Origin of the sequence: Devosia sp. (genome assembly GCF_017744655.1) — a bacterium.
In the GTDB taxonomy this organism is placed as follows: Bacteria; Pseudomonadota; Alphaproteobacteria; order Rhizobiales; family Devosiaceae; genus Devosia.
On the sequence record NZ_JAGIAW010000001.1, the window covers coordinates 1 to 57,671 of the forward strand.

Below are 57,671 nucleotides of genomic sequence, written 5' to 3' on the forward strand. Positions count from 1 at the left end.
CTCATACGGGTTCGGGCGAGACGAACAACCAGCTCTCGTTCGGCTTCAGCGTGACCGACGGCGATGGTGACAAGGCTACCGGCACGCTCAAGATCAACGTCAATGACGATGCGCCGGTCAAAGCTCATGATTATCGCTATGTCAGCGTGCAGGAGGCCGACATTGCGGCCGGCCCTGACGTGGCTAGCACCGTGTTCGAAAACAAAATGGGTGCAGATGGCTTGGGCAGCACTGCATTCACGGGCCACCTCAAACTGGATATCGGTGGTGGCGTGGCGGGGAACGTCTCGCTCAATGTTGCCAATGGCCCGGTTACGGTTAGCCAGTTCACCTCGGACGGGAAGCCGGTCACATTTGTTCTCGTGAACGACACGCTGGTGCGCGGCTATATCCTGCCTGAAAATGGCGGCGGTACTGGCGGCACGACCATCATCGAGATATCGCTGACTGGCAGTGATCAGGGGGTCACCACAAAGCTCTTCGGACCCATTGATCATATCGCCGTGGTCGATGGCAAACCGATCGACAGCATTCTGGTCGACGCCACAGTTCGCTTTACTGACGGCGATGGCGATGACATCACTGCGATCATCCGTACGACCATCGTTGACGACGTTCCGTCCACCAATCAGGCCGATCGCTATATTACGCTGTCCGAGAACAATATTGCTTCCGGTACGGCCACCGACACACGCGCATTTACGATTGATTTCGGAAGCGATGGGTATGGCAGGACCTTCTTCACGGGCAAGATGGGCCTTAACATTGGCGGCACGGTAGCAGGCAACGTCGTGTTCAACGTTGATGCTGGCCCTCAAGTCGTCAACGAGATCAAGTCTGGTGGCAAGCCAATCACCTTTGAGAAGGTGGGCGACAACGTTATCAACGGCTACATCACAAACGATGCCGGCCAGCGGGTCGATGTCATCAAGCTTGAACTGAACGACACGGACACCAATGTAACCGCGACGCTCTTCCGTCCCATCGATCACGTTGACGTCGGTACGCCCACGCCGCTTGGACAGATCCGGATCGATGCTACAGTTGGCTTTGCAGATGGCGACGGTGACGTCGTAACATCTATCCTCCGCGTCAACGTCAACGACAGCACTCCTACTCTGATGACGGGCGGTGCGGACGTTGGCTCTCTGTCCGAAGTCAACCTGCCCCAGGTGAGCTCCACTTTTGGCAACCTCGGTGTAAATGTCGGGGCCGACAAGAACGGTCACGTCGCTTTTGCTCCGGGTGTCATCGCTGCGCTGCAGGCGCAGGGGCTGACTTCGGACAATGTGACCCTCCAATACACGATCAGAGACAATGGTTTCGGAGGCGAGGAGCTTGTTGCTTACAAGACAGGCTCGACTGCCGATGATCCGGTATTCATCGTCGGGGTTTACAGGCCCGCAAGTTTTGCCGCGACGCTGTTCCAGAATGTCGACCATGCGGCCAATAGCGACAGTCTGCCGCTGAACCTTACAGCGCGCGTATATGACGGCGACGGCGACTACGTGGATCGTGCCTTTACAATCAATGTCGCGGACGACGCCCCAACGCTGAATGCGCCGACTGAAGACTACAATCTGCTGACCAATGGCGACTTCTCGATCGGCGCCTGGTCGTCGACAAGCTATGGCGGTGCGTCGACCGGCGCTATCGGTTGGCTGATTAATGGTACTCAGCCTGGTCAAGCTGGTGTTCAGCTCGAAAAGGTGGCGAATGGGTATATGGGGATGTCGTCGACGAGCGGCGTTATGGTCGATCTCGCGGCATCTCCGGGCAATGTCGAGATCTCTCAGACCCTGTCGGGTCTCGATCCCAATGGCTCCTATACCCTGAGCTTCGAGATTGGTTCGCCTGATCCCGCAAGCGCCGGTCTTGAGGTCTACTGGAATGGCGTGAAGCTCAATACGACCTTCACGATCACAAACCAGATGACCGTCGTGACGGTCAGCGGACTTGTGCCCAATGGTGATGGTAAGGACGTGCTGACCTTCAAGGAGGTCGGTTCGCCTGACAATACCGGGACCTATTTGGCTGACGTGAAGCTTGCTCCCACTGCGGCGCTCGACCTGCCAGTGGTGGAGGCCCAGATGGGTGAAGATGGGACGGCCGTCTTCAACTTCAGCGAAGGAACGGATTTCGACTTCGGTGCCGATGGCAAGGGTTCCGTGGCGTTCGACGCCAATGCGGCCGTCATCTCGACCCCGTCGGGAACGCTGCTCGACAAGCCGACCATCAGCTACGATCCGGTGACCGGCAAGCTGACGATCAATCCGGGTTGGGGTTTCAACGGCCTCAGCAAGAACGAGATTGCCACGCTGACCATTCCGTTCAGTGTGACCGATGCGGATGGCGACGTGCGCACCGGACTCTATCGCATAACCATTCTGGGCAGCGACGATCCTGTCTCTTCCTCTGTGGGCTTCCCGGAAACCGGCACAATCACCGAATATGCCGAGGGGCATCCGCTGGCCAATTCGACCGATGAAAGGACCTGGTTCGACAGCGGCTACAATGGCGGCGGTTTCTGGATCTATGGCGACCAGGGCGATACGCATACCGTCACGGTCGTTCCTGTCGGCGCAGGTCAGCTCGGCCATATCACTCATCAGATTGGTGAGACCACGGCCAATGACGGCGTCGGTTTCGTCAACTGGAAGTACAACGTCACCGATCAGGAGCTGAACTATCTTGCGGCCGGCCAGACCAAGGTTGAGGAATTCGACATCGTCGTTTCCGACCCCTTTGGCAACTCGACCACGCGCCGGATCACCATCACGCTGGTGGGCAGCAATGATACGCCTGTCATCACCGTTGCGCAGGGCGACTCCATCGCTTCGGAACTGATCGAGACCAATGCAGGTCTGCAGGCTGCCGGCACGCTGAGCGTGTCCGACGTGGATGTGACTGACGTGGTCACGGCTTCGGTTGGGTTCATCGAGATTTCCGGCCCGGACTATGGGACTAATCTCGACCATGCGATGATCCGCAGCTTCATGACGGTGAACACGCCCGTCATCGGCAACGGTCAGACCACTGGCACGTTGAATTGGTCGTTCAACAGCAATAGCCAGGCGTTCAACTTCCTGCCGCAGGGATCACGTCTCGTGTTCAAGTACACGATCGTGGTGACCGACAGCGCGGGGGCGACCGACGAGCAGATCGTTACCGTAGCGATCAACGGCACGAATGACGCTCCTGTCATCAGCATGCCGCTGGCCGAAACGACTGAAACTATCGACGGCCAGCTGGCGGTGTCGCGCTTTATCAACGAGACGGATACGGGGCTTGCCTCATCGGGCACGTTGACGGTTTCTGACGTCGACAACGCCAGTGCGATGACTGTTCAGGTGGTCGGCGTCAGTGGCGGCGGCGCGGGCTACAACATTGCCAATGCTGCGAACTTCCTGACGATCTCGCCGACAGCGCCGATCTATGATGCTGGCGAAACGGCGAACAACCTGAGCTGGAGCTTCAACTCGGGTAGCGAGAACTTCAATTTCCTCTCGCAGGGCACGCAGATCCGGCTCAACTATACCATCCGGGTCACCGACAATTTCGGGGCCAGTGTCGATCAGGTGGTGACCATTCTGATCAACGGCACCAATGACGGGCCGGTTGTCGATCTCAATGGTGCTACGGCCGGTGTCGATGGCACGACCTATGCCGTCGAAGGACTGCCGCGTTGGGCGTTCGATGCTGCCACTTTGTCTGATGTCGACAGCAGCAATCTCAAGTCGATGACCGTTGGCTTCGGGAATGGTCGGGACCCTGCCAATGCAAACGGCGAGACGGAGACGCTGACGCTGAATACGGCGGCTGAAAACGCCCGCGCTGCGGCCGGTCTTGTGCTGTCGTTCAACGCAACCACCGGTGCTCTGACGATCTCCGGCAATGCTTCGGTCGCGACTTATCAGACGATATTGCGCGGGATCGTGTATCAGAACAACAACGACACCCCATCCACTCAGCGTGTGTTGGAGGTCAGCGTCACCGACGACTACAATGCGGTGGCAACTGCGCAGATGGTTGTGAACGTCACTGCCGTCAACGACGCTCCGCAGATTCCGGACCAGATGGCGATGACCGTGGTGGAGGGAAGCACGACCGTGCTGTCGCTAGGCATGTTCGGCTTTGCCAACGTGGCTGAACTCGACCCGGATAGTCCGGCGACTGACATTGTGTTCAGAGTTCCGGCCAACCTGCCGGGAGTGACATTCCTCAATGGCGGCGCGGCGACGCTGTCGTTTACCGTTGCGGAGTTGCAGGCGGGCCTGATCAGTGTAGTCCATGATGGGCGGGAAGATCCGAGCATCACCTTCACGCTGTCGGTGGACGACGCCAACCAGGACGGTTCGCCGGCCGACACGGCGCAGCTCACGATCAATGTGACGCCGGTGAATGATGCTCCTGTAGCAAAGGACTTTGTTTCGAACCTGGTTTTCGCCGAGAACTCGGTGACGACCAATGTGGTGGTGCCAGCCTCGGATATTGTCAGCGATGTTGACACGCCACTCTCTTACTTCACGGCCTCCAGCGTGGCTCTGGGTGAAGTGACGATCGGCAATAACGCTCCGATCAGTCTGGCTGCTGCAGGTATCTCCCGCGCCTTGGACGGCACTATCACGGTCGATACCAATGTGGCCGCCTATGACTATCTGCGTCCTGGCGATAGCGTGGATGTGGTGGTCAAGTTCACAGTTACCGATGACGGCGGCCTCAGTGACGATGGCACGGTCACCTTCAAGGTGACGGGCACCAATGATGCGCCGGAAATCACATCACTCGTCGCTGCGGCCCAGGGTGAAGTGACCGAAGATGGTACGCTGATAGCCAGCGGCCAACTGACGGCGATTGATCCGGATGCTGGCGACACGAAGACTTGGTCGGTTGTTAACGGTCAAGGAACCTATGGGTCGCTGACCGTAGATAGCACCGGCAAGTGGACTTACACGCTCGACAATGCGGATTCTGACCTAGCTACCCTGAATGCGGGACAGCATGCTGATGACACGTTTGTCCTGCGGGTGACCGACAGTGCAGGGGCATTTGCGGAGCAGACCGTGACTGTCCGGATCAACGGTGCGAATGAGGTCCCGCCGCCCGACGCGAGAAACGACACGATTGTCACCAATGCGGCAAATAGTACTCTGCTTTCTCTGCCGCAGATTGCCTTGCTGTGGAACGATGGTTCATTGGGAAGTGGTGCCTATATCCAGAGCGTCACTCCTCAGCAAAACGGCGATACTGCGGGGGTGAGCCACGGTGTCGTCACGCTTCAGGTGCAAGGCAACTCTCGAGTCTACGACTATGTTGTTGGCTCGGACGGCGGCACTGACGCTGCGGTTGTCACTGTACTGCGTAGCCCGCCTAACGCCATGGCGACCGGCACAACGGACGACTTCCGCGTCTTTACAGATGCTGGCGCCTTGCAGGCATTCGGTGGCCTGGGTAACGACGTCATTATTGCTCGGACCGGTGGTTCGACGCAGATATTTGGCGACGGCGCTCATGAGAGCGCTCAGGACGGCAATGACCTCCTCATTGGCACCAATAGCGCGTCGAACCATCTGTTAGGGGGCGGCGGCAATGACATGCTGATAGGAGGTTCGGTCAACGATATCCTCGATGGCGGTTCAGGTAATGACATCCTGTGGGGTGGTGCCGGTCAGGACAGTCTCGTGGGTGGCAGCGGCGATGACATCTTGTGGGGTGGTGCCGGTCAGGACACGCTCACGGGAGGTAGTGGCAAAGACGTTTTCGTCTTCCAGGAAGCTGGTTCGGCCAATGCCGATATAATAAAGGACTATGTGTTTGCCGACGATGTTATTGATCTTTCGGATCTGCTCAGCGGAATTTCCAATGACGCTGATAAGATAGCGGCGGTTCAGGTAGACGCGGCTCTGAATACGATATCCGTCAATACCGGCAGCGGCTGGGAGTTGGTTGCGACGATCGAACCTACGGGCGTGACCCAGGTCAACATCAAGCTGGACGACGACCTGTCGCACACCTTCAATATCTAGTCGTCAAAGAGCCAAACTAGCGGCCCGCCTTGGCGGGCCGTTTTCTTTTACATCCCCAATCCTGGCGCGACTGCCGATAGATCGGTGGGCATGGCGGTTGCAGTTCGGCTGCCGCCGGCGAAGCCATGGATATAGCTGCGGCCGTCGGCGAAGCTCATGATGGGCTGGTATTGGGCATAGGCCGTGTCGAGCTGAAGCCGGTCAGTGACGTTGTCGAGGACGTAAGAGCCCGAGGGCATGTGGGCGACGAGGACGGCGTGGAAGAGCTGGCGCCTGGTATCTTGCAGCAGCACCAATTGCAGGTTCTGATCGGGCACACCGAGACCGCGCAACAGCCAATATTTGGCGATGGCATAGTCTTCGCAGTCGCCGGCGCCCTTGCGGGCCATTTCGGCGGGCGTCGCCCAATAGTCGCCGACGCCCCACACGTTGCTGTCGGGCTTGTAGGTCATGGTGGCGTTGACCGTGCGGTTGATCAGATCAAGCATATCGCGCTCGCCCAGACCTGCCGCCTTGTTTCGTGCGTCGCGGATTTTTGTGACGAAGCGACTGTCGCAGCCTTCGAAACCCTGGATGCTGCAACTGTCGCCAAAATACGCGGAGTAATCTGTCTTTTGAACGTCTTGCCATTTGCGCGCCGCGGGAATGCGCGCAGCAGAAATGGCGACCGAGCCAAAGACGCCGAGTTCGCTGGCCGCGGGCCTTGCGAGTGTCGTGAAGCCAGGAGGGGGCAGGGCCGCAAGTTGAGGAGGCACAACTGTCTCGATTGCTGTGCGCTCCGATGCGTAGAGACCCAGAGGGCGCGCAGAAAATTCAACCGGCGTTGTTGGTAATGTGGCGGCGCTGATCGTAATAATAGCTGCAGCAGAAAAGTTCAGAAGCAATTTTGCCTCCAGTGATGATTGACTGGAGGCTAGGTCGTCCGAAATAAAATTCTGCAAACTTGTACGGTATATTATAGATTTGTGATTTCGATAAAATTTTACATGAGCGTTTTCTTGGTGACTAAAATGCGGATTGATAAAATTGTCGGCTTTTTTGTCAGCGTGAATTGAGGGATGCTGAGCCAGATTTGCCCATCGAGATTCTAAAGGGGGCACCTGTGGCCAAATCCTGGTTTAGCTGGTTGACCGGCAAGGACTATAAAGGTGAGACGCGACGCGCAGAGGTGCCGCGACCCGCCATCAAGGTTACGCCGCAAGATATCGACCCGTTCTCGGGCGCGTTGCGCTGGGACAGGTTCATCGCCATGCTCGAAGCCGAACAGGCGCAAGGGCCGGGTGCTCTATTGATCGTTGATCTCAGTGCGCGTTCGGGAAGTGCTGCTGCGGCGGCAGGGCAGAAGACGGAAGAAATTTTGCCCTGGCTTGGGCAGTCCATTCAGCAGGCCATTCGCGCTGATGATCTTCTGGCCCATATTGAAGGATATCGCTTTGCCGCGCTTTTGCGCGGTGCGCCGCAAGAAGTCGCCACGGCGGTGAGCGAAAGAATCCTGGAGTCGGTTGACGACACGATCTTCATGACGGCGGAAGGCATTGTGCATCTGGGCGTTACAATCGCCGGTGCGGTCTATCAGCAATCCCCCGGGCCAGACGCTTTGGATGCGGCCATGGCCAACCTCAACATCGCAAAAGACACCGGCAGAACTCTTTTCGTGCAATAGGCAGGACGAAGAGGCTTTCAGGACTAGAGAGCTGCGCGCGGATGCGTCGGGCGCCCGAAATCTTGAAATAGGAAGGCGCTTGCGCCGAGTCGCAAACGCGACAGAGCGGTGCCGCGCTGTCGCGTATTGGTCAGGTCGGCTGGAGGCCGGGCGGCGAAGGGAGCGCGTTGGTTCGACGCCGTGGACCTTCTTATCGACGTGGCAGCAGGTTAGCGCGATCTCGACCAACATTCTTCCGTACACTTGTGCTCAGTCGTCGTCGTAAGCGCCATGAGGTGCCGCGCTTTCCAAGTTTGGACATATGCGCGGGGCGGCAGACTTGAATTTGTGATGGGTGGATTTTGACGCTCGTCAATGCCGATAGCGGAGAGGTGGTCATGCTGTTGGCCTCTTGTGGTCGGAGGCCGCGATGCGCCCGTCAGTTATTCTTCTTGCCTTGTGCCTCAGCACTCCTGCCTTGGCAGCCACGGGCGAGACCTGTGCTGTGACTGTGGTTCTGCCCGATTGCGCCCGGGCGGCGTTAGAGACGGCATCGGCGCAGGGCGATCCGGCGGCCAAGGTGGAGCTGGCTCAGGAACTGCTCAAGGCGGGTATGCCGGGAGGGGCCGAGAGCGCCGTGCGGTTGCTGACCGGGGTAGCGGAGCGAGGGGATGGGTGGGCTGCAGTCCTGCTCGCCAATCTTTACCGGCAGGGCGAGGCGGTGGAGCAGGATGGCGCGAAGGTCGTGGCGCTGCTGGAGCCGCTGGCCAAGGGCGGTAATGCCGGCGCACTGACGGGGCTAGGAGAACTTTACCTCACAGGCGCGCGCAATATGCCCAAGGACGTGCCGCTGGCGGCGGAATATTTTGAAAGAGCGGCGGCCACAGGCGATCTTTGGGGCAAGTTCCAACTGGCGTTGCTCTTGATCGACGGCAATGGCGTTGACCGCGATCTCGAGCAAGCCGTGGAGCTGCTTGAAGAGGTCAGCAAGGCCGGCGATCCATGGGTGTTGATCACGCTGGGCGATCTTTATGCCGGGGGTCTGGTGCCGCCCGCGGAAAAGGCGATCCCCTACTTCGAGAAGGCGGCCGCTACCGGCAATACGGCCGCGCTGACGCGTTTGGCGCAAGCGTATCAGACGGGGTTGGGCACGGAGGCGGCTGATCCCGCGAAGTCGCGGGAGTTTTGGGAGGCAGCCGTCGCCAAGGGTGACAGTTTTGCCGGGATCAATCTGGCGCTGTTGCTGCTGGATGATGGCGGCAGGGTGGCGGTCGATCGGGCGGTAAAGCTGCTCGATGCGGGGGCGGCGCGGGGGGAAGCATGGCCGGCAACGATCCTGGCTGATTTGTTGGTGCGTGGCGAAAAGGTGCCCCAGGATGCGCAGCGGGCGGTGGCTTTGCTGGCGCCGCTTGCCGATGAGGGCAGTGCCGCGGCGCAGGTGGCCTTGAGCGACATTTATGCCAAGGGGGCGGGGGATGTCATTGCCGACCCATCCAGAGCTTTCGCCTTGGTTGACGCGGCCTATAAGCAGGGCGAGGCGCAGGCGGCGAGCCGGCTCGGCTTCATGCTGGTGCGCGGAGAGGGGACAAAGCAGGATATTTCGCGGGGGATGGGCCTACTCGATCAGGCGGTTTCCCGCTCCACTGATCCATGGTTGGCCATCGATGTGGGCGCCTTGCTTGCTGCCGGCGATGTCGTTCCGGTGGATGGGGACAGGGCGATTGCCATGTTCAAAAAGGCGGCTGACCTGGGCAGTGCGGCGGGACTGTTTCGGTTGGGGATCAGCTATCGGGACGGGGTTGGCGATGTCGAGCCCGATCCTGTCATGGCGCGGACCTATCTGGGGCGGGCCGCGGATATGGGGGATAATGCTTCGCGGGTGACCCTGGCGCAGATGCTGCTCGCCTCGGACGTGAGGGCGGATGTGGACAAGGGCGTTATCCTGCTGGAGGCGGCGGCGGAAGAGCACGATGCCTGGGGCACGACGAGCCTGGCAGCGCTGTTGCTTGAGGGCCGTGTGCTGCCGAAGGACGGGGAAAGGGTTCGGGCGCTGCTCGAGCCGCTGGCGGAGGAGGGAAGCGCGGCGGCGCTGGCGATGCTGGGTGATCTCTATGTGAAGGGGGCGGACCCCATTGCGGCGGACCCGCCGGTGGGACGGGGCTATTATGAGAAGGCCGCGGCGCTGGGGGAACTTGGAGCCAAGAACAAGCTTGGATTGATGCTGCTGGCCGGCGAGGCGGGAGATGTGGGGCGCGGGCTGCAATTGCTGCGGGAAGTTGCCGAGGCGGGCGATGGCTGGGCCAAGATCCAGCTTGGCGATGCGCTGACACAGGGTGGCGCCGTGGATGTCGATGCCGTGGCGGCGCGGGACTATTATCAGCGGGCGCTGGATCAGGGCATTGCGGCCGGCGCGGTGAAATTGGGACTGCTCTACCTAAATGGCGCCGGGACGCTGCGACCGGATCCGGTCAAGGCGGCCGAATTCTTCGAGGCGGCGGCGGCCGATGGCGATGACCTTGCCAGAATACAGCTCGCGCTGATGCATTTCGAAGGGCGCGGGGTGGCGCGCGACGTCGCGCAATCACTGACGCTGCTGGGTGATGCCGCGCAGGACAGCGCCTGGGCCAATGGTATTCTCGGGGGCTATTATGCCGATGGCCGTTTTGGCGAACCCGACTATGCGAAGGCGCGCGACTATTTCGATCGGGCGGTAGCGCTTGGCGATGCCAGCGGGAGCTTTCGGTTTGGCGGGTTGCTCTCTTCGGGGCCACTGGCAAAAGAGCATCGGGAAGAGGGGTTGGAGCTGGTGCGCGGGGCGGTGTCCCAAGGGATTCCGGGGGCCGCGGTCGAAATGGCGCGCCTCGAAATGATGGGGGTGGCCGGGGCCGGGGGCGGCAAGGCCGCCGAGCAGAGGCTTCTGGCCGAGGTGAAGCGCGAAAATCCTGCGGCGCTGCGTCTGTTGCTGCAGCTCTATCGGGCGGGCGGGGGCGGGCTGTCGCCTTCCATCGCCAAGGCGAAGGCATCGCTCGACCAGTATGGTGGGCTATTGCAGCCTGATGCTGCGACTTTTGAAAGCATGGCGCTGCAGGCGGCCGGGCCACCGACGCTCGATGCCATGCAGGCGGTGGGAGACAGCTTTGGCAAACTGGGTGCGGGCGATGTCACCCAAGCGGTGCAGATGCTCTTCTGGAGCAACAAGAACGCCTATGTCTATGTGCTGCAACAGCAATTGAAAAAGGCGGAACGCTATGGGGGGCCGCTCGATGGACGGCTGACGCGCGGCACGATTGCGGCGCTGAATGCGGCCTGTCGTGAGAGCAGTAGCGAAACGCGGGTCTGTTCGATGGGGCCGCTCACGCCGGACTATGCGGTGATGATGTCGAAGCAGATTGCCGGTTTCGATATGGGCGTGGCGGTAAACTAGCGTCGGGCGAGCAATTCCAGCAGCGCGGGATAGACCAGGTCCACATTGGCGCCACGTTCACGCGTGTTGATCAGGTCGTGGGGGAGGCGAGCGCCGAAGGGTAGCGTCGTGATGACGGGCTCGACGCCGTGGGCTTGCCAATACGCTGCGATATCGAGGGTCTGGCGATTGTTGACGGCGACGTCGGCGTCGTTGAGGAGGATCGAGATATTGGGCACAGAAGGGGGCGTTGCCTGGGCGGCCGCGTGGACCTGCCAGCCGACCAGCATGATCTCGGTCAAGGCGTGGGTGGTCGGCAGGGCGTGGGCAATGGCGGCCTTTTCCGGCGTGGCGTTTTCGAGGGGATTCCAGGAGAAGATGATATTGGGCAGGGCGCGGGTGACATTCGTGCCGGCCTGCATGGCCCAGGTCGGGACCACATAGGGGCCGAAAAAGGGCGAGACGAGCACGGCGTGATCGACGTCTTCCCGAAACTGGGCGGCCCAGGCGGACAATGTACCGCCGGCGGAGAGGCCCATGACGGTGACATCGTCGCCCAGGCCCTGAGCCAGGTCGAGCGCGGCATTGGTGTGCGCGACAAGGCCATCGGCGGTGAAGTCGTCGAGATCGCTCGGTGCGGGATTGGCAAGGCCGTGGCCGTGCATGCGGGGCAGGTAGACATTGTAGCCAAGCGCGAACAATTGCTCGGCGAGGGCGTCCGCCTGGGCCGGGCAACTGGTGAAGCCGTGAAAGTAGACCACGACGCGGGCTACCTTCTGGCCGTGGGTCAGCAGCCGGGAATGGCAGAGCTGATCGAGGCCGAGGCCCGCTTCCTGGTCTTCCACAGCGGCAAAAGCGGCCATGGCTTGCTCGTAGTTCATCGAGACCTCGTCAATGGGCGTGGATATGTCCGGCGCGTCGATCGTGGTGTTTCCGTACCAGAAAAAGGCGGTACCAAGACCTGCAAGGGCCAAGATGGCCAGACCCAGCGCCACGCGCGGGATTGCAGGGTTTTTGCGTGGGGGCGGGGCTTTGCTCGTGTTCCGATGCAGCCGCTTGAACAGGAGCGCGATGGCCATGCCGGCGAGGGACATGAGCAGCACGCCGGGAAAACCGGTGGTGATCAGGGTGAGCGTGGTGATGAGCTGAACCTGTTCCAGGCGCTCCCACAAGGGTGGCAGGAGGGTCCATTGCCGTTGCAGCAGTTCGGCGAAGGTGATGACGACGGGGTATGAGACCAGACCCGCCAGGATGCCGGCGATGCCACCGCGCAGCAGCGTGACAGTGCGCGGCACGCTGCAGAGCAGAAACCACATGATCGCGCCGCAGGCGCCGGCGCCAATGAAGAGATTGAACCAAGTGACCTGCCCGTCATCGTTGAGGAGGTCGGCGCTGATGCTGAGGCCGATGGCGGGAGCGATTGCCAGGGCGGCAAGGCCGAACAAGAGGCCAGCCGTGAGTGCGCCGGGGCGCCGGACGGGTCGGTGATCTGGCCCCGATGTCGTCATTCGGCGCGGCCCGTATTTTGGGCCAATGCTGCCTTGAGAGCCGCAAATTTCTCGGCATCCCAGCCTTCGGGCTCGACCAGGGCATACCAGGCGTCGGCATAGTCGGCGGGGGAATAGACGTGGCCGTAGCCAATGGGCGAGGTGTTGGAGAGCGCCATATCCATGGCGAGTTGCAGGAAGGTAACGATCGGGTACCAATGAAATTCGGGCGATACGCCTTCGCCGCGTTCGCCTTCCATCCAGGCCGGCGCACGAAAGATCGTGTCGTAGTCGAAGAAAACGATGGGATCGCTGGGATATTGGAGGAAAGCGATGCGCATCGGGCCCCAGTCCCCGCCGGGCTCGGCGAGATCGGCGCCGCGATTGGCAAAGCGCACGCTGGAACTGTCGCCAAAGATGGGGCGCCATTCGGGCGATTGATCAGCCCGGTTGGCTGTCGACCAACGCCAGACGGTGCTGGTGAAAGGTGGACCGACCCAGAGAGCGCCATCGAAGGGGGCGGCGAGGACATCGAGAAACATGGTCGATGCCTGGGAGCTATTGGCGCCGAGGCTGAGCCCATTGAGGAACAGGCGTGGCCGATGGTCGGCGGGCAAGGCGCGCCAGTAATTGTAGACGATGTCAAAAAGGGCCTGAGCGGTCGACTTGCCTTCATCGGGTTCGACCAGAAGCGAGAGCGGGCTTGTGAGATAGGAATACTGGATGGCCACGCTCGCGACGTCGCCATCGAGGAGGTATTCCAGCGCATCGATGCTGGGCGGATCGATCCAGCCGGTGCCGACGGGCATGATGATGACGAGAGTGGAGCGATCGAAGGCGCCGACGCGCAGCATCTCCGCCAAGGCGAGGTCGGCGCGTTGGGCGAGGGTTTCGGCTGAGCGCAGGCCGACATAGGTGCGCAGGGGCGTGAGGGCAGGTCGGCCGGTGACGGCCTCGATATTCTCTGCGGTCGGTTGCGTTTCGATATAGACCCGGCCATCGCGGCCTATGGAGGTCCAGGGAACGAGGGAAGCCTGACTGCCCGAACGTAGCGGATCGGTCGGCGCAGGATTGCCGGTGAGGGCAACGATGGCGTCGATGCGGAGGAAGGTTTGGTCGGCAAAATCCAGCAGGCCGCGCACCAGGACGCCATTGACCAAAAGACCCGTGACGATGCCGACGATGATGATGCCCGCGAGGGTAGCGGCGCGGGGTGGCATGCGGGTGCGCAGGAGAGCTGCAACGCGTTGCGTTCCGCGCGTGAGCAGCGTGCCGATGGCGACGAGGAGGAGGGCCGGGATCAGCGCCAGCACGATGACCAGAAAAACGTGGCTATCCTCCATCGGCTCGAGCTGCATTTCGGCGCGGACGGCGTTTTGCCAGCCGGTGTAGCGATGGAGGCAGATCAGGGCGATTGCGCCTGAAAGCGTGAGGAGACTCCAGCGGAGCCAGCGCCGCACCGTGAGATTGGCGGGATGAAGCTGCAGATAGGTCCAGAACCAGAAGAGAACAGCGCCCACGGCGTAACCGACAGCGAAGACGCAGCCCGATAACAGGCCCTGGACGACGGCGGGTCGCGGGATCAGCGAGGGCGTGAGCGACAGGGCGAAGAACAGGATGCCGACAATCAGGCCCGCTACGGAAATGTAGGACCCTATTCGTTCAATCAGGCGCATGACTACGCTCACCAAACTACTGCCGCCAATTAGCTAATCCCAGAACGGGCAGGGGGAAAGCTGCGCCTGTGGTTTGCGCTGAAATAGGGACGGACAGCAAAGCTGCGGGATTTTGCGCACATCGAGAATGACTTGTGCTTTCAGTATGGTCGGGGCGAGGGAGTGGTCGCGGCATGAAGTTCCAACCTGTTCTCGTGAGTATTTTGGCGGGGGTGATTTTCTCCCTGGGCGGCCTTGTCGCGACGTTCTTCGGAGGATTGCCCGTTGCCGAGCTCTTTGGCAGCGAGGGCAGGCTGGACTGGGCCGATGTCGCCCTCGGCATTTTCATCGTCGGGGTGCTGGCGTGGTGGATATTGGTGGGGCGGAGCGGTCGGCTATCGCTCTTGCGTGGCGCGATTGCCGGCGCATTGGCGGGGATTTTCTCCTACCCGGTAGTGCTTGCAGTCGATGAACTCTTCAGGATTTCGCCCGAGATCGATGCGGCGGTGGAGCAGGCGGCGACGGTAAGCCGGCTCAGTGGGCTCGGTTTTCTGACGACCGGGTTTGCCGCCGTTCCGGCGATGGCCCTTGTTGGCATTGTCGCAACGCTGTTGTTACGGCCCTTTTATCCCGCGCTGAAAGGGGTCGATCCGGCGCTGAAACTGCTGCGTGGGGTGGGCGTGGTGCTGCTGGTCCTGGCGGGCGCTCTGGTTGCCCTGTTTGTCGGGCTCACGATAGTGCCGCTTGATCACGGGCGTGTTGTGGGGACGGGAGATTTGGCCGAGGCGCCAAGCTACGAGCAGGCGCTTGCCAGCTTCGAGGCGACGCGGCAGCGCGAGGACCAGATCCCGATCAATCCACGCTGTGCCTCAAAGCTGCTTGTGCAGGAGAACAGGGCGGCACCGACGGTGATTTTCCTTCATGGCTTGACCAATTGTCCGGCCCAGGCGGACGAGTTGGCGCCGAAACTTTTCGCCTTGGGCTACAACGTCTATGTGCCGCGATTGCCGGGGCACGGCGAGCTCGATCGCATGACCACGGCCTTGGCCACGGTCGGCGCGGAGGACTATGTGGCCGCGACCGAGGAGGCTATCGCCATCGGGCGCGGTCTTGGGGGCGAGGTTATCGTCAGCGGCCTTTCGGCGGGCGGCGTGCTGTCCGCCTGGAGCGGCCAGCAGCGTGCCGATGTCGACCAGGCGATTGCCATGGCGCCGTTTTTCGGGCCGCGACAGGTTCCGGCCTGGGCCAATCGGGCGGCCACCAATCTTCTCCTGCTGCTGCCCAACATAATGATGAGCTGGGATCCGCAGAATCCCGAGGGTTCACCGGAAATGGACTATGCCTATCCGCGCGTTGCCACCCGGGCTTTGGGGCAGTTCATGCTCATTGGCGAGGTGACGGCCGAGCTGGCGGGGCGGCAGGCACCTCGCGCGCAGGCGCTTTCGGTCATGGTCAACGAGGCCGATACCGAAGTGAATGACCGCCTCATCGATCGCCTCGTTGCGGCCTGGCAGGACCATGGGGCGCAGGTTGGCGTGAAAGTGGTCCCGCTTGCCCTTGGCCTGCCGCACGACCTCATCGATCCGCGGCAGGAACACGCCAATACGGAGGTGGCCTATAGCCTCTTTGTCGAAATGCTCGATGCCAGCGTGGGGCGATAGGCTCAGGAGTCGCCGAAGCGCTCGTGGATTTCGTGGAATTGCGGCGAGATCGCCTTGAATATGCTTACCAAAGTGGGATCGAAATGTGCGCCGCTTTCGCTTTCGATCAGGGCGACGGCCTCGTCATGGGGCATGGCGTCCTTGTAGACACGCTTTGAGACCAGGGCATCGTAGACGTCGGCAATGGCCATCAGGCGTCCGGGCAGGGGAATGGCCGCACCGGCGAGACCAAGGGGATAGCCGGTTCCATTCCATTTCTCGTGGTGGGAATAGGCAATGTCCCGGGCTACGGAGAGGAAGGTGCTGGTGCCCAGCCGTCGCTCGGCTGCTTCGATGGCGCGACGGCCCAGTTCCGCGTGACCCTGCATGACGGCATATTCCTCGGCATCGAGCTTGCCGGGCTTGAGCAGGATCTTGTCGGGAATGCCGACTTTGCCGATGTCGTGCAGCGGGGCGGATTTGAACATGGTCTCGACCATGTCGCCATCGAGCTCGGCAGGGTAATAGGGCTGGGCTGCTTCGCAGAGGGCGCGCACATAATGCTGCGTGCGATAGATGTGATTGCCGGTCTCGTTGTCCCGAACCTCGGCGAGGGAGGCCATGGCAAAGATGATGGCATCCTTGGCGCGTACGGCTTCTTCGCGGGAGGCGACCAAGGCCTCGAGCAGGCCGACATTGGTGATCGCCACGGCCGCGCTATTGGCGATGCGGCGAAGGAAGTGCAGTTGTTCGGTCGACGGAAGCTGCTTTTGTGCCCAATAGGCACCGATGGCGGCGACGGGATCTTCCATCCTCACCGGAACCATGGCGAGGCTCTTCACGAAGGTTTGGCGATAGGCGTCCTGGGGGATGCGCTCATCGAGCGTGATGTCTTCGATCACTACACTCTGGCGGTTTATCATTGCCCAGCCCGATATGCAGGAGGATATCGGAAAACGCTGTCCCTTCCAGAGCGGGGCAATGGCGTCTTCATCGGCATAGAAGCACTTGTCGCCGTCGCGCAGAACGAAGGTTATTCCATCAGCACCGACCAACTGACGCGCTCTCTGGCGCACCACATTCATGATCTCGCCAAGGCCCCGAGCCATCGAAAGCTCGAGGACGAGGGCGTCCACCGAAAGTTGTCGATCAAAGAAAGCGTCCATGACCACTATTAAGCGCGCGAGTTGCTAATAGATCGTAAGATGGGGCCGAAAATATGCATGATTTATCTGAGCGGCCGCAACAGTTTGTCATTATGCGCTGGCCGACTTGATAACGACGAAACAGCTTCGCAAACGCGCCGAATTGTCCTCGAAGTAATCGGTCTCCAGCCCGGTGTCGCGACCAAAGTCTAGCTGGTCATGACGGGCGCCGTTCTGATTGTGGGATGCCGCACGATCGAAGGCGAAAGGCGTTCCCGAGGGGGGAGCCAGCAGCTCATAGCAATACCGGGGAGACAAAATGGCCGACAATACTTCCAGCCTGCATGATGCGGCGCTGCATTTTCATGAGTTTCCCAAGCCCGGCAAGCTGGAGATCGTGGCGACGAAGCCGCTGGCCAATACGCGCGATCTGTCGCTGGCCTATTCGCCGGGCGTCGCCATTCCCTGCGAGGAAATCGCCGCCGATCCGCAGGCGGCCTACAAGTACACGTCCAAGGGCAATCTGGTTGCCGTGATTTCCAATGGCACGGCGGTGCTGGGCCTGGGCAATATCGGGGCGCTGGCGTCCAAGCCCGTGATGGAAGGCAAGGCGGTGCTGTTCAAGAAGTTCGCCGGGATCGATTCCATCGATCTCGAGGTGAATGAGCAGGACCCGAAGCGCTTCATCGAAATCGTGGCGCCGCTGGAGCCGAGCTTTGGTGGGATCAACCTTGAAGACATCAAGGCGCCTGAATGCTTCGAGATCGAGGAAGCGCTGCGCGAGCGGATGAATATTCCGGTCTTTCACGACGACCAGCACGGCACGGCGATCATCGTTGCGGCGGCCGTCATCAATGCCATGCGGCTGGTGCGCAAGGATATCGGCAAGGTCAAGATCGTCACCTCGGGGGCTGGGGCGGCGGCCATTGCCTGCATGAACATGCTGATTGCAGTGGGGGCGAAGCGGGAAAATATCTGGATCGCTGACTCCAAGGGTCTTGTGACCAGGAAGCGCGACAATTCCGTCGATCGCTGGCGCGGGGCTTTTGCCCAAGACACCGAGGCGACGGAGCTAAGCGAGGTGATGGCGGGCGCCGATATTTATGTAGGGCTTTCCAAGGCTGGGGCGCTCAAGCCGGAAATGATGAAGGATATGGCGGAAAATCCGTTGATCCTGGCGCTGTCCAATCCGATCCCCGAAATCATGCCGGAACTGGCAAAGGCGACGCGGCCCGATGCGCTGGTTTGCACGGGGCGCTCGGACTATCCCAATCAGGTCAACAATGTCCTTTGCTTTCCGTTCCTGTTCCGGGGTGCGCTCGACTGCGGCGCGACGGTCATCAATGAGGAGATGAAGGCGGCAGCGGCCTATGCCATTGCGCAATTGGCGCATGAGCCGGGGCTGGAGGCGACGGCGCATGGCGTGCCGGCGATCTTTGGGGCGGACTATCTGATCCCCAATCCGTTCGATCAGCGGCTCATTTTGCGGATCGCGCCGGCAGTGGCCAAGGCGGCGATGGAGAGTGGGGTTGCGGCGCGTCCCATTTCCGATTTTGACGCTTATCGTGATCAGCTTCGCCGCTTCGTGTTCCGCTCGGGCATGGTGATGAAGCCCATGATCGAGCAGGCGCAGAGCGGCGGAAAGCGTATTGCCTTTGCCGATGGCGAGGACGAGCGCGTGCTGCGGGCGGCGCAGGTGATTCTTGAGGATGGTATCGGCAAACCGATCCTGATCGGACGGCCTTCGGTGATCGAAGCGCGGCTGGAGCGGTTTGGGCTGACCATTCGGCCGGGCAAGGATTTTGAGGTCATCAATCCCGAGGATGATCCGCGCTATCGCGACTATGTCGCCGAGTTTCACTCACTGGTGGGCCGCAAGGGGGTGACGCCGGATACGGCGCGGACGATTTTGCGCACCAACAGTACCGTTATCGGAGCTTTGGGCGTGCGGCGCGGGGATGCGGATGCGCTGATCTGCGGCTTGCAGGGGCGCTTTATCAAACACGCTCGGGATATTCATTCGGTGATCGGCCTGGCGGACGACGCCAGCCAGCTTTCGGCGCTATCGATGCTGCTGCTCAATCGCGGCGTGTTTTTCCTCGCCGATACCTATGTGAACATTGATCCCAGTGTCGATGAGCTGGTGTCGATCACGCTGCAGGCGCGGGACCACCTCAAGCGTTTTAATATCGAAGCCAAGGCGGCCCTGTTGAGCTATTCGAACTTCGGTTCGCGCGAGGGCGAGACGGCCGGCAAGATGCGGGCGGTCTATGAGAAACTCAAGGTGGCGGCGCCAGACCTCGTGGTCGAAGGAGAAATGCAGGGGGACTTGGCGGTCAATGCCGAGCTTCGTGAGCGCTATATTCCGGACTCTGTGTTGAACGGGGAAGCGAACCTGCTGATCTTCCCCAATCTTGAGGCGGCCAATCTGTCGATGACGCTGCTCAAGGAGCTCAACAATGGGCTTCATATCGGGCCGATCCTGATGGGGACGCGGCAGCCGGCGCATATCGTTGCGCCGACCGTGACCAGCCGCGGCCTCGTCAATATGGCTGCCATTGCTGCTGCCGAGGTGGTCGGCAAGGGCGCCTAGGCCTGGGAGAGCAGGACCCAGACCAAGACGAGGATGCTGGTCAGGGCGCCGTTGAGCGCCATGGCTATTCCGGAAAAGGCGCCTGCGACTTCGCTGACCTGGAAGGCCCTGGCGGTGCCGATGCCGTGGGATGCAACGCCCACGGCAAAGCCGCGTGCGGCATAGTCCTTGATCCCGAGGGCATTCATCAGCGGCGTGACGATCACGGCGCCGAGAATGCCGGTGAGGATCACCAATACGGCGGCAAAGGAAGGAATGCCGCCGAGATTGCGGGCGAGTTCCATGGCGATTGGGGCGCTGGTGGATTTGGGGGCGATGGAGGCTACCACCTCCACGGGTGCGCCGAAGGCCATGGCGATGGCGACGGCACTGCCCATGGCGGTGAGGGAGCCGGCGATGAGGGCTCCTCCGATCGGCAGTAGCGAGCGCCTCACCTTTTCGAGGTTTTTGTAGAGCGGAATGGCAAGGGCAACCGTCGCTGGCCCAAGCAGGAAGTGCACGAATTGGGCGCCTTCGAAATAACGGGCGTAAGAGGTCTGAGTCACCTGCAGCAGGGCGATGATCAGGATGCCGGCGATGAGTACGCTATTGGCGAGAGGCGTGCCGCCCAGCTTTGCCGAAATGGCGAGGGCCAGGAGGTAGGCGAGAATGGTTGCCGTGAGCCAGAGCAGGGGGCTGGCGCTGAGATAGACCCAGATTTCCGCAATGCCGCTCATGGTTTTTCTCCATTCGAAAAGCGGGCGAGCGCCAGATAGGTGCCGACGGTGACCAGGAGGGTTAGCAACGTCGAGACGACGAGAGCCAGCAATAGGGGCGGCCCCCATTCGAGGACCAGCCCGCCATATTGAACGATGCCTACGGCCGAGGGCACGAAGAGCAGCGACAGGATGCCGATGAGGCCGGTTGCCATGGCGTCGAGCCCCACCGGAAGGTGGCGACGCCAGCCGAGAAAGGCCAGAAGTAGAAGCATGCCGGCGACGGGGCCGGGGAAGACGAACGAAGGGGCGAGGAGGCGGCCGGCACTGACCAGGGTTTCACCAACCAACTGGCAGGCAATCAATATGGCAAAGCCGGCGAGCAGAGTGGCGGGGGTGATGCGTGGCTTGGTATTGCCTTCATCCGATTTCGAGGTCATCGGAACTCATCCTTGGGCGTGTGGTCGGAGCATTTTGGGGATGCTGCAAATCGGTTGACGCGATCTGCGCCGCGGCGGGTCTCACACATGCGCGTGGAAAAATCCACAAAAGCATGAGGAGTGGTGCTTCTGCCGTGGGTGTCCGGCGTACTACATGGTCGCTGCCTGGGCTCATAAAGCAAATCATCGCGACCGCGGGTAAGGTGGCTAGCTTTCCCCGGTTGCGCCGGAGTAGTCTGGTGCGACAGTCCCGGCGATACCTATGTGGATGGGTCGGGTGATCAAGGGGCATTTGTGAACGAGATCGATGCAAACTGCCGGCGCTGCACTGCTGCCACGCTCTTCCCGCCCAATTTCATTTCCTCCGGTTTTTAGCCCCTATGATCGAATTTCTGCACTCCACATCGGTGTGGCTTGAGACGCTGCTCAATGCCGTCTCGGACAATTTCTGGCTTTCAATCGGGTTTATTTTCCTCGTCGCCATTGGCGAGGCGGTGTTCATTCTTGGGCTCTTCGTCCCTTCGACGCCGGTTCTGCTGCTTGTCGGCGGCATCATTGCCACGGGCAAGCTACCGTTCTGGGAAATTTATCTTGCCGCCGTGCTGGGTGCAGTGATCGGCGATGCGATTTCATACACGGTAGGCCACGCATTGAAGGATCGGATCCGGACGATCTGGCCGTTCCGCAACTATCTCGATCTGCTCGACCGGGGGGAGGCGTTCTTTGCGCGACACGGCGGAAAATCGGTCTTTATTGGCCGGTTCATTCCCGGAGTGAAGGCGGTGGTTCCCGGAATCGCGGGCATGATGGGCATGCCTTATCGCTGGTTTTCCATCATCAATGTTTCCTCTGCCTTTGCCTGGGCGGCGGCTCACATTCTGCCGGGCATGCTGCTGACCGCCTGGCTGAAGTCGATCGGCCTGTCACTGGAACTGGTGATCATCGTTGGGGCCGTAGTGCTGACAGTGTTGTTCCTGCTCGTTCACTATTTCCGCTCCATCGTCCTCTTTTTTGCGCCTTTTCTGGGCAGCTTCGGCCGCTCGCTGCAGGACCGCTGGGGGCGTTCGGGCGTGTGAGGCGCCCGCCAAGCTTGTCTGGGGCGATTTGGGGCTGTAGTGGAGCTTATGCCCCATTCTGTTCGTAGCTCCGTCCTTCTCGTCGCTCTTGTCGCCACGCTTGCCATGTCTCCCGTGGCACCTGAGGCGGCAAATGTTATTTTTCTCGCGTTAGGCGTCTTTTCCGTAACGCTGATGTTTCCGCGGGCCGCAGAGCAGTTGCGCCGCCCTATCGTCTGGATGCCCCTGCTGGGGCTTGGACTGATTGCGCTTTCCTACGGCATTGGGGCGAGGTCCTTCGAGGGGCTGGTTGGGTTGGCATTCTTCTCACCGGTCTTCGCCATCTGGCCGCTTCTTACCGTGGCCGAGGACATCAAGTCCGAGGACAGCTCTCTGCTGATCGCCACTTTCGCTCTGGCGGGCGTCAGCGGGGCCGCAGTGGTTGCGATCCTGGAAGTCGTGGCCACAGGCACGGTTCGTGCTGGGGGTGGGGTGGCCAATCCTATCCATTTTGCCGACGTGGCGCTGTTGGTGGGTTTTATGGCCTGTTCCGGGATGGTCGGAAAAAAGGGATTTTGGCGATTCCTGTTTTTGCTGGGACCGGTGTTCGCCACTGTTGCCGTGGTCTTGTCCGGCACGCGGGGTGCTGTCGTCGCCATAGCCGGCATGCTTGCCGTGGCGGCCATCGGGCTGGTCGTGCTGCGACAGGTGTCAGCGAAGAAAGCGCTGATTGCACTGGCGGTTCTGGTGGTGGGTGGAGCGGCCGCATTGCTGCTAGGAGCCAGCCAGCTCTCGGGCGTCCAGCGCGTGCTAATCGACATCGCGGAGGTGTTGCAGCATGGGCTGCCGACGGATGAGTCGACTGCAATTCGCCTGCAGATGATTGCCGGGGGTACAAAGGCCTTTCTGCAGTCGCCGATTTTTGGCCATGGACCACTTGCCTTTGTCAATCTCGCCAATGAACTGTCGGAGCTGCCGTTCGGGAGCTGGCCGCATCTCCACAATGATCTCGCTGACTTTGCGGCCAGCGCAGGCGTTCTGGGGCTGGTGGCCTATGTGCTTTTCCTCCTCGCTCCCATCGCTGAAGCCGCTCGTGCCCCAAAAAGTGAGGCCAGGCCGCGCATCCTCGTGCTCGCTTCGACGCTGGTCGGTGGCTTCTTCATCATGGGGCTGACCAATGCCATGTTTGGCATTCTGACGGTCACGGTGACCTATGCGGTCATTTGTATCGTCATCGGAATACTGGCGAGACAGGCCTCAAACGCCTGAAAGAGCAGCGCTAAGCTCTCGTTAATCTCTGCAAAAAGACGCAACGAAACCCAGGAAAGTGGCGTCGTTTCGGAACTCCATTGCGACAATCTTGGCAAGCGGGCCCTGCGGGAGCAATATTTTCTCCTTAGGGGCTTCGGCTCGCAAGCATCAACCTTTTCAATCACGACTGAGTTGATAGGGTTTATGTATTCGCTATCGGGAGGTTCCAATGAAACGGACAGCCAAGATCTTCGCCTATGCCGCCCTGGCCGCATCGCTCGCGGTTGGTTTCTCCGTCACTGCCCATGCGCAGGACCGGACGCTCATCAACGTCTCGTATGACCCCACCCGCGAGCTCTATCGCGACTTCAATGAGGCATTCATCGCCCATTGGCAGGAGACGAAAGGCGAGACCGTCGCCGTGCAGGTTACTCATGGCGGGTCCGGTTCGCAGGCCCGCACCGTGATCGACGGGCTCGAGGCCGACGTTGTGACGCTGGCGCTCGAAAGCGACATCAACGCAATTTCTGACGCCAATCCCAGCCTGATCCCGGCCGATTGGCGCGGGAAGCTCGAAAACAACAACGCGCCCTATACCTCGACCATCGTGTTCCTTGTCCGCAAGGGTAACCCCAAGGCCATCAAGGACTGGGGCGACCTGGTCGCCGATGGCGTCGAAGTGATTACGCCGAACCCCAAGACGTCGGGTGGCGCGCGCTGGAATTTCCTGGCCGCCTGGGCCTGGGCCCGCGAAGCCAATGGCGGCGATGACGCCAAGGCGCAGGAATTCGTGACCCAGCTCTTCCAGCACGTTCCGGTGCTCGATACCGGTGCGCGTGGTTCCACCACCACTTTCGTGCAGCGCGGCATCGGCGACGTTCTGCTCGCCTGGGAAAATGAAGCTTACCTTGCCCTTGAAGAACTCGGCCCCGATGCATTCGACATCGTAACGCCGTCGCTCTCGATCCTGGCCGAACCGCCGGTGGCGCTGGTTCAGGGCAATGCCGAGAAGAAGGGCAACCTCGATCTGGCTGAAGGCTATCTCGACTACCTCTATTCCGATGCCGGCCAGACGATTGCGGCCAAGCACTACTATCGCCCGTTTCGTCCGGATGCCGCAGCGCCGGAAGACATTGCCCGCTTCGGCGAGCTTAACCTCGTGACCATCGAGGATTTCGGTGGATGGCGCGAAGCACAGCCGAAATATTTCGGCGACGGCGGCCTCTTCGACCAGATCTACACTGGTCCTACCCAGTAAAGTACTTGCGGCTGGCAGTGTCTTGGTGCCGGCCGCATCCTCTTTGCCGCGGGGCACGTCCCCTTCCTGAGTGATATCTCTACTTCGGAGGACAGAATGGTGCATTTCTTCGGTATTTTCAGTCCTGGCCCGCTGGCCAGGAACAGCGCAGAAGAGGCGCCCGCCAAAGCAAACTTCTTTGGTGGCCTGCCTGAGCGAGCGGATGATGCGGCCCTGAGTCCGCTCGAAGAGGACGCGATCTATCTTGCCGGCAAGGCGCCGGAGCCCGAGCCGCGCGGTTTTTGGGACGCGCGCCACGAAGGGTTGTCGGAGCGATGACCCGGCCTGTCCTTGTCGCGCCTGGTCTTAACGGATCGGGCGAAGGGCACTGGCAGCGCTTCTGGCTCGAGGATTTTGACGAGGCGCAACTGGTCGAACAGGCCGATTGCTCCAATCCTGACGCGACGCGCTGGCAGCAGGGTCTTGAACAGGCTGTGCGGGCCAATCCGGGTGCGGTCATCGTGGCGCATAGCCTTGGGACCATGCTGGTGGCGCGGCTCGCGGGAAGTCCCGTAGCGTCCTTGGTTGGTGGCGCTTTGCTTGTTGCTCCGGCCGATATCGAGCGCACGTCGGCCCCGCATGCGCGGAGCTACGAATTCGGTCGCATTCCGACGGAGCGCTTGCCTTTCCCGGCGATGGTCGTTGCCAGTCGCGACGATATCTATATGACGCTCGACAAGGCTGTTTCGCTCGCCAAAAGCTGGCAGGCGCCGCTGGTGGATGCAGGCTATGTGGGCCACATCAATGTGGCGAGTGGTTTTGGACGCTGGGTCGAGGGCTACGAACTGGCCCGGCAGGTTGCCGAACAGGCGGATCGCTGGCAAGAGCGGCCAAGGCGGGCGACACCTGAGGCACAGTTGCGCTCATTTTAGTATCGCCCGCCATTTCCAGCAGGGCGCCGGGATCTCTCTTGGCACTGAATATTGACGGCGCATTGCGCATAACCGGGAGGGTTGCGATGACCGCCACAGGCTCGACAGGCAAATCCATTGTTATCATCGGTGGCGGGGCCAGCGGCGTGCTGCTGGCCGCCCATCTCCTGCGCAGTTCCGATCCCGATCTACGCGTGACCCTCCTCGAAAGGCAGGGGCGTTTTGGGCAGGGCCTCGCCTATTCGGCGCTGGCGCGCAATCATCGCGTCAACGTGCCGGCGCGCGGCATGAGCGCCTTTGCCGATGATCCCGACCATTTCTGGCGCTGGCTGCAAAGGCGGGAGCCTGGCAAGCACGGCTCGTCCTGGACCTTCGTGCCACGTCGGCTTTATGGCGCGTATCTTGAAGATGTGCTGCGCGAAGCAGGCGAGTATCTGCCGGGACGCTTGCTGGTTCGTTCCGAGGAGGCGGTCGCGCTGCATGAGACTCCCAATGGCGTCGAGACCGTGCTGGCAAATGGAACAAGCGTGGTGTCGCAATGGGCGGGGCTGGCGGTTGGCCACGAAACCCAGTCAGCGCGGGGCAGGGGCATTGCCATTCGTGCGGGATCGGAGCGGGACACGCCGCTCGATCCCGATGCGTCCGTCATGATCCTCGGATCCGGCCTCAGCATGGTCGATGCCTGGGTGTCCCTAACGGAAGCGCGGCATCGGGGACCGATCACGGTGGTTTCGCGCAACGGCCTGCTTCCGAAGGCGCACAAGGATGTGGCGCCTATCGCAATCGATGCGGCTGACGTGCCGTTTGGTACGAGTCTCACTTACCTCGCGCGCTGGTTCCGCGACATCGTGCGCGACGTAGAGGCGAAAGGTGGCGACTGGCGCAGCGTCGTCGATGGGTTGCGGCCCTTTAACCAGCGGCTCTGGGGCAGTTGGCCGCTACGGGAAAAGCGGCAGTTTCTGCGCCATGTCCGCCCATGGTGGAACATTCACCGCCATCGCCTGCCGCCTGATCTCCATGCGGGCTTGGCGCGGGCCGTGGAGACGGGCCAGGTCAATCTTGTGGCAGGCGAATTCGTCGGTATCGAACGAGCGGGAGAGCTGGTGCGCGCCACGGTCCGTCCGCGCGGAACCGAGAGGCGCGAGGTGATCGAGGTGGCACGTGTCTATGATTGCGGCGGCGTTTCGGTCGATGTGCGCGCCAGCGCCAATCCGCTGATCCAGCAATTGATCCAATCGGGGGCGGCGCGGCCGGATGAAATGCATATTGGTCTCGATGTCGATGCCAATTGCGCCGTAGTCGCTTCCGAGGGGCGCGTATCGCAGCGCGTGCGTGTCGTCGGGCCGCTGACAAGGGGGAGATATTTCGAGATCGAAGCCGTTCCCGACATAAGGCTGCAATGTGCCGCGATAGCGAACTCTTTGCTTGCCGCCCACTGACTTTGCGCCCCGACGCAATCGAGTTCGTCCACCTCCGCCTCTGGTGGAACGAATTTCTATCTTTGGATAGAATGTTGCCCGGGCGTCGCCTTGCGAAACCCTACTCCGTGGCTAGAGTTAGGCGACAATTTCGGGCCCCCGCATGAACCGACCAGAACTGCGCCAACCCGGATGCGCTTTCAGCGCGTCCCTGCTGGAGAAAGCCGCATGAGTAGATTCGGCCGCTTTCGCCAACCCAGCGTTATTCCCGGCTTTGGGCTGACCCTTGGGTTCACACTCGCTTATTTCTCGCTGATCATTCTCGTGCCCCTGGTGGCGCTGGTGCTGCGCTCGGCCGGCCTCGGCTGGAACGGGTTCTGGGCCGCGGCGCTCGATGCGCGCGTGCTGGCCTCGCTGCGCACCAGCTTTTTGACGGCGCTGATCGCGGCTGGGATCAATGTGGTGTTCGGCACGCTGATCGCCTGGGTGCTGGTGCGCTATCGCTTTCCGGGCCGGCGCATTTTCGATGCCATGGTTGATCTCCCGTTCGCGCTGCCGACGGCTGTTGCCGGTATCGCGCTGACGGCGATTTATGCGCCCAATGGCATTGTGGGGCAGTTCGCAGCGCAATTGGGTTGGCGCATCGCCTACACGCCTATCGGCATCACCATTGCCATGATCTTCATCGGCCTGCCCTTCGTGGTGAGGACCATCCAGCCGATTCTCGAAGAGACCAGCAAGGAAGTGGAAGAGGCTTCGGCAACGCTGGGCGCCAATCGCTTTCAGACCATTTCGCGTGTGCTGCTGCCGAGCCTGGCGCCGGCCATCATGACCGGCTTTGCACTGGCCTTTGCCCGCGCCGTGGGCGAATACGGCTCGGTGATCTTCATCGCCGGCAATATTCCATTCGTCTCGGAAATTGCGCCGCTCCTGATCGTCATTCGCCTCGAAGAATTCAACTATGCCGGGGCGGCGGTGATCGCCACGGTGATGCTGGCGATTTCCTTCGTGATGCTCTTCGTCATCAACCTCATTCAGGCCTGGAGCCGCCGGAGATATGGCTATGGCAGCTAAATCGCATGCCCGTCGCCAGACATCGCCGACTAATGAGCCGCTCTATGTCCGCTGGATACTGGTCATTGTGGGTCTCCTGTTCATGGCCCTGTTCATAGTGCTGCCGGTCGTCGCCGTGTTCTCGGAGGCGCTGCGCCAGGGGATTGGAGTCTATTTCCAGTCGCTTATGCAGCCGGACGCGCTCTCGGCCATTAGGCTGACCCTGCTGGTTGCGGTGATCGCCGTGCCGCTCAACGTGGTGTTTGGCGTCGCCGCATCCTGGGCGATCGCCAAGTTTGAATTCAAGGGCAAGGCGTTTCTCACCACCCTGATCGACCTGCCGTTTTCGGTGTCGCCGGTGATCTCCGGCCTCGTCTATGTGCTGCTCTTTGGCTCTGGCAGCGTGCTGGGGCCGTGGCTGCGGTCCTACAATATCGAAATCCTCTTTGCGGTGCCGGGCATCGTGCTCGCCACGATCTTCGTGACCTTTCCGTTCGTGGCGCGCGAGCTCATTCCGCTGATGCAGGATCAGGGTTCGGGCGACGAAGAAGCGGCCCTGTCGCTCGGCGCCTCCGGCTGGCAGACCTTTTGGCGCGTCACCCTGCCCAATATCAAATGGGGCCTGCTCTATGGCGTGCTGCTGTGCAACGCGCGCGCCATGGGTGAATTCGGCGCCGTGGCGGTGGTTTCGGGTAAGATCCGCGGACAGACCACGACCATGCCGCTGCAGGTCGAAATGTTCTACAATGAATACCAGAGCACGGCCGCCTTCGCGCTGGCCTCGCTCCTCGCCTTGCTGGCGCTCGTCACCCTGGTTCTCAAAACAGCGCTGGAATGGCGGTTCGGCGACGAACTCGCTGCCACCGGTCGCGGCCACTAGACTGGAATAGAGATGGAAGTACGCGTTCAAAACGTCCGCAAGGAATTCGACCGGTTTCCGGCGCTCCACGATGTGTCGCTGGATATCAAGTCGGGCGAGCTCATTGCGCTGCTTGGGCCCTCGGGCTCGGGCAAGACCACGCTTCTGCGGCTGATCGCCGGTCTCGAACGGCCGACGGCGGGCAAGATTTTCTTTGGGCAAGAGGACGCTTCGGAAAAGAGCGTGCAGGAGCGCAATATCGGCTTCGTGTTCCAGCACTATGCGCTATTCCGGCACATGACGATTTTGGAAAACGTGTCCTTCGGTCTCGAAGTGCGGCCGCGTTCGACCCGCCCGCCCAAGGCGGAAATCCGCCGCCGGGCGCGCGAACTGCTTGATCTGGTGCAGCTCTCGGGCCTTGAAAAGCGCTATCCGAGCCAGCTTTCGGGTGGCCAACGCCAGCGCGTGGCGCTCGCTCGCGCCCTTGCCATCGAGCCGCGCGTGCTGCTGCTCGACGAGCCGTTTGGGGCGCTCGATGCGCAGGTGCGCCGCGAGCTGCGCAAGTGGCTGCGCGAAATTCATGATCGTACGGGGCACACAACCGTGTTTGTGACCCACGACCAGGAAGAAGCGCTGGAACTGGCCGACCGGCTTTGCGTGATGAGCCAGGGCAAGATCGAGCAGGTGGGTACGCCGGACACGGTCTATGACCAGCCGCAATCGCCCTTCGTCTTTGGCTTCATTGGCGAATCCAGTGCCCTGCCGGTCAATATAGAGCGCGGAGATATCTGGCTCGGCGACCGGCCGATTGGTATTTCCTCGCCGGAGGCATCGGGGGCGGCACGCCTGTTCTTCCGTCCACACGATATTGAACTCGTCGAAGGCGATGCGGCTCTGTCGGGCGTTGTTGCCAGCAGTCGCCGTGTTGGCGGTACGCGCCGGGTGGAGCTTGACATTGGCGGGGCCGCGCATCGGGTGGAGATCGATCTTCCCTTCGATCATCCGGCCGGCGAGCGGAGCCAGATCAGCTTCCGTCCCAAGCGCTGGAAACTGTTTCCGCCCGCTTGAGGCGGCGAGGAGCGCGCGGTGATTTCCCAGAAGGCCCGCTACGCGCTTCGTGCCCTGCTTGCGCTCGCGCGGGTGGGGCCTGGCAATACACTGATGACCAGCGAGATTGCGACCGAAGAGAAGATTCCGAAGAAGTTTCTGGAACAGATCCTGCTTCAGCTCAAAGGCAATGGCTTGGTACGGAGCCATCGTGGACGCACTGGTGGTTACGAGCTTATTCGCCCTGCAGAAGAGGTGATGTTCGGCGACGTTTTGCGGTTGATCGATGGACCGATTGCCCTTCTGCCATGTCTTTCCATCGTCGCCTATCGGCGTTGCGAGGATTGTCGCTCCGAGGAAAGCTGCGAATTACGGCATGTGTTTTCGCGGGTGGCGCTGGCCTCTCGTGATGTGCTCGACAAGACCAGTCTTGCCGCGGCCTTGGCGGCGCCGGAGCTGCTGGCCTGACCGTGCTCTTCGCGATCGGTGCAAATCCTTGCGCGATCAGCTCAATCGTCTTTCCCTTTTCTTGACAATAAACGTCATCTTTAATAGGTGAGCGGCATTGAGCTTCTGCATGTGCCGCGCCCCATGGGCGAGTTGCCTCGGATCAGTTGATCTGGCGCCCGGTTGACAGCAGGTGCTTTGTCAAGGGTAGTGTCCTCATGGCTGATCGTCTCATCCGCAACAGAAGCGCGCTTTACGCTGTCGCTGGTCTTCTCCTTATTTCCGGCCTCGCCCTTCCGGTCGTGGCCCAGGAGGCTGCGCCCGTGCAGAATGGTGCTCCGGCGGTAACGGCGCCCGCAGATACAAACCCGGCAATGTCTGCTCCTGCCGCGGAAGCAACGGCGCCGGTGGCGGCCGACGCTGCCATTGCGCCAAGGGCGGAGTCAGATCTGCCTATGGTTGAGACGGGCCTTCAGGGCCACGACCTCTCCCCCTGGGGCATGTTCATGGCGGCCGATTATGTCGTGAAGAGTGTCATGGTGGGGCTGCTCACCGCGTCGCTGGTCACGCTGATCATCTGGGTGGCCAAGAGCATGCAGCTCTCCGGGGCACGTCGCCGTGCCTACAAGGCGCTGCGCGAAGTACTGAAGGCCGATAGTCTCGAAAGTGTTGCGACAGTTATGGCCAGCCGCAGGGGTATTGGCGCCATGTTGGTGAAAGCGGCGGCCGAAGAGGTTGAGATGTCGAGCGATCTCGTGGGCCGTGTTGATCCCGGTGGCATCAAGGAACGAGTGTCGTCGCGTCTAAGCCGGATTGAAGTCGCTGCGGGCCGCAAGATTTCGCAGAGCCTTGGTATTTTGGCTTCCGTCGGTTCGGTGGGGCCATTTGTTGGTCTTTTCGGCACCGTCTGGGGCATCATGAATGCCTTTGTGGGCATTGCCGAAACGCAGACGACCAATCTTGCCGTCGTGGCGCCTGGTATTGCCGAAGCCCTGCTGGCGACGGCCTTTGGTCTCGTGGCCGCTATTCCGGCCGTGGTCATCTACAACGCCTTTGCCCGCTCGGTCACCGGCTACCGGCAGTTGCTGGCCGATGTTTCGGCTGGTATCGAACGCCTCGTGAGCCGCGATCTCGATCGTGCCGCTCTCACCATCACGCGCGGCCCGACCGCTCTCGCGGCGGAGTAGGGGCATGGCCGGTCGGATCAAGGACGGCGGGGGCGACGAGCTCGACGTCAATCACGAGATCAATGTGACGCCGTTCATCGACGTCATGCTGGTTCTGCTGATCATCTTCATGGTGGCGGCACCGCTGGCGACGGTCGACATCAATGTGGACCTGCCGGTTTCCAATGCGACGCCGGCTCCGCGCCCGGAAGAGCCGCTTTTCGTTACGCTCAAGGACGATCTGAGCCTGGCTATCGGCAATGACACAGTTGCGCGTGAGGCACTTGCGGCCTCGCTTGACAAGGTGACCGAAGGTGATCGCGAAACCCGTGTGTTCCTCCGCGCCGATGCGGCGGTGGCCTATGGCGACCTGATGGAGGCGATGAACCTCTTGCGCTCGTCCGGCTATGTGCGCATCGCGCTGGTGGGTCTGGAATCGGCCAATGCCGTGGCCGTGCCGAACGGCCAGGACGCTCAGGCGGCAGAATGACCAAGCCAGGCGACAGCTTTGTCGCAGAAGACTTTTTGCGCGCCACAAAGGGCGACGTCGTTCTTTGGACGACAGCGAGCCTGCTGGTTATTGCAGGGCTCGTGGGGGGCTACTGGGCCTATCAAACCTTTGTACCCAAGGAAGAAGCCGCCGGTCCGCCGCCGGGGGCAATGGTCATCGAATTCGCCGATTTTGCGGTATCGCAGGTGACCGAGGAACTCGACGTGCCCGAAGGCGAGCTTTCGGCTGCGTCCGAGGCCACGCCGCCGAGTGAGGCTGAGCCTGATCAGGAAGCCGAGCCGGCCGAAGAACCCGAGCCGGTGACGGAGCCGCCGGAGGCTGAGCCGGAAGAGATTGCGGAACCGGAAGAAGTGGTCGAGCCCGAAGAGGTCGTCGAGACCGCCGAGGCTGAAATCGAACCGCCGCCGGAGCCGGAGCCCGAACCTCAACCCGTGCCGGAACCAGAGCCGGCTGTGGTGCCTGAGCCGGTCGAGCCGATCATCGAAGTGCCCGAAGTGGAGGTGCCGGAGCCCGCCGTGGTGATCCAGCGGCAGATGGCGACGGTTGAACGGCCGGAACCAGAGCCGGAGCCGAATCCAGAGCCGGAGCCTTTGCCCGAGGAGCCGGCGGTTGAGCCTGTCGATCCAAACCTGCCTGTGCCGGTGACCATGTCGCCGCGCATTGCGGAAACGCGCGCCAATACGCCGAAAACCGACTTTACGCCGCCGCCCCGTCGGGCTTCGCCGCCGCCGCAGGCTGCATCACTGGCTTCGGCACCCAAGCCGCAGGCGCAGCAAGCTCAGCAGGCTGCCGCGCCGCAACAGTCAGACAGCGCAGAGCCAAGCAGATCGCAGCTCGACAGTTGGCAGGCTAGTGTTTATCGCCATCTTGGCAGGCGTCTGAAGTACCCCGCCGGTGCGGAGCGGCGTCGCGAGAAGGGCCGGGTCACGGTGAGCTTCACGATAGATGCGGTGGGCAATGTGCAGTCAGCCAGTGTTAGCAAATCGAGCGGCTTTGCCTCGCTGGATGATGCTGCGCGTGATCTGGTCTACGCCAGTTCGCCTATACCGCGGCCGCCAGAAGGCACGCCCACGCCGTTTACCATCCATATGCCGCTCAACTACGACTACGAGCGCTAAGAAGTTCCAATGTGTTGCTTGTAGGCATCAAGCGTGGTTGCGTCGCGCTGAGATGGCGGAATCGGCAGGTGGAAGTCCGCCGATATGCGGGGTGGTGAACCGGACAGAACCAGCACGCGGTCAGCGAGGCGTGCCGCATCTTCGGCCATGTGGGTGACGAGAAGCATCGTCGGCCCGTCCGAGGCAGCGACTGATGCGATCAACCGATACATTTCCTCAACGAGGATGCGGTCGAGCGACACGAAAGGCTCGTCGAGCAGTAGTAGGCCTGCATTGAGGGCCAGGGCGCGGGCGAGGGCGGCACGACGCTGCATGCCGCCGGAGAGCTGGTGCGGGTAGAGACTTGCTTGGTCGGAAATGCCCGTCCTGCCGAGGGCGACCATTGCTTGTTCGGTGCTGACGCCTGTGCCGGCGGTTCGGACATTGTCTGCTGTCGTGAGCCAGGGCAGCAGGCGCGGGTCCTGGAAAAGAAAGCCCGGCGGAGCGGCTTCGGCGGCGGGTTGATCGTCGATGGTTACGTTGCCGGAATAGTCTCTGTCGATCCCGGCAATGATGCGCAGGAGCGTCGACTTGCCGATGCCAGATGGGCCGAGGATGGCGGTGACGCTGCCAGGCGAGATCTCGGCTCCGAAGCCGGAGAAAGTAGGCGCGGCGCTGCCGGGGTAGCGCTTTTCGTCGATCGATATTTTCAGGCCTGGGCCGATCGCCATTGCAGCACCCTCCGTTCGATGGGGCGCAGTATGCCATATTCAATGGTGAGGACGACGAGGATGAAGGCGGAGGTGTAGGCGAGGATGCCGGTAATGTCGAAGAACTGGAAGAAGAGGCTGACGCGGTAGCCGATGCCGCCGTCGCTGCCCAAAACTTCGAAGACGAGGACGATCTTCCAGATCAGCGACAGGCCGGTTCTCGCAGCAGCGAGGACGAAGGGCATGAGTTGGGGCAGGAAGATCAGGCGGAGACGTTTTGCTGGAGGCCAGCGCATGGCCAAAGCGAGTTCGTCGAATTCGGGGGCAAAGCTTCGCACGCCTTCGCGGATCGTGGTGGCGACCAGCGGTACCTTGTTGATGACCACTGCGAGGATCAACGCGGTTTCAGTGAGGCCGAGCCAGATATAGAGCGCGATGGCGACGACGATGGCGGGGAGGTTGAGACCGACGAGGAGCCAGCTTGAAAAGAGGCGATCGAGCCAGCTTTTGCGGCCAATCAAGATGCCGATTGCGGTGCCGATCAGCATGGCGAGAATGAAGGCAAGGCTGGCGCGCCAGAGCGTTTTGGCGAGATCGGCGAGGAGTTTTCCTTCCGTCGCGAGGCGCAGCATTTCCTGACCGACGGCGATGGGCGAGGGAAACAGCCTGTGGGCCAGCGCCATGGCGAGGACCTGCCAGACTAGCAGCAGGATCGGGAAGGACAGGAGTTCGAGCAGCGGCAGGGCGTGTTTGGGCCCTGCGCGCTGGGGTTCGCCTATTTGCGGTAGCCCGGCCAAAATGTCCCCGGCAACAGTTTTTGGCCCTCACCCACGACTTCGCTGCCGCCGAAGCGGGCGAGGAGGGCAAAGGTCTGTTCGGCGGCGCTTGTGTCCTCGGGATCGTATGCGGAGACGATGCCGGCCCGATAATCCTCGCGCAGCTGTGCGAAGAGCGCTGCATCGTCCTTGGCGCCCATCAGGCCCTTCAAACTTTCCCAGGCCGTATCGTCGGTGAGCAGCACCTCTTTGGCGGCGAAGGAAGTGTCGAGGAAGCGGACCACTGCGTCGTGCTTGGCTTCGGCGGTTGCTTCCGTAAAGGTCCAGCCCAGCAGCGGCGGCGCTTTGGCGACGCCGAGTTCAGCCAGCATGGTTTTTACCGAGAGCAGTTCGTGCATGCCGGCGGCCTTGGCGCGGGCATTCCACTGCCAGAAGTTGAGGCCGGCATCGACGCCGCCATTGCCCAAGAGCTCATTGACGAGGGGCGGAGCGCCGAAGCGGGCTTCTGCGACCTCGGGCAAAGTCTTGCCAGTCTTGCTGACGAAATAGGCCTGAAGGATGACCCAGCTCTTGTCGGCCGGGCCACCAGCGACGCCGATGGTCTTGCCTTCGAGGCCGGCTACGTCGGTGATTTCGCTATCGGCAGGAACCATCAGACCGCCGACTGTGAGCGAATGCGGCACCATGGTGACAAGGTTGCCGTCATTGCGCTGGGCAGCGATCCAGACGAAATCGGAGAGGATGACGTCGACTGCACCAGCCTGCAGGGCAATCTGCCCGGCGCGGCTATCGGCAAGGGGGCGAACTTCGAGGTTGAGGCCGTGGGCCTTGTCGAGGCCGAGCGACTTGATGGTCTCGATTTCCCACTGCACCGTGCCGCTTTCCTGCACGCCGATGGTCAGCGTCAGGGGTTCCTGGGCGAGGGCGATGGACGAGGCGGCGAGGGTGATGAGCCCTGCGCCGAGAGTTTTGGTCAGCATGGTCAAGTCCGGTCTCAGGCGCCTGTGACGCGCCAGATGACGTCGCCGACGTCGTCCGCCATGAGCAGGGCCTTGTCGGCGGCGACAGCCACGCCAACGGGACGACCGAAGGAGTGTTTTTCGTCGGCCGAGAGGAAGTCGGTGAGGATGTCCCGCGGCAGGCCGACGGGCTTGCCGTTTTCGAAGGCGACGAAGATCAGCTTGTAGCCGCTGAGCTTGCTACGGTTCCAGGAGCCGTGCTGGCCGATGGCCATGCCGGCGGGGAAGCCGGGCAGGGTGTTTTCCGGAACCCAAGTGAGGCCGAGCGAAGCGGTGTGGCCGCCGAGGGCGAAGTCCGGATGGTCCTGCTTGGAAGCCGGGTGAGCCGCGCTCTGCGGCACACGATCGTCGACCACGCCCCAATAGGAATAGGGCCAGCCGTAGAAGCCGCCATCGCGAACCGAGGTCAGGTAGTCGGGCGGGGTTTCGTCGCCGAGGCCGTCGCGTTCGTTGACGACAGTCCAGAGCACGTCTGTCGTCGGCTCCCAGGCCATGCCCACGGGATTGCGCAAACCCGCGCCATAGATGCGCGAGGTGCCGGTGGCGATATCGTATTCGTGAATACAGGCGCGATTTTCCTCGGCTGCCATGCCGGCATCACCGATATTGCTCAGCGAACCGACGGCGACGTAGATCTTCGTACCGTCCTTGCTGGCGATGAGGTTGCGCGTCCAGTGGCCGCCGGGAACGAGGTCCATCAGCTTCTTACCCGGCGTGGTGATCCTGGTTGCCGCGGGATCATAGGGATAGGCGAGGAGCGCGTCGCTGGCGCCGACATAGAGGATCGAGCCGATGAGCACCATGCCATAGGGCTGTCGCACGTTTTCGATATAGGCGTGACGTATTTCGGCCGTGCCGTCGCCATCGGCATCGCGCAGCAGGGTCACGCGATTGGGGCTCGTGCCCGAGGCGCGGGCGCGCTGCATGGTGGCGGACATGGCGTGATCGAAGAGTGAGCTGGGCTTGCCCGATTCACCCATGGATTCAGCAACCAGCACGTCGCCATTGGGGAGGGCATAGACCTGGCGGGGGTGATCGAGACCCCTAGCAAAGGCGTTGACCTTGAGGCCTGCGGCGGCGGTCGGCTTGTGATCGCCTTCCCAGCCCTTGGCCGTCGGCATTTTCAGCGTCGGGATGCTGCCCTGCGCCTTGGGCGCTGGAATATCGGGCTTGGAGCCATAGACCGGGGACTTGTTTTCGCCGCCATGGCGGATCGCCACGGCCAATGCGCCAATGGCGGCAACGATCTCAGCGAAAATGGAATTGCTCATCGCGGCATCTCGAATGACATGTATGGAACGGAAACGGCCTCTTCTTATCACGCTGTCAGTTCTGCGAAAGCGGAAATCCCTGACTTAAAACGTTCATCCCCGCTTTCGCGGGGACGAGGTGGTTGGCGGTGCTGAGCGCGGCTTAGCGCGGCATGGGCACGAAGTCGCGACCCGAGATGTTCGAGATCAGCATGTAGCTGATGGCACCCAGCGCATAATAGGACGCGGCGGAGGCCTCTTCGCGGGGGATGACGATGAACTGGTTCTCGCGGCAGGCGTGCAAGAACTCACAGAAATTCGGCATGGCGGTTTCGAGTGCACCAATGGCATCAGCCGGAGTTTGCATCTGGTCGGTGCGATAGGTGGCGAAAACGAAATCTGCGTCGAATTCGGGCAGGGTTTCGGCGCTGAACTCGGCGCTCTCGCCGGCCGGAATTGCCTCGATCTTGGCCGGGAAGGTGAAGCCGGCATCGCGGAGGACCTTACCCAGCGTGCCATAGGTGTGCTCGATATAGAGCTTGCCGTCATTGGCCTGGATTACGCTGGCGCTGATTGAGGCGGTGTCGATCAGGCGCTTGATCTGTGCGATCTGGCCTTCATAGCGGGTCTTGAGAACGGCGAGGCGGTCTTCGGTGCCGGTGAGTTCGGCGAGGAGATCGAAGATCTCAAAACCTGAGCGGAAATTGTCATCGAGTACAACTGTGGGCGCGATGGCCTGGAGCTGTTCGACGTCGGCGGTTTGCCAGGCAGTCGTCAGGATAAGGTCGGGCTCAAGCGCCGCGACCGCCTCGACGTCTGCTGGCAGGTTGCCGACGAACTTGATGTCTGAGTTGTCGAAGTCGACGCCGGTGAGCACCTTGCTGGAGCGAATGAAGGGCGTTCCCTCGGTGGTGGTGCGGCCGTGGCTGCCGAGCGGGAAGACGCCTAGCTCGATCAGCGGCACGGTCAGCGAGAGATCGTGCAGCGAGACGATGCGCAGCGGCTTGATGGGGATTTCCACCGTGCGGCCGGTGTCGTCGGTAAAGGTGCGGGTTTCCTGGGCGAGGGTGGCGGTGAGGCCGGCAAGGGTCAAAATACCGACGGCGATGAGTTGCTTGAACATGATCGGGTTTCCCGGTTGCAATTATTCGGCCAGCGCGTCGAGATCGCGGCCGGAAATGGCGGCGAGGACGGCCGAGGCCATCATGCCGGCGGCGGTATAGGAGCGAGCGACGGCGTCTTCGCGCGGCACGAGCACGAAGCGTTCGCCCGCGCAGGCGGTTAGGAACTGGCAGAAGCTCGGGGTGACCGTCTCGATATCGGCGATGGCTTCCTGCGGGCTCTGGCCGCGGGCGGCGTCATAGGTGAGGAACATGAAATCGGCGTCGAAGGCGGGGAGTTCTTCACCTGAGAAGAAGGTGCGCTCGGTGCCTTCGAGACCGTCGATCACTGCGGGGAAGGTGAAGCCGGCATCGCGCAGAACCTTGCCGATGACGCCATAGGTGTGCCAGGCGGCGATCTGGCCTTCCTGGGTCAGAATGATCGAGGCGGAAATATCCCGCTCGCCGATAACGGCCTTCACCTGATCGACCTGCGCCTCGTAGCGCGACTTGAGGATGGCGAGCTTGTCCTGGGTATTGGTCAGTTCGGCGATATCTTCGAAGGTCGCCAGTTCGCCGCGCACATTGTCTTCGACGAAGACAGTCGGGGCGATGACTTCGAGCTGTTCGGCTGATGCTTCCTGGAAACTCGAGGTGATGATCAGGTCGGGTTCCAGCGCGGCGATGGCTTCGAGATCGGCAGGCGAACCGCCGACATTGACGATGTCGGAATTTTCAAAGGTCACGCCGGTCAGCGTGGCGGCGCCGCGCATGAAGGGGCCGGCCTCACCATTGCGGCCGAAAGCGCCGACCGGGATGATGCCGAGTTCGACGAGCGGCACGGTGAGCGAGCTGTCGTGGAGGGTAACGATGCGCTTGGGCGCAACGGGAACTTCCACGGTGCGGCCGGCGTCGTCGGTATAGGAGCGGGTCTCCTGGGCCATGGCCGGGACGGCGAGCAGCAGGGCGAGGGCCGCCGTGGCGATCAGCGCGGCGTGGCGGGTGAGGGGCGTCATTTCTAGTCTCCAGTGTCGCTTTGGGTGGGGCCCGTTTTCGACGACTTCAGTGTGCTGCTGTCTTTGGCTGGGCGATAACCTCGTCCACGCACCAGCGCAGGGTCATCTCGCCGCCGCCTTCGGCGACGACGCCGCAATTGCCCTGGACCATGAAATCCTGGGCGTGCATGCGAATGGAAAGCCGGGCCCCGGCAAGCTCGGCTTCGAGGGTGAGAAGGTCGCCTTCGTGAGCGTCTTCGGGAATGTCGCCGCCGAGGGAGACCGCTGACGTGCCGAGGCCGTTTTCGGTGGCCCATTTGAGCGCGGCGAGTTCGGCGACCTGGGCCGGTTCGGGCTCGTCGGAGCGGCCCTTATAGGTCGGGAGGTAGACTTCGTTGCGGCCGATGGCATCAAGGAAGCCTTCGGCGTGCTCTGCCGTCATGCGACCGTAGCGCTGGCGCTGGGGCATGACGACGAGCGAGGCGGCAAAGCGGCAGCCGCCGATATGGGTCGCCTGGACGATGTTGAACTCTGCCGGGTCGGCGATCTTGACCAGGGCTTTGTAAGTCGAAAAGCCGTGGCGAGCGCAGCAGGCGTCGCGCCGGCTATCGGTGCAGCAGATAATGGTCGGGCGCGTGTCCGGCGTGCCTGCAAACACCTTGCCGCCGACATAGTCGCGAATGGCGGTGATCAGCTCTGACTCGTCGGCAAAGTGGGCGTAGACGTTTTCCGGCAGGGCATGGAGCGTCGGCAGCTTGCCTTCTGCTTCGACCTTGTCGATCAGGGCCACATGGAGCTTGGCGTGGGCCGCTTTATGCAGCACCTCGGAGAGCTCCGGCGACATATCGACCGACTCCCAGCGCGGCGTCCGCCATTTGCCGCGCGGCCAGGCGAGCATGAGAACACGCTTGGGTGCATCACCCGTGCCGGCCAGGGGCTCGCCGCGTTCGCGGCAGAGATCGGTGCAGAAGACATGCTTACCCATTACTTGGCTTCTTCAAACGGGACGAAAGAACGGCCGGCGACATGGGTCTCGACGAGATCGAGCGCGAGGTCGAGGCCGGCCATGGTGCTGCCGAACGTGGGACCGGGCAGCAGGACCATCTGGCCGTTCCTGCAGGCGGTGAGGGCCTGGCACCAGCCGGGTGCGAATTTTTCGTATGCGGCGCGCACGGCTTCGGGCGTGGCATCGGGCTGCTGACGATAAAAGCCGAAGATGAAATCGGCATCGAGTTCTTGGATCAGCTCTGCGCTCCACGAGGCTTGCGTCGCTTCGAGGGCGGAAACGGCGGCAGGCTGGGTAAAGCCGAGATCGGAGAGCACCTGAGCAATGGCGCCGAGATTGGCGCGATAGACCCAGAGTTCTTCGCCGGCCGGGAACATGAACGTCATGGTCGCGGAGATGGCGGAGGTGTCGCCGATATAGGACTTGGTGCGTTCGACATTGTCGAGATAGCGCTGGTAGCGCGCTTCGAAATTGCCAGCCTGGCCGCTGACATCGGCCAGGGTGCGCAGGGTTTCGACGAGGCCGAGGGCGCTATTGTCGACCACGAGGGTGGGCGCGATGGCCTGAAGCTGGTCGACGACGGACGGGTCGGTATAGGTGCCGCCGATGATGAGATCGGGCTGCAGGGCAGCGATGGCTTCCAGGTCGAGGGCGTTGAACTGGCCGACATATTTGATGTCGGTGTTCGAATAGTCGATGCCGAGGGTATCCATGCCGCCGCGGAGGTAAGTCTTGCCATCGGCATCGACGCGGCCGGCGCTGCCGACCAGGGCAGCGCCCAGTTCATAGAGGGGCAGGGCGACGATCTGGTCGTTGAGCGCGACGATGCGTTGCGGGGCGACTGGAATGTCGAAGGTGCCGTTGGCGGCGGTGACGGAACGGGTTTCCTGCGCGAAGGCGGGGAGGGCGAGGCCGAGCGCCAGGGTGAGGGCAACAAAGGCAGTGCGGAAGATCATCGGATAGTCTCCACGAAAGGTCAGAGCGGAATTACTGGAGGTCGCCTTCGACTACGGTTGCCGGATCGCCATCGGCAGCGGCTTCGAGCAGCGGCACGAGGAAGTCGACGGCAACCGGGATGGACAGAAGCTCCTGGCGGGCGATGGCCGCGAGGTGCTCATCGGTGAGGAAGATTTCGCCGCCCTTGGCGCTCGCCTTAAGGAATGGTCGGGCGGGGTAATCGAGCGATTCCTGCAAAGCCGCCGAACCGCCGTACCAAACGAGAACGTCGGCATCGATCGGCTCGATGAGTTCGGGCGAGACGAGGTTGAAGAAGGCGGTTTCGGTGATGTCGTCGAGCGCGGTGGGCGTCACGAAGCCGAATTCGTTGAGGAATTTGGCGCGGATATCGAGCTTGTTGAAGGCGCTGAATTCGCCTTCGACGATGCGGCCGACAACGGCTGTCTTGCCGGCCCATTCGGGATGGGTTTCGCGGACTTCGGCAAAGCGGGCGTGGATGGCATCGATCTGGCGCTGCGCTTCGGCCTCGGCGCCGATGGCGCGGCCGGCGATCAGGGCGCGCTGATCCCAGGGCAGTTCATAATCGCCGAGGCCGCTGGGGATGGCGACGACCGGCGCGATGAGACTGAGCTTTGCATAGAGGTCTTCATCGATGCCGGAGGCGAGGGCGATGATGACGTCGGGATTGGTCGAGGCAACCAGCTCGGGATCGATGTCTCCGGCGAAGACCACGGGCTCTCCGATGAGCAGCGACTGGCCCCACGGGGGCGTCGTGGACGGGAACTTGTCGCGCCATTCGCGCACGATAACGGGGCTGACCCCAAGCTTGAGCAGGTTGCCGATACCACCATAATCGACGCTGGCGACGCGTTCGGGTTTGGTTTCGATGATTGTCGTGCCGAACTTGTGCTCGATGGTGACCGGGAATTCCTGCGCGATAGCCGGCGTGGCCAGCGCGAGGGCCAGGATGGCGGCGAGCAGGCCTAAACGAAACGACATGAAATCCTCCAAATCAATGCGATGCGGTGGAACGGCTGCGCACCATCAGCATGATGAAGAGCGGCACGCCGATGAGGGCGGTGAGCAGACCAGCGGGAATTTGAATGGGTGCGAAGGCGGCGCGGCCGATGAGATCGGCGAGCGAGACCAGCACGGCGCCCACCATGGCGGTGATCAGGAGATTGAGGCCGATGCCGGCCGGGGCGATGCGACGCGCGGCATGGGGCGCGATGAGGCCGACAAAGCCGAGTGGCCCGACGACCGATGTGGCGATGGCCGCAAGGGCCACAGCGATGGTGAGTTGCAGATTGCGGATCAGCTTTGTGCGAACGCCAAGGCTAACGGCCGTTGCTTCGCCCAGGCGGGTCGCCGAGGAACTGCGGCTGATGGCGAGGAGGGCGGGGAGCAATACCGCGCACCAGATGCCCAAAGTCCAGACGTCGCTCCAGCTCGCGGCATTGATTGAGCCGGCGAGCCAGGAGAGGGCGGCCATGGCGCGGTCGATGTCGCCATAGGTCATGAGGGCCGAGGTGATCGATGAGATGAAGGTCGAAAGCCCGATGCCCATGAGGATGAAACGAATGGCGCTGCCGCCCTGGCGGGTGTGGGACAGGCCCTGGATGGCGAGGGCGACGAGAATGGCGCCGGCAAAGGCGGCCCAAGGGCGGAGGGCCCCGGAAACATCGGGGAAAACGACGGTCAGGGTGACGACGGCGAGGGCTGCGCCCTGGCTGACGCCGACGAGCGAAGGGTCGGCGAGGCCGTTTCGCGTCGTGTTCTGCAGAGCGGCGCCTGAAAGCGCCATCATGGCGCCGACGAGGGCGGCAGCGAGGGTGCGCGGGAAGCGGAATTCCCAGACGACATTGTCGACAGCGCGGCTGATGCTCAGGCCTCTCAAGGTGTCGATGACCTCACTGAGGGCGACGCCATAGGTGCCGGTGGCTAGGCTAACGCAGCAGGTTAGGAGCAGGACCAGCGCGAGCAGAACCAAGGCGACGAGGGCGCGGACCGGGAGGCGGAGGGCGAGCCGTTCGGATCCGCTACGCAGGACCCAGTGGCGGGCGGGGGCCGACATCAGCGCGTTCTCCGGCGGACGAGCTGGACGAAAAGCGGTGCGCCGATCATGGCGGTGATGATGCCCGTAGAAATTTCGCGCGGCGGGATGGCGATGCGTGCAATGGTGTCGACGCCGAGGAGGTAGACGGCGCCGGCTAATGCTGCATAGGGCACGATCCAGCGATAGTCGGAGCCGACATAGAGGCGCACGACGTGGGGAATGACGAGGCCGATGAAGCCGAGCGGGCCGGCGAGGGCGACCGAACACGCCGTCAACACGACGACCACGGCCAGCAATTGCATTTTTAGCGCTCCGGTCTTTACGCCGAGGCCTTGGGCCACCTCGTCGCCCATGGCGAGGACGGTGACGCGCGGGGCGAGGAGGACGCCGCCGATGAGGGCGAGGGCGATTGGCGGGCCGACATAGAGCAGCAGGGTGATGTCGCGACCAGCCAGACCGCCGGTCAGCCAGACGCGGAGGTTTTCAAACGTATCCTGATCGAGCAGGTGGACGACGGAGATGACGGCGCTGAGGAAGGCGCTGATGGCGGCGCCGGAAAGGGTAAGGCTGAGCGGGGTTGCGCCGCCCGGCACGAGGCGGGCGATGAGATAGACGACGAGCGCTGCGCCGAGCGCCCCCAGCATGGCGATCCAGGGGATGAAGAGCATGCTGGAAAGGCCGAATACGCGGGTGGCAATCACCACCGCGAAGGCGGCGCCGGAGGTAAGACCGAGCAGGGCCGGATCGGCAAGAGGATTGCGCGTCACGCCCTGCATCAGGGCGCCGGCGAGGGAGAGGCTGGCCCCGACGATCACGGCCAGCACGGCGCGGGGCAGGCGCAGATTGCGTACGATGACGTGGTCGAAGACAGTCTGGTCAAAATTGGTCAGCGCTTCGATGACAGTGCCGAGCGAGAGTTGCTTGGCGCCGACGGCGATGTGCAGCAGGAAGGCGAGGACCAGAACGCCGACAAGCACCGGAACGCCGCTCCAGGCCCGGACGGGATGCGTGCCGGTAGTGGGGGCGATCATCGTGCTCATGAGGCGGTCACGGGCGCTGCGCTGCGCATACGTGAGCCCGACGGAACGCAGACCATACGGCCGTTATCGGGATCGCGCAGCACCTTCGCGTCGAGGCCAAAGACTTCCTTGAGCCGGGCGGCGGTGAAGATGTCGTCCGGCGTGCCAGTGGCGACGATCTGGCCCTCTTTCATCATCACCAGATGGTCGGCATAGGCGGCCGCGAGGCTGAGTTCGTGAAGGACGATAACGAGGGTGCGGCCGCGCTGGTGGGCGAGGCCGGCGAGTAGATCCATCAGGTCGACCTGCACCTTGAGGTCGAGGAAGGTGGTGGGTTCATCAAAGAGGATGAGGTCGGTTTCCTGGGCCAGGACCATAGCGACCCAGCAGCGCTGACGCTGGCCGCCCGAGAGCGTATCGACGCTGCGATCGGCGAAATCGGTGATGCCGGCAATATCCATGGCGCCATTGACGGCATCTTCGTCGGCCCGGGTCCATTGGCGCAACAGGGTCTGGTGCGGGAAACGGCCTTGGGCGACGAGCTCGCGCACGGTCAGCCCTTCGGGCGCTATCGGGCCTTGCGGCAGAAGACCGAGCTTGGCGGCGACGCCCTTGGTGTCGAGCCGATGGATATCCTTGCCGTCGAGTAGAACACTGCCGTTCGATGGGGTCAGGATGCGTGCCATAGTCTTGAGCAGAGTGGATTTTCCGCAGCCATTGGGGCCGATCAGAATGGTGATCTCGCCGGTGGGAATCGCGAGGTCGACATTGTCGAGCACATTGGTGCCGCCATAGCCGATGCTCAGCCCGATGCCTTCCAATCGCAGCGTTTGCTGCGTCGTTGCACTGCCTGACACGGGCGTTCCTTATATGACTAGGATTGTCTGATTTTGCGTGTAGCAAAGCTGGAACTGGCATTCAAGCCGAAGCAGTACGAGATGGTACGGATGTATTCGATGGGACTGCTACACCCCGGGTTTACCTCTCCTTGCTAGAATGGCTGCCTGTGGGGCGAGGAGGGTTCCATGATACGGCCGCTTGGTATGCTGGCTATTGTTGGGGTTTTGGCACTCGCAGGATGCAGTTCCGGAGAGGCACCGCTGATTGCAGGAGGACCAACGCCGACGCAGGCGATCGACGCCATGCTCAGCAATGCGCGCATTCTCGAACGCCAGCGCGTTGCGATCGTCGAAGATCGCGTGAAGCTCGAAGCCACCGATTGTGCCAAGCACCCAAATGGCGTCGTTACCTGCCGGGTGAGGCTTTATTCGATCGGCAGGGGATGGTCGGCGCCGAGCATGGGACGCTTTACCGAAATGGATGGCCACTGGACCTTCGATTTCTAGGCCACGCAACTGTTTCGCTTCAGCCGCGTTGATTGAAGCGGCTCGGGTAGAGCCGCTATTCTCAATTGTGGGGTTCACATGGGCGACGCAGGTATCGGCTGGATTGCAGCGATCATTATCGGTGGTCTGGCAGGTTGGATCGCATCCAACATCATGAAGACCGAGACCGGTATTTTCATGAACATCATTCTGGGGATCATTGGCGCAGCGGTCGCCAGCTTCCTCTTCGGCATTCTGGGTATTTCGTTCGGTGGCTGGCTTGGCTATCTGATTGCTGGCCTGCTCGGCGCCTGTATCCTGATTGCTCTGGTTCGCGCGATAAGGCGTTAGGGACTAATTCAAAACAAAAGGCCCGGTAGCGGTTACGCTGCCGGGCCTTTTGTTGTTGGGTGCCTATCGGTCGTGGAGGCGCTTTTCGCCGGCTTCAATGCGGATCGGCAGCACGTTTTCGGCCGGCGGCAGCGGGCAGACGGCGTGCTCGGTGAAAGCGCAGGGCGGGTTGATGGCCTTGTTGAAGTCCAAGACAATGGTCTTGTCGGTGACATCTTCGCCGAAGACGAAGCGGCACGCAGCATAGGTCGAGTCGCGCGAAGTTTGGTCGCGGATGACGAATTGCGGGGCTTCCGCCGTGCCGTGGGTGGCGAGCAGTTCGTAGGTGACGCCATCACGGGCGAAGACGGCCTTGTGGGTTGCTTCGACTTCGGTCTCGATCGCCTTGGAGGTGCTGATGGTCAGGCCCTTGGGGGCCTCGAAGGCCACCCAATCGGCGGTGATGCGCCAGGTCGGGTCGAGCGGGAAATATTCGAGCGGCTGCAGCTGGTTGGGCGCGTCAGATGTAGTGTCACGCACGCGGAGGGCATTTTCGCCGTTGAGCGAGGTGACTTCCAAGAGCAGGTTGCCGGCGGTGAAGCGCGGCGGGCTGTACTTCGAGAGTTTCAGCACCTGGGCGGCGCTGCCATCGGCAGGCGTATAAGTGACCTGGCCGTCAGCATCCTGGGTCAGGCTTCCGACATAGGACGGACCGGAGGAGAGGATGATGTCATTGTCGGCGGCAGCGCCGACCGTGACGGTGCCTTCCGCGAGCCAGACGCGGGCGATGATGTTGAGCCAGCCATTGGGCGCCTTGAGGGCGGCGAGGCGTTTTTGCTGCCATTCGGCATATTGGGTTGCGTAGTCGGTCATGAAGACACCTCGTTCAGATTGAGGCGCGGCACGCTGGCAAGCAGGCGCTGCGTATAGGGATGTTGGGGATTGGCGAGAACGGCAGCGGTATCGCCAGCTTCGACGATGCGGCCTTTTTCGAGAATGACGATGCGGCGGCAAAGCGCAGCGACGACGCCGATATCGTGTGAGACGAAAAGGAGGCTCATGGTTTTGCTGAGGCCTGCCAAGAGGTCGACGATGCGAATGCGGGTCGTCAGGTCTAGGGCGCTAACGGCTTCGTCGGCGAGCAGCAGGCGTGGGCCGGGCACGATGGCGCGGGCTATGGCGATGCGCTGGCGCTGGCCGCCGGAGAACTGATGCGGGAAGCGCGTACCCACATCGCGGTCGAGGCCGACGGCATCGAGGGCATTGCCCACCATTTTGGCGTGGTCGCCGGCGATTTTGAGCGAGCGTAGGGGCTCGGCGATGATGGACTGGATCGTCTGGCGCGGATCGAGCGAGGAATAGGGGTCCTGAAAGACCACCTGCGCCTGACGGCGGAACTCGCGCATGAAGGCGCCGTTGCCGGGTTCGAGGGGTTTGCCATCGAAGGTAATGGTGCCGCTATCGGGGCGAGCGAGGCCGAGGAGGAGACGCAGCAGCGTGGTCTTGCCTGACCCGCTTTCTCCGACGAGGCCGATGGTGTCGCCTTGGGCGATATCGAGCGAGACATCATCGAGAATGCGGCGGTTGGCGGTGTAACCAAAACTGACGTGATCGACGCGGACGAGGCTCATGCGCGGCCCTCCATGGCGTCGTCGAGGCGACGGGCGGCGGCGAGAAGGCTCTTTGTATAATCGTGGCGCGGATTGCCGAAGACGTCGGCGACGTTGCCGGTTTCGACGGTTTCGCCCTGGCGCAGCACGACGACGCTCTCGACCGTGTTGGCGACGACGGGCAGGTCGTGGCTGATGAAGAGGAGAGCCATGTTGCGGGTGCGGACGAGACGATCGAGTAGGCTGAGGATTTCGGCCTGGGTGGTCACGTCCAGCGCCGTGGTGGGCTCGTCGGCGATGAGCAGGTCGGGCTTGCAGGCGAGGGCCATGGCGATGGCAATGCGTTGGCGTTGGCCGCCGGATAGCTCGTGCGGGTAGGATTTGGCGATGCGCTGCGGATCGGGCAGGGCGACCTCGTCGAGAAGGGCGAGAACGGCCTGATCGAGGGCTGTGCCGGAAAACGGGGTGCCGTCGCGCTGGGCGCGGCGGGCGAGGGGTTCTGCCACTTGTTTGCCGACGCGCATGAGCGGGTCGAGCGCCGTCAGTGGCTCCTGGAAGATGATGGCGACGGCAGTGCCGCGCAATTGGTTCAGCTCGCGATCCGGGGCGCCGATCACTTGCTTGCCGGCAAGAATGGCGGAACCGGAGGCCGAGAGGCCGGCGGGGAGTAGGCCGGTGGCTGCCAGCGAGGTCAACGATTTGCCGGAACCGGATTCGCCGATCAGGCCAAGTCGTTCGCCACGGTTGAGCGAGAAGGAGAGGTTGGACACCAGCGGTTTGCTGCCGGCGTGGACGGACAGATTTTCCAGGGAGAGAAGAGCGGTCATCGGGCGCGCCTCGTCGGGTCGATGGCGTCGCGCAGGCCGTCGGCGAGGAGGTTGACGCCGATGGCGAGGGAAACCAGCGCAATGCCGGGAGCGATGGCGCCGAGGGGGGCGGTATACACCGTGCCCTGGGCTTCCTGCAGGATGCGCCCCCAGGAGGCGTTTGGCGGCGGGGCGCCTAAGCCGAGATAGGAAAGCGAGGCTTCGGCGATGACGGCGAGGCCGAATTGCAGGGCGAAATTGACCGAGAGGGTCGGCCAGATATTCGGCAGGATATGGATGGCGACGATTTTTGGCCACGAACTGCCCGAGGTGCGGGCGGCGGTGATGTAGTCCATCACCAGCACGCGCTTGGCGAGAATGCGCGTTAAACGCGCGACGATGGCGGAGAGGGCGATGCCTAGCGCGACAATGGCTGACCAGAGATTGGCCGTGTCGCTGGCTGCGACTACCAGCATGGCGATCAGCAGCGTGGGGAAGGCGATGAGGATATCGAGCGTTGCCGCCAGTGCGTCGTCGAGCCACTTGCTGGCAAAGGCCGCGAGGAGACCAAGGGTGACGCCGATGACAGCGCCGATGGCGACGGCGCCCACGCCGACAATGAGGGCAATGCGGCTGCCGATCATCATCTGGGTGAAGAGGTCGCGGCCGAGACGGTCGGTGCCGAGCCAGTGCAGCAGGCTCGGGCCCTCAAGGCGACCGCCGGCCATGGCGGTGGGGTCGTAGGGTAGCCAGACGAGGGTGAGGAGGCCAATGGCAACGTGGAGGCCGACCAGCAGTATCCCGGCCATGAGGGCCAGCGAGTGCGACTTCTTGTCGGCGGGGGCGGTCATGGTGGCGGAGCTCATGCCAGCGCCCTCCCACGGCCACGGAGGCGTGGATCGATGAGGCGCTGGGCGATGTCGGCTGCGAAGCCGATCAGCAGCACGAGCAGGGTCGAGATGAAGAGCACGCCCTGCACATTGGGATAGTCGCGCTGCTGGATGGCGAGGAGCAGCATGGAACCGAGGCCGGGGAGCGAAAAGACGCGCTCGATGACGACGGCGCCGAGGAAGGTGCTGGCGAGTTCGATGCCGAGAATGGAGATGACCGGCACGGCGCCGTTGCGCACGCCATGGCGGATCAGCGCTTCGGGGAAGCTGGCGCCAAGGGCCCGGGCGGTGCGGAGGAAATCGCTGCCGAGAACGTCGAGAGTGGCGGCGCGGACGTAGCGCAGGAGCGAGGCGCCCATGACGAGGCCGATGGTGAGGGATGGCAGGATCATGCCGGTGATGGCTTCACCGAAATTGGCCCAGCCTTTTAGCGGGAAACCGCCGGAGGGGAGCCAGCGCAGATTGATGGAAAAGAGCGTCACGAGGAGAATGCCGACCCAGAATACGGGGATGGCAATGCCGAGTTGGGAGATCACCGAAATGGCGGCGCCGTACCATTTGTCTGAGCGGACGGCAGCCAGAATGCCGAGGGGGATGGCGAGGACGAGTGCCACGACGAAGCCGAAGAAGGTCAGCGGCAGGGTGACGGACATGCGGTTGCCGATCTCGCCGAGCACCGAGGCGCGGCTGACAAAGGATGTGCCGAGATCGAGGCGGGCCAGATTGCCGATGAAGCTGACGAACTGGACGTAAAGCGGCTGGTCGGAACCCACCTGGGCGCGGGCGGCGGCGATCTGTTGCTGGGTCGCGCCGACGCCGAGCAGGGCATTGGCGGGATCGCCGGGGAGAAGACGCAGCAGCACGAACAGCACAATCGCTGCGATGAACAGCGAGGCGATCAGGATCAACGTGCGGCGGATGGTGTAGGCGAGAATGGTTTTGGTCCTTGCGCGATATCAGGCGCGACAATAGCGGGGCCGTAACGGCAAAGCCACCGGCCGAAGGGCCGGTGGACAGAGTGTTCAACGGGATTTCCCGACCAAGGTGAGTGCGGTTCTACTCAGATTTCTGGATGTCGTAGGCGAAGAACTGGGAGTTCAGGCCGTTGATCGGGTAGCCGGTGACATTAGCGGCCGAGACGACGATCTGCGGGTAGAGGTAGAGCCAGTTGCTGGCGGCGTCTTCCGCGATGATCTTGTTGGCTTCGGTCAGTTTTTCGACCTGTTCGGCTTCCGAACCGGCGGATTCAGCATCGGCGATCAGCTTGACCACGTCGGGGTTGTTGTAGCCCCAGTAGAAGTCGGGATTGCCGTAGAAGACGATATCGCGGTGGTTGACGTGCTCCTGCAGCGTCGCCTGGAAATCGTGGGCCTGGTAGACCTTGGTGTACCATTCATTGGCGGTGATGATGTTGATGTTCACCTTCACGCCGATCTTGGCATATTCGGACTGGAGGAACTGCGCCACGATCGGATGCGGATCGTAGTCGGGGGTGTCGAGGGTGAATTCGAAGCCATCGGGATAGCCGGCTTCGGCGAGGAGAGCTTTGGCGCTTTCGACGTCATAGGCATCGACGCCCGTGAGGTCGACATACCATGGGTCGGTCGGCGGCACGAAGGAGCCAATCAGTGTGCCGTAGTCACCCCAGATGGAGTTGAGCAAGCGTGCCTTGTCGGTGGCGCGGGCCAGGGCCTTGCGGACCTTGACGTTGTCGAACGGGGCGACGCGGTCGTTATAGGCCAGCAGTTCCTTGGTGGTGGAAGCGCCTTCGGTGACGGTGAAGGCCGGGTTGCCGGCGAACTGGGCCAGGGAATCCGGGCTCTGCACCGAGGTGATCACGTCGACGGCGTTGGTCAGCAGCGCGTTGTTGAGCGCGGTGGCGTCGGTGAAATAGGTGTAGATCACTTCGCCATTGGTCGGCGCTTCGCCCCAATAGCCTTCGTAGCGCTCTAGAGCGAGAGCCGAACCGCGGCGCCATTCGCCCAACAGGTACGGGCCGGTGCCGTCTTCAACGGCGGTGATATCAGCTGCGGCGTCGTTGACGATCCACACATAGGACAGGTTGTAGGGCAGCGAGATCGAGCGGGCCGAGAGGGTAATCACCACCGTCTTCTCGTCCGGGGTTTCGATGTTGGTGATCGTGGACAGGCTCTTCTTGCGCGAGCTCTTCGAGGCTTCCGCGGTGACGCGTTCGATCGAGTACTTTACGTCGGCCGCGGTCAGCGGGTCGCCGGAGTGGAAGGTGACGCCGTCCTTGAGGGTGAAGGTATAGGTCAGGCCGTCTTCGCTGGCTTCGTAGCTTTCGACGAGTTTTGGTTCGACCGAACCGGCATCGGTCAGCTGGAAGAGGGCTTCGTAGACGTTGCCATTGAAGGCTTCGTTGATGCCCTGGCCGGCGCCGGCGGTGTTGTCGAGGTTTTGGGGCTCATAGAGCGAGCCGATGCGGATGGAGGCGTTCGGATCGAAATCCTGCGCTAGGACGGAGGCAGGCAGGGCAACGCCGGCCAGAAGGGCGGCGAGCAGGAGGGTTTTCGTGGTCATGAGACGCTCCAGTTATGGTTGGCTTCAATCTAGTTCTGGCCGGGATAAATCTCTACCAGCTCGATCGACAATCTTGTGCCGCGCTTGGGCGCATTCGGGCATTTCGTTTCCTTTGGGGCAAAGGAAATGGAAATGCGTTCCGACAGTCTATGCCAGGCGCCGGAGCTTTGAAATGTCATTTCGGTGACGGCTGGCTCGCCACACGCTGTCGTGTGAGTTCTTCTTAGTGGTTTTCACTATCGTAAAATCTCCGTAAGATTATTGCGGAGATGGGTGGCGATGATCGACGAAAACGATCCGGATGGGTTTGGCGACCGGCCTTTGGCCGGGTTCACCCATTCCATCTACAGTCATCTTGCATTTTACCGCTTCGCATTGACGGCCTATAATTTTCGTTGTGCTATCAGTGGGTTGAAATTTGCTCCTGATGCTCAGATTCTACATGAACGCCTCCAAGTCGTGCCGATCCATCCGCGAGAACTGGGCGGTTCGCTGGAAATCGGCAATGCGCTTGTGCTTGAGGCCAGCATGGCGGATGCCTTTGCGCGCGGGCTGATCACGGCCAGCGACGACTGGCAGGTGATCGTGCCGCGGCCGGAAGCGCTGGCGGAAGAGCAGCGACAACACATCGTGGCTGGCCGGGTCCTCTTTGTCCCATCGGAGCCGATGTTCAGGCCGGTGGCAAAAAACCTGCAGTTTCATCGGCTTACGATCGCTCGCTTCCATCGCTAGGATAAATGACCGCGATTGCTGTGGCAAAGTCCGTCCATGGCTGGAAAATTGTGCGTAGCGGGAGCAGGCTAGGGCAGTTTCTTCCATACCAGGATCGTTCCGTGCCATTTCCCGATCTCGTTCACCCTGCGCTCGGTGCCTATCGCAGCGCGGTGGAAATTCCCGCTGATTTTTCAACATTCTGGGCCGAGACGTTGGCCGAAGCGCGCGGCATTGGCGGGGCGGTGCACATTGAACCGGTGGAAACGACGCTGAAACTCGTCGAGGCCTTCGACGTGACCTTTCCGGGCTTTGGAGGGCATCCCGTCAAAGGCTGGCTGGTGCTGCCCAAGAACCGGGACGGAAAACTGCCGCTGGTGGTGCAGTTCATCGGCTATGGCGGCGGGCGCAGCTTTCCGCATGAACTGCTGCACTGGGCCGCGTCGGGCTATGCCTATTTCCGCATGGATACGCGCGGGCAGGGCAGTAGCTGGAGCATGGGTGCGACGGCTGACCCCATCGGCTCGACCTCGTCCATTCCGGGCGTGATGACCAAGGGGATTCTGGACCGGAACGACTATTACTATCGCCGCCTTTTCACCGATGGCGTGCGAGCCGTGGATATGTTGCTGGCGCAGGACTTTGTCGATCCTGAGCGCGTGGCCGTTTGCGGCGGCAGCCAGGGTGGCGGCATCGCGCTGGCGGTGGCGGGGATTGATAGCCGGGTCAAGGCGGTGATGCCGGATGTGCCGTTCCTCTGCGATTTTCCGCGGGCCGTGCGTACGGCCGGGCGCGATCCCTATCTCGAGATTGTACGCTATCTGGCCCAGCACAGGGATAAGTCGGCCAAGGTCTTTGAAACGCTCAGGTATTTCGACGGCGTCAACTTTGCGCGGCAGAGCAAGGCAGCGGCTCTGTTCTCGGTGGCGCTGATGGACGACATTTGCCCGCCTTCCACCGTCTATGGCGCCTATCAGGCTTTTGCCGGCAGCGATAAAACCATTGTGGAATATGAGTTTAACAACCACGAAGGTGGCGGGCCATTCCAGGATCGCGAGCAGATGAAATGGCTCGGGGAGCGCTTCGGGGTGCGTTAACGCGCGAGAATTCTTGCGTTACTCAAAAAATGCAAATATTGCGTAGGGAGTAATCAGGAATTTGGAAATGCCCAGCAAGCGCGCCAGTCAAGCCGATATCGCCGAAAAACTCGGGGTGTCCGTATCGACCGTGTCGCGCGCGCTGGCCAATGAAATCGGCATCAGCGATGCGGTGCGGCGCGATGTACAGCGCGTTGCCCGCATGCTGGGCTACAAAAGCAAGCACGTGCCGGCGGCGGGCAATCTCGACAAGCGCGCCGTGGCCATGGTGCCATTGAATGGCGCCATCGGCAGCCTTGCGAGTTTTTATCACGGTATCGTCGAAGGCATGCGCAGCCAGGCCGCGGAAGCGGGCATCGTGCTCGATGTGCGGCTGGTCAACGAGGACCATGTGACTCTCGATTTCGTGCAGCGCCACATGACGAAATCGGGGGCGGGTGGGCTGGTGTTGGCGGGGATCGACCCCGATGAGGCGCTGGTGGAATGGGCGCTGGATGCCGATATCAGCCTGGTTCTTGCCAATGGCGTCGACCCAAAAATGCGGCTGAGTTCGGTGGCGCCGGCCAATTTCTACGGCGCCTATATGGCGACGCAGCACCTGCTGGATGCAGGGCATCGCAAGATCCTGCATTATACGTTCCGGCACCGGCACACGATCCTGCAGCGGCGGCGCGGCTTCGAGGCCGCCATGGCGGCGACGCCCGATGCCGTGGGCACCGTGGTGATCTCCAACGAGAATTCCGGCAAGGAACTGCTCTCGGGGCTCCTGAGCGGCAAATACGAGGCGACGGCCGTATTCTGCTGGAACGACAGCGTGGCCGTCTCCATGGTTGATGCGCTCCTGGGGCAGGATTCTCCATTGCCGAAGAACTTTTCGCTCATGGGATTTGACGACCTTCCCATTGCCGGCATGGCCAGTCCCCGGCTCAGTACCGTGCGGGTGGATCGCGAGGCGATCGGCCGCGGCGTCGTGCGTCTCCTATCGCAGCAGATGGATGGCGAGCGGGCCGTGCAGCACCTGGAAATCGGGCTGACGCTGGTCGAGGGCGAGACGGTTCACAAGATCGACTGACATCGGGTGTAAGCCCGAACTACAGCCGAAGCGTCGTTATTGGCGGGCCTCTTCCGGCCATCTATCTCGCCGTAGCAATGGACCACCGGGACGATGGGTGGATGGTCTCGGGTTGGCCCAGAGGTCTGTAGATCCGGCGAGCGGCCGCCTCCCGTGCTCGGTTTGTGGTCCAGTTGCATGGCCCCCAGCGCAAACTTTTTTGCCCTCCATGTTGAAAGACGCCCCGTTTTGCGCGGTTCTGCGGATGCTATCCGCCTCGTTCTGCAATGCAATTCCCGCAATATTGCGTAATTTGCATGAAATGCGCAAATTACTTGAATTTGCGCAAGATTGTGCATAGCGTTGCATTCGTTCGGTGACACATAAGGCAGCTGCCGGTTAGCAGACTGTTGGCATCGAGCGTAACCTGGGAGGGGAATTGGTGACTCTTTTGCAGTGGCATGCGGAACTGGTGCAGGGGGTGCTCTTGGCAGCATCCGAAGCCCGGCCGTTCACTGCTTGGTCGCATCCCGGAAATCGAGACTTGGGCAAGGCATTCGCCTTCCGGCATCACTGCCGGAGCGTGAGCTCTGTCGTCGCTATCTCGCCGCTCGCCTGAGCGGGAGTGCCGTCCTTTGGGCGGAATACAATCGTGGCCGAGCTGCCGAGGAAGCGGCCGGCTGAATGTGATTGCCGGGGATGACCCCGGAAATGGGAGGACTATGTATGGGAAAGTACTTTTCTCTTGGCTTGACCGGAGCCGTGGCCATTGCGGCCATGATGGCCGCGGCTGGGCCGGTATTGGCGCAGCAGCAATCGCCCGTGCTCGACGCGGCCGTTGCCAGCGGTGAATTGCCGCCTGTAGCCGAGCGTCTGCCGGCCAATCCGCTTGTCATCACGCCGGTCGAAAGCGTCGGCACCTATGGCGGCACCTGGCACAGCGCCCTGCGCGGCGGCCTCGACAATGCCTGGATCGGCCGCACCGTCGCCTATGACGGCCTCGTTCGCTATGACCGCGAATGGAAAGAAATCATTCCGAACCTGGCCGAAAGCTGGGAAGTCAGCGAAGATTCCCGCACTTTTACGTTCAAGCTGCGTGAAGGGTTGAAGTGGAACAATGGCACGCCCTTTACCAGTGCCGACATTGCCTTCGCGGTCGAACTGATGAGCGAGCCGACCTATGGCGCCGGCACTTTCATCAAGAACCCGAACAATCCGGTGTCGGTGGAAGTCATCGATGACACCTCGTTCAGCCTGGTCTTCGAAAAGCCCAATGGCGTGATCATGGACGAATTGGCCAGCATCAACGGCCTGACGCTGGTGTCACTCAGCAAGGATTATTGCAGCCAGTTCTACCCCAAATACAATCCGAATGCGGCCGAGGAAGCCAAGGCTGCCGGTTTTGAGACCTGGGAACTGTGGATGGGCAATCGCTGCTCCTGGGCGACGGAAACCATCCGCTTCGCCAATCCCGAACTGCCCTTCATGAATGCCTGGATGATCGAGGAGCCGCTGACCGGCGACGCGACCCGCACCACGTTCGTGCGCAATCCCTACTATTGGAAGGTCGATACCGAGGGCAATCAGCTTCCCTATATCGACCGGCTCGAAATGCGTGTTTCGGACTCGCTTGAAGAAATCACGCTCATGGCGCTCAATGGTGAGATCGACTTCCAGGATCGCCATATTGCCACCGTCGCCAACCAGCCGATCTTTTTCGATGGGCAGGAAGCCGGCGACTATCGCCTGGGCGAAAACATTCCCTCGACCATGAACACGCTCATGTTGCAGTTCAACATGAACCATGTGGACGAGAAGCGTCGCGAACTGTTCCAGAACAAGGACTTCCGTATTGGGGTCAGCCACCTGATCGACCGCCCCGAAATCATCGACGTGATCTTCACCGGCCAGGGTGAACCCTACCAGGCCGCGCCGCGTCCGGAATCCCCGTTCTATGACGAGGAAATGGCCAAGCAATATACCGAGTTCGACCCCGATGCGGCCGCGGCTGCGTTCGAAGCAGCGGGCCTCGTTAAGAGTGGCGACTTCTATACCTTTGCCGACGGCGCTCCGCTCAAGATCACCATCGACATGATCTCCTCGTTCCGTTCGGAATGGGTTGACATGATGGAACTGCTGCAGCTCCAGCTCGAAGCCGGTGGCCTCGATATCGAACTCAACAATATCGACCGCACGCTCTACTACGAAAAGCGCCCGACCGGCGACTATGACGCCCAGATCTGGCAGGGCGACGGTGGTCTCGATGTGATCCAGGAGCCGCGCTACTACCTGCCCGCAAACGATGAATCGGTCTGGGCCTATCGCTGGGCACAGTGGTTCCAGGGTTCGCGTCCGGAAATCGCCGAAGAGCCGGCTGACTGGGCCAAGGAACAGATGGACCTGCTCAACAAGCTGCGCAGCGAAGGCAGCCCGGAAGCGCGCAACGAACTGATGAAGCAGATCCTTGCCATCTCCAAGGAGAACTTCCCGGTGATCGGCGTCAGCCTGCCCGGCAATGGCTACTACATCGCCAAGAACAATATGCGGAACATCGCCGAACCGATGCTGCACGCATACCTGTTCCCGACCCCGGCTCCCTATGATCCGTTCCAGTGGTATTTCGCCCAGGAATAGGATCCCTCCCGGCCCCTCGCGACCCCTCCCCAGGGCCGCGGGGGGACTGCGCAGCCGGTCGGCTCTGCCGATGGAAGGCTCCGGTGGAGCCTTCCAAGACAAGCAGGCCATGAGAGCTATGCTCGAATGGCGCGATGCCGGCCTCGCTCTCCGTAGGCGATCTAATAACAGGCTCCTCTGCGGAGGGCCATTCGAGCTTAGCTCTCATGGCCTTCTCACCTCAAATCGCTCCACCGGAGCGATTTGCCAGAGGACGGTTCGAAGCCCCTCACCCTGGATTTTCGCTGAACGCGAAAATCCTGTCCCTCTCCCTCAAGGGGCGAGGGCAGGGACAGAGTTTGTTACAATAGGAGACGCCCTATGCTGCGTTTCGTTTTCCGGCGTCTCATCGCCATGGTTCTTACGCTCTGGGCTGTCAGCTTCGTGGCTTTCGCCATTATCCAGCTGCCGCCGGGCGATTATCTCACCACTTATCTCGCGACCCTCAGCGCCAATGGCGATCGTGTTGATCCTGCGGTGATCGAGGCGCTGCGCGTGCAGTATGGTTTTGGCGAGCCCTATATCGTCCAATACTGGAAGTGGTTCTCGGGCATCCTGTTCCGTGGCGATTTCGGCCAGAGCTTTGAGTGGAAGGCGCCGGTGACGACCCTGATCTGGGGGCGCCTCGGCAATTCCATTCTCGTTGAGGGTCTTGCTGTCCTCGTCATGTGGTTCATCGCCCTGCCCATCGGCATCTATGTGGCGGTGAAGAAATATTCGCTGGGCGACTATCTCGCGACTATTGCCGGCTTCATCGGCCTTGCGATCCCGAATTTTCTGTTGGCGCTGCTGCTGATGTATCTCAGCTTCGTCTGGTTTGGCACGACGATCGGCGGGCTGTTCTCGTCCGAATTCGAGAATGCACGCTGGAGCCTGCCGCGCATCTGGGATTTCCTGTCCCATGCCTGGGCGCCGATCCTGGTTCTGGCGACGGCCGGTACGGCCGAATT

49 protein-coding genes (1 of these 49 running past the window's edge) are annotated in these 57,671 nt (G+C 61.9%); 25 read left to right on the forward strand and 24 right to left on the reverse strand.

Annotated features, from left to right (window positions below; all coding sequences use genetic code 11):
- Positions 1-50: 50 nt before the first annotated feature.
- The gene (locus tag J7557_RS00005) at positions 51-6,026 is read left to right on the forward strand and encodes a VCBS domain-containing protein (RefSeq protein WP_291416095.1); all 5,976 of its coding nucleotides are present in this window, start codon (positions 51-53) and stop codon (positions 6,024-6,026) included.
- Positions 6,027-6,073: 47 nt separating this feature from the next.
- Here J7557_RS00005 and J7557_RS00010 read toward each other — a convergent pair whose 3' ends face one another.
- The gene (locus J7557_RS00010; protein ID WP_291416097.1) at positions 6,074-6,910 is read right to left on the reverse strand and encodes a transglutaminase-like cysteine peptidase; all 837 of its coding nucleotides are present in this window, start codon (positions 6,908-6,910) and stop codon (positions 6,074-6,076) included.
- Between the two features lie 218 nt (positions 6,911-7,128).
- Between J7557_RS00010 and J7557_RS00015 the strand changes: the two genes are divergently transcribed.
- Both J7557_RS00015 and J7557_RS00020 read left to right on the forward strand, forming a co-directional pair.
- Complete coding sequence (locus tag J7557_RS00015; protein ID WP_291416099.1) at positions 7,129-7,689, forward strand: diguanylate cyclase; 561 nt, start codon at positions 7,129-7,131, stop codon at positions 7,687-7,689.
- A gap of 484 nt (positions 7,690-8,173) precedes the next feature.
- Entirely contained in the window at positions 8,174-11,092 is a 2,919-nt protein-coding gene (locus J7557_RS00020) for a tetratricopeptide repeat protein (protein ID WP_291416101.1), read from the forward strand.
- Here J7557_RS00020 and J7557_RS00025 read toward each other — a convergent pair.
- Positions 11,089-12,579 (reverse strand): alpha/beta fold hydrolase, encoded by a 1,491-nt coding sequence (locus J7557_RS00025; protein WP_291416103.1) that lies wholly within the window; start codon positions 12,577-12,579, stop codon positions 11,089-11,091. The two genes, J7557_RS00020 and J7557_RS00025, sit on opposite strands and share 4 nt — an antisense overlap.
- Positions 12,576-14,234, reverse strand: coding sequence for an alpha/beta-hydrolase family protein (locus J7557_RS00030; protein ID WP_291416105.1), 1,659 nt, complete (start codon positions 14,232-14,234; stop codon positions 12,576-12,578). The genes J7557_RS00025 and J7557_RS00030 overlap by 4 nt, the downstream gene beginning before the upstream one ends.
- Positions 14,235-14,407: 173 nt before the next feature.
- On the opposite strand from J7557_RS00030, the gene J7557_RS00035 reads away from it, so the two are divergent.
- Positions 14,408-15,874 (forward strand): alpha/beta fold hydrolase, encoded by a 1,467-nt coding sequence (locus tag J7557_RS00035; protein WP_291416107.1) that lies wholly within the window; start codon positions 14,408-14,410, stop codon positions 15,872-15,874.
- Between the two features lie 2 nt (positions 15,875-15,876).
- Here the strand turns inward: J7557_RS00035 and J7557_RS00040 are convergent, their stop codons facing one another.
- Positions 15,877-16,962: an HD domain-containing phosphohydrolase gene (locus J7557_RS00040; protein ID WP_291416110.1), complete on the reverse strand. Its 1,086-nt coding sequence runs from the start codon at positions 16,960-16,962 to the stop codon at positions 15,877-15,879.
- Between the two features lie 355 nt (positions 16,963-17,317).
- On the opposite strand from J7557_RS00040, the gene J7557_RS00045 reads away from it, so the two are divergent.
- Positions 17,318-19,591: an NADP-dependent malic enzyme gene (locus tag J7557_RS00045; RefSeq protein WP_291416112.1), complete on the forward strand. Its 2,274-nt coding sequence runs from the start codon at positions 17,318-17,320 to the stop codon at positions 19,589-19,591.
- On the opposite strand, the gene J7557_RS00050 is transcribed toward J7557_RS00045, so the two are convergent.
- Complete coding sequence (locus J7557_RS00050; protein ID WP_291416114.1) at positions 19,588-20,307, reverse strand: LrgB family protein; 720 nt, start codon at positions 20,305-20,307, stop codon at positions 19,588-19,590. The genes J7557_RS00045 and J7557_RS00050 overlap by 4 nt on opposite strands.
- A complete protein-coding gene (locus tag J7557_RS00055; protein WP_291416116.1) occupies positions 20,304-20,726 on the reverse strand; it encodes a CidA/LrgA family protein in 423 nt (140 codons plus the stop codon). Before J7557_RS00055 ends, J7557_RS00050 begins: the two co-directional genes overlap by 4 nt.
- A 380-nt stretch (positions 20,727-21,106) precedes the next feature.
- Here J7557_RS00055 and J7557_RS00060 point away from each other — a divergent pair, with 380 nt between their 5' ends.
- The 13 genes from J7557_RS00060 to J7557_RS00120 all read left to right on the forward strand — a co-directional run bounded on the left by J7557_RS00060 (position 21,107) and on the right by J7557_RS00120 (position 32,820).
- A complete protein-coding gene (locus tag J7557_RS00060; protein ID WP_291416118.1) occupies positions 21,107-21,802 on the forward strand; it encodes a DedA family protein in 696 nt (231 codons plus the stop codon).
- 48 nt (positions 21,803-21,850) lie between these two features.
- On the forward strand, positions 21,851-23,050 hold the full coding sequence (locus J7557_RS00065) for an O-antigen ligase (RefSeq protein WP_291416120.1): 1,200 nt from the start codon (positions 21,851-21,853) through the stop codon (positions 23,048-23,050).
- A gap of 211 nt (positions 23,051-23,261) precedes the next feature.
- Complete coding sequence (locus J7557_RS00070) at positions 23,262-24,290, forward strand: sulfate ABC transporter substrate-binding protein (protein ID WP_291416122.1); 1,029 nt, start codon at positions 23,262-23,264, stop codon at positions 24,288-24,290.
- A 96-nt stretch (positions 24,291-24,386) separates the two neighbouring features.
- The gene (locus tag J7557_RS00075) at positions 24,387-24,608 is read left to right on the forward strand and encodes a hypothetical protein (protein ID WP_291416123.1); all 222 of its coding nucleotides are present in this window, start codon (positions 24,387-24,389) and stop codon (positions 24,606-24,608) included.
- Positions 24,605-25,201: an alpha/beta hydrolase gene (locus J7557_RS00080; protein ID WP_291416125.1), complete on the forward strand. Its 597-nt coding sequence runs from the start codon at positions 24,605-24,607 to the stop codon at positions 25,199-25,201. The genes J7557_RS00075 and J7557_RS00080 overlap by 4 nt, the downstream gene beginning before the upstream one ends.
- An 86-nt stretch (positions 25,202-25,287) precedes the next feature.
- Positions 25,288-26,640, forward strand: coding sequence for an FAD/NAD(P)-binding protein (locus J7557_RS00085; RefSeq protein WP_291416127.1), 1,353 nt, complete (start codon positions 25,288-25,290; stop codon positions 26,638-26,640).
- A 207-nt stretch (positions 26,641-26,847) separates the two neighbouring features.
- Positions 26,848-27,693, forward strand: a complete 846-nt coding sequence (cysT, locus tag J7557_RS00090) for a sulfate ABC transporter permease subunit CysT (RefSeq protein ID WP_291416129.1) — start codon at positions 26,848-26,850, stop codon at positions 27,691-27,693.
- Positions 27,677-28,552, forward strand: a complete 876-nt coding sequence (cysW, locus tag J7557_RS00095) for a sulfate ABC transporter permease subunit CysW (RefSeq protein WP_291416131.1) — start codon at positions 27,677-27,679, stop codon at positions 28,550-28,552. The genes cysT and cysW overlap by 17 nt, the downstream gene beginning before the upstream one ends.
- A 12-nt stretch (positions 28,553-28,564) precedes the next feature.
- On the forward strand, positions 28,565-29,599 hold the full coding sequence (locus tag J7557_RS00100) for a sulfate/molybdate ABC transporter ATP-binding protein (RefSeq protein WP_291416133.1): 1,035 nt from the start codon (positions 28,565-28,567) through the stop codon (positions 29,597-29,599).
- 18 nt (positions 29,600-29,617) lie between these two features.
- Positions 29,618-30,046: an Rrf2 family transcriptional regulator gene (locus J7557_RS00105; protein ID WP_291416135.1), complete on the forward strand. Its 429-nt coding sequence runs from the start codon at positions 29,618-29,620 to the stop codon at positions 30,044-30,046.
- Positions 30,047-30,243: 197 nt separating this feature from the next.
- Positions 30,244-31,212, forward strand: coding sequence for a tonB-system energizer ExbB (gene exbB, locus J7557_RS00110; RefSeq protein ID WP_291416137.1), 969 nt, complete (start codon positions 30,244-30,246; stop codon positions 31,210-31,212).
- 4 nt (positions 31,213-31,216) lie between these two features.
- Positions 31,217-31,681 carry a TonB system transport protein ExbD gene (gene exbD / locus J7557_RS00115; protein ID WP_291416139.1) on the forward strand — a complete coding sequence of 155 codons (465 nt, stop codon included), beginning with the start codon at positions 31,217-31,219 and terminating at the stop codon, positions 31,679-31,681.
- Positions 31,678-32,820 (forward strand): energy transducer TonB, encoded by a 1,143-nt coding sequence (locus tag J7557_RS00120; RefSeq protein ID WP_291416141.1) that lies wholly within the window; start codon positions 31,678-31,680, stop codon positions 32,818-32,820. Before exbD ends, J7557_RS00120 begins: the two co-directional genes overlap by 4 nt.
- Here J7557_RS00120 and J7557_RS00125 read toward each other — a convergent pair.
- From J7557_RS00125 to J7557_RS00180, 12 genes are all read right to left on the reverse strand, one after another.
- Complete coding sequence (locus tag J7557_RS00125; RefSeq protein ID WP_291416143.1) at positions 32,817-33,530, reverse strand: ATP-binding cassette domain-containing protein; 714 nt, start codon at positions 33,528-33,530, stop codon at positions 32,817-32,819. The two genes, J7557_RS00120 and J7557_RS00125, sit on opposite strands and share 4 nt — an antisense overlap.
- Complete coding sequence (locus tag J7557_RS00130) at positions 33,509-34,306, reverse strand: ABC transporter permease (protein WP_291416144.1); 798 nt, start codon at positions 34,304-34,306, stop codon at positions 33,509-33,511. Before J7557_RS00130 ends, J7557_RS00125 begins: the two co-directional genes overlap by 22 nt.
- On the reverse strand, positions 34,285-35,265 hold the full coding sequence (locus tag J7557_RS00135; protein WP_291416146.1) for an ABC transporter substrate-binding protein: 981 nt from the start codon (positions 35,263-35,265) through the stop codon (positions 34,285-34,287). The genes J7557_RS00130 and J7557_RS00135 overlap by 22 nt, the downstream gene beginning before the upstream one ends.
- A gap of 14 nt (positions 35,266-35,279) precedes the next feature.
- Positions 35,280-36,575, reverse strand: coding sequence for a sorbosone dehydrogenase family protein (locus tag J7557_RS00140; RefSeq protein ID WP_291416148.1), 1,296 nt, complete (start codon positions 36,573-36,575; stop codon positions 35,280-35,282).
- A 142-nt stretch (positions 36,576-36,717) separates the two neighbouring features.
- The gene (locus tag J7557_RS00145) at positions 36,718-37,677 is read right to left on the reverse strand and encodes an ABC transporter substrate-binding protein (RefSeq protein WP_291416149.1); all 960 of its coding nucleotides are present in this window, start codon (positions 37,675-37,677) and stop codon (positions 36,718-36,720) included.
- Between the two features lie 21 nt (positions 37,678-37,698).
- Positions 37,699-38,670 carry an ABC transporter substrate-binding protein gene (locus J7557_RS00150; protein WP_291416151.1) on the reverse strand — a complete coding sequence of 324 codons (972 nt, stop codon included), beginning with the start codon at positions 38,668-38,670 and terminating at the stop codon, positions 37,699-37,701.
- 46 nt (positions 38,671-38,716) lie between these two features.
- Complete coding sequence (locus tag J7557_RS00155) at positions 38,717-39,634, reverse strand: sucrase ferredoxin (RefSeq protein WP_291416153.1); 918 nt, start codon at positions 39,632-39,634, stop codon at positions 38,717-38,719.
- On the reverse strand, positions 39,634-40,611 hold the full coding sequence (locus tag J7557_RS00160; protein WP_291416154.1) for an ABC transporter substrate-binding protein: 978 nt from the start codon (positions 40,609-40,611) through the stop codon (positions 39,634-39,636). The genes J7557_RS00155 and J7557_RS00160 overlap by 1 nt, the downstream gene beginning before the upstream one ends.
- Positions 40,612-40,642: 31 nt before the next feature.
- Complete coding sequence (locus tag J7557_RS00165; RefSeq protein WP_291416156.1) at positions 40,643-41,611, reverse strand: ABC transporter substrate-binding protein; 969 nt, start codon at positions 41,609-41,611, stop codon at positions 40,643-40,645.
- 13 nt (positions 41,612-41,624) lie between these two features.
- The gene (locus J7557_RS00170; RefSeq protein ID WP_291416158.1) at positions 41,625-42,686 is read right to left on the reverse strand and encodes an iron ABC transporter permease; all 1,062 of its coding nucleotides are present in this window, start codon (positions 42,684-42,686) and stop codon (positions 41,625-41,627) included.
- The gene (locus J7557_RS00175; RefSeq protein ID WP_291416160.1) at positions 42,686-43,708 is read right to left on the reverse strand and encodes an iron ABC transporter permease; all 1,023 of its coding nucleotides are present in this window, start codon (positions 43,706-43,708) and stop codon (positions 42,686-42,688) included. Before J7557_RS00175 ends, J7557_RS00170 begins: the two co-directional genes overlap by 1 nt.
- Positions 43,705-44,544 (reverse strand): ABC transporter ATP-binding protein, encoded by an 840-nt coding sequence (locus J7557_RS00180; RefSeq protein ID WP_291416162.1) that lies wholly within the window; start codon positions 44,542-44,544, stop codon positions 43,705-43,707. Before J7557_RS00180 ends, J7557_RS00175 begins: the two co-directional genes overlap by 4 nt.
- Before the next feature lie 168 nt (positions 44,545-44,712).
- On the opposite strand from J7557_RS00180, the gene J7557_RS00185 reads away from it, so the two are divergent.
- Together J7557_RS00185 and J7557_RS00190 are read left to right on the forward strand one after the other, a co-directional pair.
- On the forward strand, positions 44,713-45,033 hold the full coding sequence (locus J7557_RS00185) for a hypothetical protein (RefSeq protein WP_291416164.1): 321 nt from the start codon (positions 44,713-44,715) through the stop codon (positions 45,031-45,033).
- 78 nt (positions 45,034-45,111) lie between these two features.
- Positions 45,112-45,363, forward strand: a complete 252-nt coding sequence (locus J7557_RS00190; RefSeq protein ID WP_291416165.1) for a GlsB/YeaQ/YmgE family stress response membrane protein — start codon at positions 45,112-45,114, stop codon at positions 45,361-45,363.
- A 63-nt stretch (positions 45,364-45,426) separates the two neighbouring features.
- Here the strand turns inward: J7557_RS00190 and J7557_RS00195 are convergent, their stop codons facing one another.
- From J7557_RS00195 to J7557_RS00220, 6 genes are all read right to left on the reverse strand, one after another.
- Positions 45,427-46,215: a DUF1684 domain-containing protein gene (locus tag J7557_RS00195; protein ID WP_291416167.1), complete on the reverse strand. Its 789-nt coding sequence runs from the start codon at positions 46,213-46,215 to the stop codon at positions 45,427-45,429.
- Complete coding sequence (locus tag J7557_RS00200; protein ID WP_291416169.1) at positions 46,212-46,973, reverse strand: ABC transporter ATP-binding protein; 762 nt, start codon at positions 46,971-46,973, stop codon at positions 46,212-46,214. Before J7557_RS00200 ends, J7557_RS00195 begins: the two co-directional genes overlap by 4 nt.
- Positions 46,970-47,779 carry an ABC transporter ATP-binding protein gene (locus tag J7557_RS00205; protein WP_291416171.1) on the reverse strand — a complete coding sequence of 270 codons (810 nt, stop codon included), beginning with the start codon at positions 47,777-47,779 and terminating at the stop codon, positions 46,970-46,972. The genes J7557_RS00200 and J7557_RS00205 overlap by 4 nt, the downstream gene beginning before the upstream one ends.
- On the reverse strand, positions 47,776-48,624 hold the full coding sequence (locus tag J7557_RS00210) for an ABC transporter permease (RefSeq protein WP_291416173.1): 849 nt from the start codon (positions 48,622-48,624) through the stop codon (positions 47,776-47,778). Before J7557_RS00210 ends, J7557_RS00205 begins: the two co-directional genes overlap by 4 nt.
- Positions 48,621-49,568, reverse strand: coding sequence for an ABC transporter permease (locus J7557_RS00215; RefSeq protein WP_291418234.1), 948 nt, complete (start codon positions 49,566-49,568; stop codon positions 48,621-48,623). The genes J7557_RS00210 and J7557_RS00215 overlap by 4 nt, the downstream gene beginning before the upstream one ends.
- A gap of 136 nt (positions 49,569-49,704) precedes the next feature.
- Positions 49,705-51,189: an ABC transporter substrate-binding protein gene (locus J7557_RS00220; protein ID WP_291416175.1), complete on the reverse strand. Its 1,485-nt coding sequence runs from the start codon at positions 51,187-51,189 to the stop codon at positions 49,705-49,707.
- A 279-nt stretch (positions 51,190-51,468) separates the two neighbouring features.
- Here J7557_RS00220 and J7557_RS00225 point away from each other — a divergent pair, with 279 nt between their 5' ends.
- From J7557_RS00225 to J7557_RS00245, 5 genes are all read left to right on the forward strand, one after another.
- Complete coding sequence (locus tag J7557_RS00225) at positions 51,469-51,921, forward strand: hypothetical protein (RefSeq protein ID WP_291416177.1); 453 nt, start codon at positions 51,469-51,471, stop codon at positions 51,919-51,921.
- A 101-nt stretch (positions 51,922-52,022) separates the two neighbouring features.
- Positions 52,023-52,997: an acetylxylan esterase gene (locus J7557_RS00230; protein WP_291416179.1), complete on the forward strand. Its 975-nt coding sequence runs from the start codon at positions 52,023-52,025 to the stop codon at positions 52,995-52,997.
- 67 nt (positions 52,998-53,064) lie between these two features.
- Positions 53,065-54,069: a LacI family DNA-binding transcriptional regulator gene (locus tag J7557_RS00235; RefSeq protein ID WP_291416181.1), complete on the forward strand. Its 1,005-nt coding sequence runs from the start codon at positions 53,065-53,067 to the stop codon at positions 54,067-54,069.
- A 705-nt stretch (positions 54,070-54,774) separates the two neighbouring features.
- Complete coding sequence (locus J7557_RS00240) at positions 54,775-56,682, forward strand: ABC transporter substrate-binding protein (RefSeq protein WP_291416183.1); 1,908 nt, start codon at positions 54,775-54,777, stop codon at positions 56,680-56,682.
- Positions 56,683-57,042: 360 nt separating this feature from the next.
- Positions 57,043-57,671, forward strand: the 5' portion of a protein-coding gene (locus tag J7557_RS00245; protein ID WP_291416185.1) for an ABC transporter permease. It continues 364 nt past the right edge of the window; 629 of the gene's 993 nt are visible here — the first part of the coding sequence; it begins with the start codon at positions 57,043-57,045; the stop codon falls past the right edge of the window.

Coding starts and splice junctions, on each gene's coding strand:
- J7557_RS00025 (WP_291416103.1), bottom strand. CDS start 12,579: ATGACGACATCGGGGCCAGATCACCGACCCGTCCGGCGCCCCGGCGCA.
- J7557_RS00030 (WP_291416105.1), bottom strand. CDS start 14,234: ATGCGCCTGATTGAACGAATAGGGTCCTACATTTCCGTAGCGGGCCTG.
- J7557_RS00035 (WP_291416107.1), top strand. CDS start 14,408: ATGAAGTTCCAACCTGTTCTCGTGAGTATTTTGGCGGGGGTGATTTTC.
- J7557_RS00040 (WP_291416110.1), bottom strand. CDS start 16,962: ATGGCTCGGGGCCTTGGCGAGATCATGAATGTGGTGCGCCAGAGAGCG.
- J7557_RS00045 (WP_291416112.1), top strand. CDS start 17,318: ATGGCCGACAATACTTCCAGCCTGCATGATGCGGCGCTGCATTTTCAT.
- J7557_RS00050 (WP_291416114.1), bottom strand. CDS start 20,307: ATGAGCGGCATTGCGGAAATCTGGGTCTATCTCAGCGCCAGCCCCCTG.
- J7557_RS00055 (WP_291416116.1), bottom strand. CDS start 20,726: ATGACCTCGAAATCGGATGAAGGCAATACCAAGCCACGCATCACCCCC.
- J7557_RS00060 (WP_291416118.1), top strand. CDS start 21,107: ATGATCGAATTTCTGCACTCCACATCGGTGTGGCTTGAGACGCTGCTC.
- J7557_RS00065 (WP_291416120.1), top strand. CDS start 21,851: ATGCCCCATTCTGTTCGTAGCTCCGTCCTTCTCGTCGCTCTTGTCGCC.
- J7557_RS00070 (WP_291416122.1), top strand. CDS start 23,262: ATGAAACGGACAGCCAAGATCTTCGCCTATGCCGCCCTGGCCGCATCG.
- J7557_RS00075 (WP_291416123.1), top strand. CDS start 24,387: ATGGTGCATTTCTTCGGTATTTTCAGTCCTGGCCCGCTGGCCAGGAAC.
- J7557_RS00080 (WP_291416125.1), top strand. CDS start 24,605: ATGACCCGGCCTGTCCTTGTCGCGCCTGGTCTTAACGGATCGGGCGAA.
- J7557_RS00085 (WP_291416127.1), top strand. CDS start 25,288: ATGACCGCCACAGGCTCGACAGGCAAATCCATTGTTATCATCGGTGGC.
- cysT (WP_291416129.1), top strand. CDS start 26,848: ATGAGTAGATTCGGCCGCTTTCGCCAACCCAGCGTTATTCCCGGCTTT.
- cysW (WP_291416131.1), top strand. CDS start 27,677: ATGGCTATGGCAGCTAAATCGCATGCCCGTCGCCAGACATCGCCGACT.
- J7557_RS00100 (WP_291416133.1), top strand. CDS start 28,565: ATGGAAGTACGCGTTCAAAACGTCCGCAAGGAATTCGACCGGTTTCCG.
- exbB (WP_291416137.1), top strand. CDS start 30,244: ATGGCTGATCGTCTCATCCGCAACAGAAGCGCGCTTTACGCTGTCGCT.
- exbD (WP_291416139.1), top strand. CDS start 31,217: ATGGCCGGTCGGATCAAGGACGGCGGGGGCGACGAGCTCGACGTCAAT.
- J7557_RS00120 (WP_291416141.1), top strand. CDS start 31,678: ATGACCAAGCCAGGCGACAGCTTTGTCGCAGAAGACTTTTTGCGCGCC.
- J7557_RS00125 (WP_291416143.1), bottom strand. CDS start 33,530: ATGGCGATCGGCCCAGGCCTGAAAATATCGATCGACGAAAAGCGCTAC.
- J7557_RS00135 (WP_291416146.1), bottom strand. CDS start 35,265: ATGCTGACCAAAACTCTCGGCGCAGGGCTCATCACCCTCGCCGCCTCG.
- J7557_RS00140 (WP_291416148.1), bottom strand. CDS start 36,575: ATGAGCAATTCCATTTTCGCTGAGATCGTTGCCGCCATTGGCGCATTG.
- J7557_RS00145 (WP_291416149.1), bottom strand. CDS start 37,677: ATGTTCAAGCAACTCATCGCCGTCGGTATTTTGACCCTTGCCGGCCTC.
- J7557_RS00150 (WP_291416151.1), bottom strand. CDS start 38,670: ATGACGCCCCTCACCCGCCACGCCGCGCTGATCGCCACGGCGGCCCTC.
- J7557_RS00155 (WP_291416153.1), bottom strand. CDS start 39,634: ATGGGTAAGCATGTCTTCTGCACCGATCTCTGCCGCGAACGCGGCGAG.
- J7557_RS00160 (WP_291416154.1), bottom strand. CDS start 40,611: ATGATCTTCCGCACTGCCTTTGTTGCCCTCACCCTGGCGCTCGGCCTC.
- J7557_RS00165 (WP_291416156.1), bottom strand. CDS start 41,611: ATGTCGTTTCGTTTAGGCCTGCTCGCCGCCATCCTGGCCCTCGCGCTG.
- J7557_RS00170 (WP_291416158.1), bottom strand. CDS start 42,686: ATGTCGGCCCCCGCCCGCCACTGGGTCCTGCGTAGCGGATCCGAACGG.
- J7557_RS00175 (WP_291416160.1), bottom strand. CDS start 43,708: ATGAGCACGATGATCGCCCCCACTACCGGCACGCATCCCGTCCGGGCC.
- J7557_RS00185 (WP_291416164.1), top strand. CDS start 44,713: ATGATACGGCCGCTTGGTATGCTGGCTATTGTTGGGGTTTTGGCACTC.
- J7557_RS00190 (WP_291416165.1), top strand. CDS start 45,112: ATGGGCGACGCAGGTATCGGCTGGATTGCAGCGATCATTATCGGTGGT.
- J7557_RS00195 (WP_291416167.1), bottom strand. CDS start 46,215: ATGACCGACTACGCAACCCAATATGCCGAATGGCAGCAAAAACGCCTC.
- J7557_RS00200 (WP_291416169.1), bottom strand. CDS start 46,973: ATGAGCCTCGTCCGCGTCGATCACGTCAGTTTTGGTTACACCGCCAAC.
- J7557_RS00205 (WP_291416171.1), bottom strand. CDS start 47,779: ATGACCGCTCTTCTCTCCCTGGAAAATCTGTCCGTCCACGCCGGCAGC.
- J7557_RS00210 (WP_291416173.1), bottom strand. CDS start 48,624: ATGAGCTCCGCCACCATGACCGCCCCCGCCGACAAGAAGTCGCACTCG.
- J7557_RS00220 (WP_291416175.1), bottom strand. CDS start 51,189: ATGACCACGAAAACCCTCCTGCTCGCCGCCCTTCTGGCCGGCGTTGCC.
- J7557_RS00225 (WP_291416177.1), top strand. CDS start 51,469: ATGATCGACGAAAACGATCCGGATGGGTTTGGCGACCGGCCTTTGGCC.
- J7557_RS00235 (WP_291416181.1), top strand. CDS start 53,065: ATGCCCAGCAAGCGCGCCAGTCAAGCCGATATCGCCGAAAAACTCGGG.
- J7557_RS00240 (WP_291416183.1), top strand. CDS start 54,775: ATGGGAAAGTACTTTTCTCTTGGCTTGACCGGAGCCGTGGCCATTGCG.